At 52.6% G+C, this 57,671-nt stretch carries 45 protein-coding genes, 4 tRNA genes and 1 pseudogene (2 of these 50 only partly in view); 33 read left to right on the top strand and 17 right to left on the bottom strand.

The window, feature by feature from the left end; all coding sequences use genetic code 11:
• Positions 1-734 carry the 3' end of an OPT family oligopeptide transporter gene (locus ACIROY_RS21335; protein WP_402277800.1) on the top strand. The gene continues 1,285 nt to the left of window position 1, outside the view, so the window shows 734 of its 2,019 coding nt (coding positions 1,286-2,019); its start codon lies beyond the left edge, outside the window; the stop codon is at positions 732-734.
• Positions 735-746: 12 nt separating this feature from the next.
• Here the strand turns inward: ACIROY_RS21335 and ACIROY_RS21340 are convergent.
• Positions 747-1,142: pseudogene (locus ACIROY_RS21340) on the bottom strand (ATP-dependent protease); the annotation flags it as partial.
• 485 nt (positions 1,143-1,627) lie between these two features.
• Here ACIROY_RS21340 and ACIROY_RS21345 point away from each other — a divergent pair.
• The 4 genes from ACIROY_RS21345 to ACIROY_RS21360 all read left to right on the top strand — a co-directional run bounded on the left by ACIROY_RS21345 (position 1,628) and on the right by ACIROY_RS21360 (position 12,413).
• Positions 1,628-3,373, top strand: coding sequence for a ShlB/FhaC/HecB family hemolysin secretion/activation protein (locus tag ACIROY_RS21345; RefSeq protein WP_402344077.1), 1,746 nt, complete (start codon positions 1,628-1,630; stop codon positions 3,371-3,373).
• A 25-nt stretch (positions 3,374-3,398) separates the two neighbouring features.
• Positions 3,399-10,493, top strand: a complete 7,095-nt coding sequence (locus ACIROY_RS21350) for a hemagglutinin repeat-containing protein (protein ID WP_402344080.1) — start codon at positions 3,399-3,401, stop codon at positions 10,491-10,493.
• Complete coding sequence (locus ACIROY_RS21355; protein ID WP_402344083.1) at positions 10,490-10,867, top strand: hypothetical protein; 378 nt, start codon at positions 10,490-10,492, stop codon at positions 10,865-10,867. The genes ACIROY_RS21350 and ACIROY_RS21355 overlap by 4 nt, the downstream gene beginning before the upstream one ends.
• A 352-nt stretch (positions 10,868-11,219) precedes the next feature.
• Positions 11,220-12,413 (top strand): Shedu anti-phage system protein SduA domain-containing protein, encoded by a 1,194-nt coding sequence (locus ACIROY_RS21360; RefSeq protein ID WP_402344086.1) that lies wholly within the window; start codon positions 11,220-11,222, stop codon positions 12,411-12,413.
• Between the two features lie 203 nt (positions 12,414-12,616).
• On the opposite strand, the gene ACIROY_RS21365 is transcribed toward ACIROY_RS21360, so the two are convergent.
• From ACIROY_RS21365 to ACIROY_RS21385, 5 genes are all read right to left on the bottom strand, one after another.
• The gene (locus tag ACIROY_RS21365; RefSeq protein WP_402344089.1) at positions 12,617-13,717 is read right to left on the bottom strand and encodes a hypothetical protein; all 1,101 of its coding nucleotides are present in this window, start codon (positions 13,715-13,717) and stop codon (positions 12,617-12,619) included.
• A 182-nt stretch (positions 13,718-13,899) separates the two neighbouring features.
• The gene (locus tag ACIROY_RS21370) at positions 13,900-15,912 is read right to left on the bottom strand and encodes an SIR2 family protein (RefSeq protein ID WP_402344092.1); all 2,013 of its coding nucleotides are present in this window, start codon (positions 15,910-15,912) and stop codon (positions 13,900-13,902) included.
• The gene (locus ACIROY_RS21375; RefSeq protein ID WP_402344095.1) at positions 15,909-17,255 is read right to left on the bottom strand and encodes a hypothetical protein; all 1,347 of its coding nucleotides are present in this window, start codon (positions 17,253-17,255) and stop codon (positions 15,909-15,911) included. The genes ACIROY_RS21370 and ACIROY_RS21375 overlap by 4 nt, the downstream gene beginning before the upstream one ends.
• Before the next feature lie 78 nt (positions 17,256-17,333).
• Complete coding sequence (locus ACIROY_RS21380) at positions 17,334-17,546, bottom strand: hypothetical protein (RefSeq protein ID WP_402344098.1); 213 nt, start codon at positions 17,544-17,546, stop codon at positions 17,334-17,336.
• Positions 17,547-17,563: 17 nt separating this feature from the next.
• Positions 17,564-17,794 (bottom strand): hypothetical protein, encoded by a 231-nt coding sequence (locus tag ACIROY_RS21385; protein WP_402344101.1) that lies wholly within the window; start codon positions 17,792-17,794, stop codon positions 17,564-17,566.
• A gap of 326 nt (positions 17,795-18,120) precedes the next feature.
• Here ACIROY_RS21385 and ACIROY_RS21390 point away from each other — a divergent pair, with 326 nt between their 5' ends.
• Positions 18,121-18,525: a response regulator gene (locus tag ACIROY_RS21390; RefSeq protein WP_402344104.1), complete on the top strand. Its 405-nt coding sequence runs from the start codon at positions 18,121-18,123 to the stop codon at positions 18,523-18,525.
• A gap of 168 nt (positions 18,526-18,693) precedes the next feature.
• Complete coding sequence (locus tag ACIROY_RS21395) at positions 18,694-18,906, top strand: hypothetical protein (protein WP_402277786.1); 213 nt, start codon at positions 18,694-18,696, stop codon at positions 18,904-18,906.
• 763 nt (positions 18,907-19,669) lie between these two features.
• Here ACIROY_RS21395 and ACIROY_RS21400 read toward each other — a convergent pair.
• The 8 genes from ACIROY_RS21400 to ACIROY_RS21435 all read right to left on the bottom strand — a co-directional run bounded on the left by ACIROY_RS21400 (position 19,670) and on the right by ACIROY_RS21435 (position 28,917).
• Positions 19,670-21,232 carry a TniQ family protein gene (locus ACIROY_RS21400; protein WP_402344107.1) on the bottom strand — a complete coding sequence of 521 codons (1,563 nt, stop codon included), beginning with the start codon at positions 21,230-21,232 and terminating at the stop codon, positions 19,670-19,672.
• Between the two features lie 7 nt (positions 21,233-21,239).
• Positions 21,240-22,004, bottom strand: coding sequence for a hypothetical protein (locus ACIROY_RS21405; RefSeq protein WP_402344110.1), 765 nt, complete (start codon positions 22,002-22,004; stop codon positions 21,240-21,242).
• A gap of 107 nt (positions 22,005-22,111) precedes the next feature.
• Entirely contained in the window at positions 22,112-23,119 is a 1,008-nt protein-coding gene (locus ACIROY_RS21410) for a TniB family NTP-binding protein (RefSeq protein ID WP_402344113.1), read from the bottom strand.
• A 2-nt stretch (positions 23,120-23,121) separates the two neighbouring features.
• Positions 23,122-25,170 (bottom strand): Mu transposase C-terminal domain-containing protein, encoded by a 2,049-nt coding sequence (locus tag ACIROY_RS21415; RefSeq protein ID WP_402344116.1) that lies wholly within the window; start codon positions 25,168-25,170, stop codon positions 23,122-23,124.
• Positions 25,171-25,172: 2 nt separating this feature from the next.
• Positions 25,173-25,916 (bottom strand): hypothetical protein, encoded by a 744-nt coding sequence (locus ACIROY_RS21420; protein ID WP_402344119.1) that lies wholly within the window; start codon positions 25,914-25,916, stop codon positions 25,173-25,175.
• Positions 25,917-26,089: 173 nt separating this feature from the next.
• Positions 26,090-26,461, bottom strand: coding sequence for a helix-turn-helix domain-containing protein (locus ACIROY_RS21425; protein WP_402344122.1), 372 nt, complete (start codon positions 26,459-26,461; stop codon positions 26,090-26,092).
• A 162-nt stretch (positions 26,462-26,623) separates the two neighbouring features.
• A complete protein-coding gene (locus ACIROY_RS21430; RefSeq protein ID WP_402344125.1) occupies positions 26,624-27,046 on the bottom strand; it encodes an HAD domain-containing protein in 423 nt (140 codons plus the stop codon).
• An 863-nt stretch (positions 27,047-27,909) separates the two neighbouring features.
• On the bottom strand, positions 27,910-28,917 hold the full coding sequence (locus ACIROY_RS21435) for a DUF4062 domain-containing protein (RefSeq protein ID WP_402344128.1): 1,008 nt from the start codon (positions 28,915-28,917) through the stop codon (positions 27,910-27,912).
• A 108-nt stretch (positions 28,918-29,025) separates the two neighbouring features.
• Between ACIROY_RS21435 and ACIROY_RS21440 the strand changes: the two genes are divergently transcribed.
• From ACIROY_RS21440 to ACIROY_RS21450, 3 genes are all read left to right on the top strand, one after another.
• Positions 29,026-30,000, top strand: a complete 975-nt coding sequence (locus ACIROY_RS21440; protein ID WP_402344131.1) for a DUF4238 domain-containing protein — start codon at positions 29,026-29,028, stop codon at positions 29,998-30,000.
• Positions 30,001-30,277: 277 nt separating this feature from the next.
• On the top strand, positions 30,278-32,536 hold the full coding sequence (locus tag ACIROY_RS21445; RefSeq protein WP_402344134.1) for an AAA family ATPase: 2,259 nt from the start codon (positions 30,278-30,280) through the stop codon (positions 32,534-32,536).
• The gene (locus tag ACIROY_RS21450) at positions 32,533-34,485 is read left to right on the top strand and encodes a UvrD-helicase domain-containing protein (protein ID WP_402344136.1); all 1,953 of its coding nucleotides are present in this window, start codon (positions 32,533-32,535) and stop codon (positions 34,483-34,485) included. The genes ACIROY_RS21445 and ACIROY_RS21450 overlap by 4 nt, the downstream gene beginning before the upstream one ends.
• Positions 34,486-34,778: 293 nt before the next feature.
• Here the strand turns inward: ACIROY_RS21450 and ACIROY_RS21455 are convergent, their stop codons facing one another.
• The 3 genes from ACIROY_RS21455 to ACIROY_RS21465 all read right to left on the bottom strand — a co-directional run bounded on the left by ACIROY_RS21455 (position 34,779) and on the right by ACIROY_RS21465 (position 38,233).
• On the bottom strand, positions 34,779-36,368 hold the full coding sequence (locus tag ACIROY_RS21455) for a hypothetical protein (RefSeq protein WP_402344139.1): 1,590 nt from the start codon (positions 36,366-36,368) through the stop codon (positions 34,779-34,781).
• 424 nt (positions 36,369-36,792) lie between these two features.
• Positions 36,793-37,980 carry a YifB family Mg chelatase-like AAA ATPase gene (locus tag ACIROY_RS21460; protein ID WP_402344142.1) on the bottom strand — a complete coding sequence of 396 codons (1,188 nt, stop codon included), beginning with the start codon at positions 37,978-37,980 and terminating at the stop codon, positions 36,793-36,795.
• 10 nt (positions 37,981-37,990) lie between these two features.
• Positions 37,991-38,233: an accessory factor UbiK family protein gene (locus tag ACIROY_RS21465; protein WP_016836063.1), complete on the bottom strand. Its 243-nt coding sequence runs from the start codon at positions 38,231-38,233 to the stop codon at positions 37,991-37,993.
• Positions 38,234-38,773: 540 nt separating this feature from the next.
• Between ACIROY_RS21465 and ACIROY_RS21470 the strand changes: the two genes are divergently transcribed.
• The 23 genes from ACIROY_RS21470 to rpoB form a co-directional block, all read left to right on the top strand.
• Positions 38,774-39,574, top strand: a complete 801-nt coding sequence (locus ACIROY_RS21470; protein WP_402277773.1) for a TorF family putative porin — start codon at positions 38,774-38,776, stop codon at positions 39,572-39,574.
• Between the two features lie 11 nt (positions 39,575-39,585).
• A complete protein-coding gene (locus tag ACIROY_RS21475; protein ID WP_007884397.1) occupies positions 39,586-39,924 on the top strand; it encodes a P-II family nitrogen regulator in 339 nt (112 codons plus the stop codon).
• A 12-nt stretch (positions 39,925-39,936) separates the two neighbouring features.
• The gene (locus ACIROY_RS21480) at positions 39,937-41,496 is read left to right on the top strand and encodes an ammonium transporter (RefSeq protein ID WP_402277772.1); all 1,560 of its coding nucleotides are present in this window, start codon (positions 39,937-39,939) and stop codon (positions 41,494-41,496) included.
• 258 nt (positions 41,497-41,754) lie between these two features.
• Positions 41,755-43,050, top strand: coding sequence for a glutamate--cysteine ligase (gshA, locus tag ACIROY_RS21485; protein WP_402277771.1), 1,296 nt, complete (start codon positions 41,755-41,757; stop codon positions 43,048-43,050).
• Between the two features lie 33 nt (positions 43,051-43,083).
• A complete protein-coding gene (gene gshB, locus ACIROY_RS21490) occupies positions 43,084-44,031 on the top strand; it encodes a glutathione synthase (RefSeq protein WP_402277770.1) in 948 nt (315 codons plus the stop codon).
• Positions 44,032-44,085: 54 nt separating this feature from the next.
• Positions 44,086-44,493, top strand: a complete 408-nt coding sequence (locus tag ACIROY_RS21495) for a PTS sugar transporter subunit IIA (protein WP_029363889.1) — start codon at positions 44,086-44,088, stop codon at positions 44,491-44,493.
• 21 nt (positions 44,494-44,514) lie between these two features.
• On the top strand, positions 44,515-44,784 hold the full coding sequence (locus tag ACIROY_RS21500; RefSeq protein WP_402277769.1) for an HPr family phosphocarrier protein: 270 nt from the start codon (positions 44,515-44,517) through the stop codon (positions 44,782-44,784).
• Between the two features lie 156 nt (positions 44,785-44,940).
• Entirely contained in the window at positions 44,941-46,731 is a 1,791-nt protein-coding gene (gene ptsP, locus ACIROY_RS21505) for a phosphoenolpyruvate--protein phosphotransferase (RefSeq protein ID WP_402277768.1), read from the top strand.
• 411 nt (positions 46,732-47,142) lie between these two features.
• Positions 47,143-48,282 (top strand): homoserine O-acetyltransferase, encoded by a 1,140-nt coding sequence (locus tag ACIROY_RS21510; protein WP_402277767.1) that lies wholly within the window; start codon positions 47,143-47,145, stop codon positions 48,280-48,282.
• Complete coding sequence (gene metW / locus ACIROY_RS21515) at positions 48,279-48,881, top strand: methionine biosynthesis protein MetW (protein ID WP_402277766.1); 603 nt, start codon at positions 48,279-48,281, stop codon at positions 48,879-48,881. The genes ACIROY_RS21510 and metW overlap by 4 nt, the downstream gene beginning before the upstream one ends.
• 142 nt (positions 48,882-49,023) lie before the next feature.
• Positions 49,024-50,295: an AmpG family muropeptide MFS transporter gene (locus ACIROY_RS21520; protein ID WP_402277765.1), complete on the top strand. Its 1,272-nt coding sequence runs from the start codon at positions 49,024-49,026 to the stop codon at positions 50,293-50,295.
• Positions 50,296-50,379: 84 nt separating this feature from the next.
• Positions 50,380-50,465 (top strand) — tRNA-Tyr (locus ACIROY_RS21525).
• 63 nt (positions 50,466-50,528) lie between these two features.
• Positions 50,529-50,602 (top strand) — tRNA-Gly (locus ACIROY_RS21530).
• A 51-nt stretch (positions 50,603-50,653) separates the two neighbouring features.
• Positions 50,654-50,728 (top strand) — tRNA-Thr (locus ACIROY_RS21535).
• A 103-nt stretch (positions 50,729-50,831) separates the two neighbouring features.
• Positions 50,832-52,028: an elongation factor Tu gene (gene tuf, locus ACIROY_RS21540; RefSeq protein WP_016836040.1), complete on the top strand. Its 1,197-nt coding sequence runs from the start codon at positions 50,832-50,834 to the stop codon at positions 52,026-52,028.
• 112 nt (positions 52,029-52,140) lie between these two features.
• Positions 52,141-52,216: transfer RNA gene (locus ACIROY_RS21545), tRNA-Trp, on the top strand.
• Positions 52,217-52,251: 35 nt separating this feature from the next.
• Positions 52,252-52,632: a preprotein translocase subunit SecE gene (secE, locus tag ACIROY_RS21550; RefSeq protein ID WP_402344145.1), complete on the top strand. Its 381-nt coding sequence runs from the start codon at positions 52,252-52,254 to the stop codon at positions 52,630-52,632.
• A 2-nt stretch (positions 52,633-52,634) separates the two neighbouring features.
• Entirely contained in the window at positions 52,635-53,225 is a 591-nt protein-coding gene (nusG, locus tag ACIROY_RS21555) for a transcription termination/antitermination protein NusG (protein ID WP_029363887.1), read from the top strand.
• A gap of 135 nt (positions 53,226-53,360) precedes the next feature.
• Positions 53,361-53,792 carry a 50S ribosomal protein L11 gene (rplK, locus tag ACIROY_RS21560; RefSeq protein WP_007875265.1) on the top strand — a complete coding sequence of 144 codons (432 nt, stop codon included), beginning with the start codon at positions 53,361-53,363 and terminating at the stop codon, positions 53,790-53,792.
• Positions 53,792-54,487 carry a 50S ribosomal protein L1 gene (gene rplA / locus ACIROY_RS21565; RefSeq protein ID WP_402277764.1) on the top strand — a complete coding sequence of 232 codons (696 nt, stop codon included), beginning with the start codon at positions 53,792-53,794 and terminating at the stop codon, positions 54,485-54,487. Before rplK ends, rplA begins: the two co-directional genes overlap by 1 nt.
• Positions 54,488-54,812: 325 nt before the next feature.
• Positions 54,813-55,310 (top strand): 50S ribosomal protein L10, encoded by a 498-nt coding sequence (rplJ, locus tag ACIROY_RS21570; protein ID WP_094565773.1) that lies wholly within the window; start codon positions 54,813-54,815, stop codon positions 55,308-55,310.
• A gap of 99 nt (positions 55,311-55,409) precedes the next feature.
• Complete coding sequence (gene rplL / locus ACIROY_RS21575; RefSeq protein ID WP_402277763.1) at positions 55,410-55,787, top strand: 50S ribosomal protein L7/L12; 378 nt, start codon at positions 55,410-55,412, stop codon at positions 55,785-55,787.
• Between the two features lie 335 nt (positions 55,788-56,122).
• Positions 56,123-57,671: the 5' end (the start) of a DNA-directed RNA polymerase subunit beta gene (gene rpoB / locus ACIROY_RS21580; RefSeq protein WP_402277762.1), read on the top strand. Its footprint extends 2,558 nt past the window's final position; only the first 1,549 of its 4,107 coding nucleotides appear in the window; it begins with the start codon at positions 56,123-56,125; its stop codon lies off the right edge, out of view.

Genomic DNA, 57,671 nt, shown 5'->3' on the forward strand with positions numbered 1-57,671 from the left:
TTGTGACTTCGGCCATCATCGCCATCGCGGCCATCGCCAACGACAACCTGCAAGACCTCAAGACCGGCTGGCTGGTGGGCGCGACTCCTTACCGTCAGCAGATCGCACTGCTGATCGGATGCGTAGTCGGCGCTGCGGTGATTTCACCGATTCTTGAGCTGCTTTACAACGCCTATGGTTTCGTCGGCGCGCTGCCGCGACCTGGCATGGATGCTGCGCATGCGCTGGCGGCGCCGCAGGCGACGCTGATGACGGCGATCGCCAACGGCATCTTCACGCATCAGCTGAACTGGACCATGATCCTGATCGGCGTAGCTATCGGTGCAGTGCTGATCGTCATTGATATCGTCCTGGAAAGAGGCGGCAGCAAGGCGCGCGTACCCGCGCTGGCGGTCGGCCTCGGAATTTACCTGCCGCCCTCGGTCGGCATGGCGCTGGTGGCGGGCGCACTGATCGCCTGGGGCTTGCAGCTGCATCTGGCCAAACGCAAGGCGTCCGGCGACAAGGTCGGGGCCGAGCGCATCGAGCGGCGTGGTGTCCTCGTCACCTCCGGGCTGATCGTCGGCGAAAGCCTCATGGGTGTGATCCTGGCGGCCGTGATCGGCGCCACCGGACGTGATGATCCGCTGGCCTTGGTCGGCGCCGGTTTTGCCCCGGCGGCGCAATGGCTGGGATTGGCGGTGTTCGGGCTGGTGATCGCGTGGTTCGTGCGCAGGTTGCTCAAGGCGGCCTGAGAAGGGGGCGCGCTATTGTTCGCGCAGCGCGCGCCGATATTGAATCGCCTCGGCGATATGGGTTTTGCCGATCACCGGTTCGGCAGCCAGGTCGGCTACTGTGCGCGCCACCTTGAGCACGCGATGATAGGCGCGCGCCGACCAGTTCAGGCGCGTCATCGCGGTACGCAGCAAGTCTTCGCCGGCAGCGTCGGGTTTGCAGTGCAGGTCGATTTCGCTGGTCGACAGCAGATGGTTGCTTTTGCGCTGGCGCTGTTGCTGCGCCTCGAAACTGTTTGCCACCCGCGCGGCGATGTGCGCCGACGCTTCGCCTGCGGCTTGCTGCAGCAAATCGTCGTGGGCGATGGCGCCGACCTGGATCTGCATGTCGATGCGGTCCAGCAGCGGACCTGAAATCTTGCCCTGGTGGCCATCGTCACAATTAGACCCTCGCCCAATTCATGTGGATTCAATCACTTACAGGGATGAACTTTATTTAATGAGCGAGCGCTATCGTCATAGTTACAGCCTCAAAAAGAACATTAATTACCATTTGGCAAAATTTTAAGAAATATGTAGTGAGGAGAGTCAGTTTTTCTAAGATTTAAATGCGAGTAAATTGTTAAAAATGTCCTATGGTCATTCAAGCGGTCATAGCTTTTAGTAGCATTCTGGATTTAAAACATACTGGTTAGTATATTGTTTCTATTGGTATAAATACATTTTTGCCGTTTTTATTCCAAATTATTGTCGATAAGTAATGAGTAAATGACAATAAAAATAATGCGAGCTGTTGTATTTTTATTGTTTCTTCACACAAACTAACATTCCCATAAATCAGGAGTGTGATCTGCAGATAAAATCCCGCCCGGCAACAAATTCGAAGAACAAATCAGAATTTCCGGGGTGGGGTTGTGCAACATCAGAATAAGAAGTTTTTCTATGGCAAGTGTTTCGCGAGCTTTTTACTAATAGGCACAGTACACCTTAGTACTGTCGCCCAGACTGTTCAAACATCCGAGAGCGAAGAGCAACGCCGGCGTGCCCGCGCAGAGGCCGCCGAGCGCGAGCGTTTAGCGCGCGCGCCTAAAGTCGAGCTGCAAAAAAGCGAAGCTGCGCCGGATTCGCTGGTGCTTCCAATCGAATCGCCCTGTTTCGCCATCGATCATTTCACTTTGCATGTTCCTGAACAGCTGCCCGCTTCGATGCGCGCATTGGGAGCCAGTGCGCTATCGCAGGATCCTTTCCGATTCGCGCAGGAATACCTTGAGGATTACAAGGGAGCCTGTATCGGAAAAGAAGGTCTCAATCTGATCGTCAAACGTCTGACGGCGCTGATTCTCTCCAAGGGCTACAGCACAACTCGCTTGGGGATCCCAGCGCAGGACTTGTCCAGTGGCACGCTGACGCTGACATTGGTGCCGGGTGTCATCCACGCCATCCGTTTTGCCGATCCATCTCTGCCCGGTACGTGGAAAAATGCCTTCCCAACCGGGCCCGGCCAACTGCTCAACCTGCATGACATCGAGCAAGGACTTGAGCAGATGAAGCGTGTGCCGAGCCAGGAAGTTGACATGGAGATCGTGCCCGGCGCCTTGCCCGGGGAGAGCGACGTTGTGATCACCGTCAAGCGCGTCAAGCCGTGGAAGGTAACCGTTTCTCTGGATGACAGCGGCGCCAAAGGCACCGGCAAATTGCAGACAAGCGTGAACGCAGCACTGGATAACACGCTCGGCGTCAATGACCTCTTCAATTTCGGTATCAATACCGATGCTGATCGCAAGGGCGGGCAGCGTGGCACCACAGGCGGTAATCTCTATTACGCCATTCCATATGGGTATTGGACCTTCTCGGTCTATGCCAGTAGCTACGACTACCACCAACAAATCGCAGGTTTGTATCAAACCTTCGTCTCAAGCGGTAAATCGCGCAGCCTCGAGTTCACGACGCAGCAGCTGTTCTATCGTGACCAGTATCAAAAACACAGCTGGCAATTCAAGGTAGGAAAGCGCTGGAGCCATTCGTACGTCGACGACACAGAGCTTGAAGTGCAACGACGCAATACGACCTTTGCAGAACTGGCATGGGTGCACACGCGCTATATCGGTGATGCTCAACTCAATCTGACGCTGGCCAATCGCTGGGGCGTGTCGTGGTTCAACGGCCAGCCGGACTTGGAGCCGCGTCAGCCTGATGCGCCCACCTATCGCTACACCTTGCAGACGCTCGATGCAAGTCTCTATGCGCCATTCAAGTTGTTTGGCCAATCATTCAACTATATCGGTGCCTTGCGGGCTCAGGCCACACGCTCTGCGTTGTTCCAGTCAGAACAATTCTCTATCGGTAATCGCTATACCGTGCGCGGTTTCGATGGAGAGCAAACGCTGGCCGCAGAGCGTGGTTTCTATGTGAGAAATGAGCTTGAAATGCCGCTGGCCCAAAGTCGCCAGGCTTTGTATGTCGGGCTTGATGCCGGACGTGTATTTGGACCCAGTGCCCAATACCTACTGGGTAACAAGATGGTCGGTGCAGCGGCAGGTGTACGCGGTGGAGCCGCCGGCCTGCGTTACGACGCATTTCTCAGTTGGGCATTAGTGAAACCGGATGGACTCAAGACCGCTACACCCGCAGCCGGCTTCAGCGTGAGCTATCAGTATTGATTAATCAAACAAGTCTAAGAATAGAATGAACAAGCAAGCATACCGCGTCATCTTCAACGTGCGTCGCGGCGCACTCATGGCAGTCGCAGAGAACGTTTCCAGTCAAGGAAAAAGCCCATCGGAATGTGCTGCTGCAGGCGCCTCGTCGACTTCGGCAGGAGCCGGCCTGATGCGGCTAGCGCAACTAGGCGTGATGATTGCCATCTTGTTCGGCGGGGTAACAGTGGTGCATGGGCAGATCGTTGCCGATCGGAATGCCGCCAGTCGTCCGGTCGTTGATCAATCGGCCAACGGCAAGCCCGTGGTGCAAATTGTGACGCCCAACGCTGCAGGCGTTTCGCACAATCGCTACGACCAGTTCAACGTCGGTCAGGGTGGCGCTATCCTGAATAACTCAAGTACCTTGACGCAGACGCAGCAGGCCGGCTACATCGCAGGCAACGCGGCACTGACCAATGGTAGCGCTCGTCTGATTCTTAACGAAGTGACGGGCTCCTCCCGAAGCCAGCTTAATGGATATATTGAGGTTGCAGGCCAAAGAGCGGAAGTCATTGTTGCTAATCCTAACGGGATCTCCTGCAGCGGTTGCGGCTTTATCAATACCAGTCGCGGGGTGCTGACCACCGGCACACCGGAATTCGCCGCAGACGGTAGTCTGTCAAATCTGCGCGTGACACGCGGCGATATCACGATCGATGGCAGCGGCATGAATGGTGCGGGAATCGACCGTGTTGATCTGATTGCACGCAGCGTGCAAGTCAACGGCCAGTTGTGGGGCGATCAACTCAACGTCGTGACAGGCGCCAATCTGGTGAACTACGCCAACCTCGGCGTGCAAGTGATTCAAGGACAAGGCAGTGCGCCCACGGTGAGCATCGACCTGGCGCAGCTGGGCGGGATGTACGCCAACAAGATCCGGCTGATCGGCACGGAAGCCGGCGTCGGTGTGCGCAGTCTCGGCACGATTGCCGCGCAAGCCGGCGATATCAGCATCGACAACAGTGGCAAAGTCACGCTCAATGGAAGCACCACCGCAAGCGGCAACATTGCCATCAACAGCCAGGGCGACGTGAGCAATGGTGGCAATCTGTATGCGCAGCAGGCGGTGAAAGTCAATGCGGCGGGCAATGTCAGCAACACCGGCGTACTGGCTGCGCAGACGGATGTCACGGTGCAGGCGCGCAACATCACTTCATCCAACTCGATAGCGGCCGGTGTTGACGCGTCCGGCAACGCTGCTGCCAACGGCAACCTGAGCTTGACGGCGACGGCAGGCATAGATAACACCGGCGGCAATCTCTACGGCAGGGACACGCTGACGGCACGCGCAGGCGCTGACGTGACGAACAACAACGGCGTGATATACAGCGGCAACAATGTTGATATTTCTGCCGTGGGTGCGCTGAAAAACGTCGCCGGGCGCATCGAAGCAAACAACAGCACGGCTGCCCTGACGCTGGCTGCTGCAAGCCTCGACAACAGCGGCGGCCGCATCGCCAATAGTGGAACCGGCCTGACACAGATTGACGGCGGTGCGCAGATTGTCAACGCCAATGCGGCCCAGGTGGCGAACGGCGGCGTGATTGGCGGCAATGGTAATGTGCAGTTGCGTAGCCTAGCGCTAAACAACAATCCGGGCGGGCAGATTCTGGTAGGTAGCGATCTCTCTCTGCAAGTGTCATCCCTGCACAATAGCGGTGACATCAGCGCCACCCGAGACCTTAGCATTGCAGTGACGAATGGCTTTGCCAACAGTGGAACCGGATCGCTCAATGCGGTGCGCAACCTGACTCTCACCGCCGACAGTGTCGACAATAAAGGCCTGATCAACAGCGGCGCGACGACAGTGGTGCGCTCGAATACGACGCTGAACAATACGGGACGCATTTACGGTGAAGACGTAGCGCTGGGCGCGCAGACCTTCACCAACAACGTGGACAATATTGCCGGTGTAGTGGCGGCTCGCAACAGCATGCAGATCGGCGCCGCTCAGGTAACAAATAGTGAACATGCGTTGCTGCAAAGTCTGGGTGACATGATCATCGCCGGTGCGTTGGATAGCAACAATCAGGCGGTAGGCAATGCGACGAGCATCATCAATGAGTCGGCTACGATCGATGCCGGCGGTTCATTGAGTCTGCAAACAGCGTCGCTGATCAATAGAAACAATCATTTCAGCACGACGGTGCAGGATGATCCTGCGTTGACTAAGCACGTGACGGAGTACGCCTATTGGGATCAACCGGATGTCTGGTACACGGCGGACCGCGTGACATGGAGCGATAGTGGCGACGGTGGGATTGTACTGGTGTTACCGAATGGTGACCGGTTTGAAAAATTCTACAAACGTGACTATACGGAAGTGGTTCAAAAGACGGTCGTGCTCAGTAGCGATCCTGGTCGAATCAGTTCCGGCGGCAACATGCTGTTGTCGGGTGCCGTAACCAACGATAAAAGCTTGATGGTCGCAGGAGGCACCTTGAGCGGCTCGGTAGGCGCAATCAATAATATCGGCGCCAGCGGTCCGCAGACCACAATCTGGCACATGACCGGTGGAGAGAATTACTACCACTGGGTCGACGGCCATCCTCATCAGAACCACTACACCTACAACCAGGGCGGCGCTGCGTACGACAATGTGCAGGCATCGACTACGATGGATTTGTCGGTGGCGAGTGTCCAGCAGAATACTGTGCCGACCAGCATCGCCAATGGCGCCGTCATCACCGGCACGCCAAATGCCGGCAATAGTCTGACTGCCGTGCTGCCACATTTGACTATTCCTAACAACGGCTTGTTCACCATACAGTCGCAGCCGGGGAAAAATTATCTGGTCGAGACCGATCCCAAGTTCACCGACTACAAATCATTTGTGTCTAGCGACTACATGCTGGGACGCCTGGCGTTGGACCCGCAAACGATACAGAAACGTCTGGGCGACGGTTTTTATGAACAAAAAATAATCGGCGATCAGATTACGGAGTTGACCGGCAAGCGCACTCTGGGAGCTTATTCCACCGCCGAGGACCAATATAAGGCACTGATGGACGCTGGCGTTGCCAGCGCAGCTCGCTTCCAACTGACTCCGGGCATCGGCTTGACCGATGCGCAGATGGCGGCGTTGACTTCGGACATAGTCTGGCTGGTGGATAAACAAGTGACACTGCCGGACGGTACACAGAGTCAGGCGCTTGTGCCGGTGGTGTATCTGAGCCGGGTGAGCACAGAAGACATTTCTCCCTCCGGTAGTCTGGTCTCCGCCAAGGACATTAATCTGACCGTCAATGGCAGCCTGAATAACGGTGGAATGCTATTGGCATCGAACGGCTTAATTGTGCAAGCGACAGACATCAAAAATACCGGCAGCATTCAAAGCTCGGGCGCAGCAGGTACCGTATCTTTGACTGCCAGCAATGATGTAATTAGTAGCGGCAGTATCAACGGCAACCGCGTTGGTATTCTGGCTGGGCGCGATGTAACACTGGAAACGACCACGGCGTCGAATATGGCAACCGATGGGCTCAATACCAAGGTGGATCGGATCAGCAGTATTGACGCCGGACAATTGGCAATACAGGCGGGGCGTGATGTCAATCTCGTCGCAGCCGCTGTCACTGCTCAAACGGATGCAAGTCTTGTGGCCGGACGCAATTTAAATATCAGTGAAGTTAAGACGCAAGAAACTTACAACGTCACCTACGATACCCGCAACCATCTAAACGAAAGTTCTACCCAAGTGGTGGGAGCAAATATTGATACAGGTGATGCGCTGACGCTATCAGCGGGACAAGATATCAATGCCAAGGCCGTGTATGCAAATGCTGGAGGGCTGCTAGCAGCATTGGCAGGACACGATATCAATTTTGGCGTGGCGCGACAGGGAACAAGTTTGGACCAGGCAATTTATACGACTTCAAAAGGGTTGTTTAATTCGTCAACCAGCTCTTCCACCGCCAGGGCCGAAACTACCACCTCCATCGGTTCAACATTGTCAGGTGATAGCGTCTTGGTACAAGCGGGTAGCAATTTGAATATTGTTGGCAGCAACATAGTTGGCACTAAGAACGTCGCACTATCTGCCACCGATGTCACCATCACCACCGCTCAGAACACTGGTACTCGCGACACGACCAGTCGTGAAACAACCTCTGGCCTGATGAGCAGCGGCTTTGGTGTGACATTGGGTAGCCGCGGGCAAGATCGCGATACCAACACATCCTCTACAACCAACGTCGGAAGCACCATCGGCAGCGTGGGTGGTAATGTCACAATCGTGGCAACCAATCGTTATACGCAGATCGGTAGCGATGTGATGGCACCGGGAGGCGACATCACAATCAAAGCCAAGACAGTCGATATCAATGCTGCCTACGATACGTCGTCATCTAGCGACAAACAATCAATGCATCAAAGTGGCTTGACGCTCGCGCTGACGGCACCTGCAATCTCGGCCTTGCAATCGGTACAGCAGATGTCTGTAGCATCAAAGCAGACCAACGACCCACGCATGTTGGCCATGGCAGCGGCGACGGCGGCTAACGCGATCAAGGACGGATACAACAGTGTCAAGAATATGGCGCAGAATCCGGAAGACATGAGCGGAGTAAAAATTACGCTCAGTATCGGTTCCTCCAAGAGTGAAAATACAGTTGTCCAAACTGCGGAACAGGCCAAAGGCAGCAATGTCGGAGCTGGCGGAAACGTCAATATTGTGGCCACCGGTGGCGGCCAGCAGAGCAATATCACCGCTGTCGGCAGCAATATCAGCGGAGGCTCCAATGTTAGTCTAGTGGCTGACAATCAAGTCAATTTACTGGCGGCGCAAAACACCAGTAGTCAGACCAGCAGCAATCGTTCCGGAGGTGCCAGCCTAGGTATCGGCTTTGCTATGGGCGGAAGCCAGAACGGCTTTACGTTAGAAGCGGGGGTCAATATTGCGCGCGGCAACGCGGACGGGAAAGATCTTACAAACGTCAACACCGTTGTTCATGCCGGTAATACCGCCACGTTGGTCAGCGGTGGTGACACCAATATCAAAGGTGCAAATGTCTCCGGTAACAATGTCGTCGCTAACGTGGGCGGAGACTTGAATCTGGAGAGCTTGCAAGACACCAGTAAATTCGACAGCAAGCAAAGTAGCGCAGGCCTTAGCGTAAGTCTTTGCATTCCACCGTTTTGTTATGGCGCAAGCACTGCTAGTGGAAGTCTCGCTGGATCAAAGGTCAATGGAGACTTCGCTAGCGTGACGCAACAGTCTGGGATTAGCGCTGGAGATGGAGGCTTTCAGGTCGTAGTGAGTGGAAATACAGATCTAAAAGGAGCAGTTATTGAAAGCACCCAAAAAGCCATCGACGATAACAAAAATAGTCTTACGACCGGAACGTTGACGCAGAGCGCTATCCAAAATCGTGACAATTACGATGCGGACGGCTTTAGTGTCAGTGGCAGTGCATCTGGAAAAATGGGTGATCAAAGTCCGACCAATGAAATGTCGGACAAAGATAAGGCAGCGGCCAAGAGCCCAACTAACCCGAGTGGCAGTGCTGGTTTCAGCAGTGAAAGCGGAAGCCAAGGCAGCACAACATCGTCGGGTATTAGTGGTGGTGGAGTCACGATTACGAACGATACTGCGCAACAAGCTAAAACTGGACAAACTGCCGCGGAAACAGTCGCAAACTTGAATCGTGACGTGAATACCGACAAAGACACTAGCGGTGCACTTACCAAGTCATGGGACGGGCATCAGCTTCAGCAACAAGTTCAGGCCCAGGCGCAGATAACGCAAGCATTTGGACAACAAGCATCTCAGGCGATTGGGGATTATGCTGCTTCTCAAATAAAAAAGGCAGACGATTTGAGAGCGCAGGCCGCGGCGACGGGGGACGCTGAGTTATCCCAGCAGTTAAATGCTCAGGCCAGCATGCTTGAAAGTAATTGGGGGCCGAACGGATCGATGCGGTTATTGGCGCATACGATCGTGGGCGGCCTTACAGGCGGGGCGGCTGGCGCTGCCGGCGCCGCGATAGGAACATTGACTGCACCTAACGTAGCTTTAGCATTGCAACAAGCAGGAATTGATCCCGCGCTCAGCAATGTACTAACAGGTATTGCGAGTACCGTAGCTGGCGCTATCGTGGGAGGGGCAGCAGGAGCCGCCACAGCATTGAACGAAGTGGTTAATAACTGGCTTAAACATATCCCTCCCAATCTAGCGTCATTGTCTGAGCAGCAGCAATACGATGCCGCAGTAGCTGCATGCAAAAATGGGGATGCATCTGCTTGCGATCTCAAAACTAAACTTACTCAGATTTCGTATAGTAGGGATGCCGCACTAGCAAAAGCATGTTCAGATCCGGCGTCCGACTTATGTACTCAAATGGCGCGAGAAGCATCCGCTCAAGGGAATATCGTTACGACAATTCCAGGCAGCAACTTTACCTATGCGAATAGTCCACTTCCGAGTGATCTGAATACTGCAACAATTGGAATCCCTGTTCGACCCGATTCCTTTCAAGATCAGGCTGCAAACAGTACTTCTCAAGCGCTTTTGTTGGAGGCGCAAGGCCAAGCAGCGCAAGTGCTTTTTGGTATGGCATTAAGAGGCCTGCTAGCTGGGAAGGTCGGTGTTACTGAGTTCTTTGCATCTCAAGGAATTAATATTCCATTAGATGCAGCTGCTCGAATTGCGAACAATTTTGGAAGAGATGGTGATAGCTTTACTGCTGCTGTGGCTCAAATGGCGGCTGCTAAAGAAGCGGGATGGGTTAACTCTAGTGGACGTACTTGGTGGCCACCGGGGAGCGGAGACGTTCCCGGTACTGCCTTTCAGACGACCTTAACAGTTGGCACAAAACTGGATCGATATGGTGGAACTACTTCAAGTTCAAGTTTCTTGGCACCTGTTGGTACCTCTCTTGAACAACGTGCGCTTTCACCGGGAACTAACTTAGCGGTTCGAGATGAGTTTATAGTTATAAAACCATTGCCAGTCGAGCAAAGCAATGTAATGCCATGGTTTGGACAGCCAGGTATGGGAGTCCAATTTGATACTAGCAAGGGAGTGCAAATGACGATCGAGGAACTGGTAAAGCAAGGTTATTTAAAAAAGGTTGGAGCATGATTCAAAAATCTATATTGGTACCTGATTTCGTCGCTGATGAGTTTCAACAGCCGCTGCGTCATCCCAATCCTGCGCCAGATGCTGTTGATAGAAGTGTTGAACGAGTTTATCGGTTGATCAATGCAGCGCTGGAGGGACTAGAGCATCGTGATTGGGACGTAGGTCAGCGTAGTTTCTATTCGCGGAACGATATCGAACCGTATTGCTTTAGTAGGATCGGCGACAAATTTTATATATGGGTCGAGGAGCGAGGCCACAAATCACCTATATCTGTTTTCAAAAGTAGATACATGGCTGCAGACTATTTTGTTTGGCTCGTCTCTCAAGGGCAGCGCAAAATTAATTGGGATCTCTTTATGGACAGCGAGCCCTGAATCGGCGCTGTGGGAAAGTATTGATTTGGGCTGAAATCTGACTCACTTTGGTCGTATCGTTGCATGGAAAATTGTCACACATTTACGACACAATCCTACCTAAGCTTTTAGGTAGGAGTTTGGAGTGATCAATGTGGTTTGGAATTATTCGACGCTGACACATTCGCGACCAAATTTCACTGAGCGAGATATCTAGACCCTTAGGCATTTCAAGAAATACCGTTAGACGGTAAATGCGCCCTGAAACTATCGAACTCGTCTAGTCCTCTGAAGATTCCTGATCACTTCATTCAATATCAAAGAACACATTGTGGAAAATAGAGAAATCCTTCAAGACATTAAGCCGGTAGCCATGACTTTCTTGAACATGCTGGCCAAATACTATTTTGGGCCACTCCATGCATTCCTCGAAAAGAATCCGCATCTAATTAAGACAATGCCTGGCTTTCTAGTGCAACCAGAGATGCTCATTGTTTATGTCGGAAGAACTCATATCGCCGTTGAATATTTGGGACCAGAGTTAGTTAGCTCTGTCATGGAAGATGGCTTCGCTCTTCAGATGAAGTACTACGATTATTCAAAAGAAGATTGCAATCTATTCGAAAAGATCGTCGGTCTTGAATACGACTCTACTCTGGACATAACTCTGCCTCTTCCCGTTTTCAGTGAAGACCTTGTCATGCCAACTAATAGGGGGCTGGACGAGTTGACGAAATTGGGGTGGAATTTTGCTGCGCAAAATTTCATTATGGGTATAAATACGCCTGCAATGAGTGTACCGAAAGGGAGATTCTGTCGAGTAGTTAACGGAATGTTCTTTGACGCGGATGAAAGCTCGGGACTCAAGTCAAGGCGGATAAAGTGGCTGGATCTCTTTCCCATCCGTTTTGATGGGAGTGACAGTGAGGCAGATAGCTTCTCGTTTAGCCTCGAATACATGCAAAAAGCTGTAGAAGACGACGCAAATTATTCCTATCCAATCCCTACCGATTACAAGTATGGAAAGCTGCCGCTTATCAATCGATTTATCGAACTTTGGGGGAGCAAAGATACAACCGAACCGATGATTACAGCTCACCTAGGGCTCCCCGAAAATCAATTCATTCTAACGATGAAGTTTGGCGCGCTTAGAGCTCACGCGCAGTTGAACTGTGAATGGCAAAGCGAACAGAAAAATAGTATTCAACCCGACTACTTCGTTGTACAGCCAAATGGGTACGCTGATATCGTCGAATTCAAATTGCCTCATCTCGGCAAGAATGTCGTCGTAGGGATCGAAAATAGAGAAACATTCTCAGCGTGGCTTCAATCTTATATTTCCCAAACACGTGTTTATCAAACTTACTTCGACGATCCGAATAATAGAAGATGGTTTGAGGAGAAATATGGCTTCAAGGTGCATAAACCTAAGCGATGGTTGATAGTTGGCCGACGTCAAGATTTTGAATCCAGTGTCTGGCGTGACATCATTTCCGACTACCACGATTTCGAGATTATGACATTTGATGATCTCATCGATGGCGTTGTAGTTCAATTCTATAAATGACGAATCGATTTCGGATAGCTGCTTGCGATAGAGGGCCTAAGTCGCGATGATATTGATGGGCTCGTTTTACTAACAATACCGCGATCAGGCCGCAGTCTCCTGTTTATGGTCATAAGCAGAATTGTGTTCTATGCGTGGGTCAATTCTCGGTGCAAATTATGCGGCTAATGGATCATTTTTCGCCGAAAATTAATGGGCAATTTCTATTTCTTGTCACGCTTTTCCCCTAAGACATACTCATTCTGAAGCAGAAAATCTAAGGCATCTTTCTCGGCAAGAAACGTATCTTTCAGCTCGAGAGTTATGGCTGGTGGAGAATCCGCCTTGTCCATAAATTTTTCGGGGACAAAACCACATCCAGAAAGATATGGGAGCAGTCTTCTCATTCTTCCAGCCAGAGACGCACCTTTCAGGCGGTCAACAAAGTCGACTTTTTGGTTCAAAACTTTGATTCTCGACCAAGCGATTTCCCGAAAATAATCAGAAGTATTGGTGTGGTAAATCAATGAAGCATCAAGCGAGGCCACCGTCCGTAGTAAAACCGACACTAGTGTTGACGCGTCCTTTAAGGTCGGCGGTAGACGTTTCTCAAATTGAGCGAGAGTTTTTGATATATCGATATCGGCATGATTTGTCTTAAAGTACTGTGCGTCGTCGGTGAGAAGTTTGCGCTTGGCGCTATCAAGTCCGTCTTTACTTTCTTCATGCACAACGACGTTACGCCACACAATCAATAAGGTGATGGCAGCGGCGTAACTGTCTTTAAGCTCTGCAGGCGCAGATGCATCGCGCGGCAGATCATCGATATATTCTTTTAATGCATCAAACCTGGCACGAAGTGAAGGTTTTTTAGATTGCCCGTAATGTGTATTGGAAAATTCTTTAAGCGCATCTCGACCATCCTTGCCACGGAGCGGTGACAGTTTGACTATCAATTGTTCAAGATGCTCCTTACTCGGCTGTGTCGACGAGGGGCCGTCATATTGACTTTCACCGCGAAGCAACGATCTGAGTGCAGGATTGGAAATGGGACTGGGGGCGTTACCTAGACCTCGAAGATATTGATCAAGAGAGTCGCAAGCAGCAACTACAAGAGAAACAATAGCGAAACCTCTTGCCTCATCGGTCGTTCGAACTGGATCACCGACCTCCCACCTCACCGATAAATCTTCAGATTTCACAACCGAGCCGTTCCGAACCCCGTCCAATCCAACGATGATGGTATTGAGATGCTTCACGGGATGCGATAGACGCTTACGCAACCTCCCGAGTGCAGCAGTTCTAGATATTTTGATTTTATCCATATGGTGCAGGCCGGACTCGAACCGACTACCCGCGTGTTTGGCATGACAAGGTCATTGATAAGAAGCGGTGAGAGAAAGCCCACTCTCACTTGCACCTCCAAGATTATATCGCAACGTATTTGGTTAGATGCCTATTTATACCGCCAATGAGTTGAGCATTAATACACCTAGTTGTCCCACAATCACATTTGAGTTTGAAGTGGATCGACATTTTCATCGTCGATCGGGAAGCTTGGTTCGTAGAGGCGTTGCGGCTTCCAATAAGAGACACCTTTAAGAATCGTATCCGCTTTGATCCAACAGTTTGCTATCAAAACCTGTAACCCCTGCTCCTGTAGTGCAGTGGCAATACGAGTTGCCTCAAAGAGAAGGCCAAAAATAACCGTTGTAGTGTATGTCCCGCTCATGAAATCCGCATCAGAACGATACCTACGTGCGCCTTGCTTCTCTTTCCACACACTCTGAATGCCGTCGGGCCACCGGCGCCTCATAGCCGATAACAGTATAGAGGCGAGTTCTATATTTATTTCAACTAGGTCTGACAGCCTATCTTCTTCTTTGGCCGTACTTTTCTCAATGAGATAGTAGTTGTATGCCAGAGGTCCTCCATACGAATATTGTTCATGAATCTTATTTCTTAATTCCGCTAACTGCCGACCGTTATCGTCGTCTACTAGCAAAGCTTCCATTCGTATCACTTGAGTTTGCAATTTCCCCTGAACAGCAATGGGCAGATTCATGTCTTTAAGTTCAGATTTATGCCATAAGAAATCCATGATTTTCGTAGAGAAAGCTCGGAGAAATCGCGAACGAAACAGAGAAAATCGCTGAAGGTCTTCAATAATATCTAATGCCGAGGCAAGCGCTTCCACCAAAGCCGCAGAAGTGTTGTCTACTCCATTTTGGATTGTTGTCTTTGTTCTCAATAGAGTTATCACTGTTGATAGACGTTTACCGCCATGTCGCAGTAACTTCATTCGGGATAGAGACTCAGATTGAATATTCAACTCTTCTAAATAGGCGTACTGATGAAGTGCCTCTTTTTTCATACCTCGGGCAAAATAAATACCGGGCTCGATATTCAGTGCTACATCTTTTCGCCGCAATTTACTTCTAAACAGCCTCAACTGTTCCTCTGCAAGTTGCCCCATCCCGATAGCCGCTGCTAGTCGAGCCCCATTTAGATATTTCTCCGCCTGGGTGGGAATGTAGAGATCGTTTAACTGCGAATCTAAATTTGTCCTTTTAGATGAAGATGGCGTGACTTCAATTTTCGCAAATCCGAGCATTTTTTTCAGAATCGAACTTGTTTTTCCTTCGAGAGTAATGGATCCGTAAAATGCTCGATTCCAGGATATATTTGGCTCCTTTTTGTCATCAGAGATTTGAGTAATTTTATCGTCGTTACTATGTGATATCCAGATAAGCTTTGGGCGTTCTTTCTGATTGGAGCGCGCGCGAATCCAGTGATTTACGTCAAAGTGATCGGTGCCGCTATATCCTGCGACTGCGACCATATGAACCTCTTTCATTACATCATTCAACAAATTCTTCATGGGAGCCGGCAATCCATGCTGTAGCTGCGAGAGGGTGGTCGCTAGATTTTCAGGTCCTCGTTCGATGGTGCCATGAAGCTTTATTAATCCCCAGTCCGTTCCATGTGCGGAATGCAGTACCTCGATTTCATTTTTCTTCGCGTCGAATATGTGGACGGGTATTTGAAAAGCGGCAGCTTTCTCTATGCAATTGTCGAAGTTCGTCGTTATGCACCAAGTCTTGTTAGAGCGTACGTATTGCGCGATCGACTCATGATGGCTATTTGGCACTCTATCGGCGAAGAGATTCAAGAGATTTTTGGGGTCTCCAGCACGGCCGAAATCCTCATCTGGCAGGGGATTGCATGTTTTGTCGAGGACGTGCTCTAGCCTTGGAATAGTTTTTCCTATTACAGACTGACATTCAATGAATACAGCCTGAATTTCAGAAGCCGCCGTTTCGTCCAAAAGATGATTGAGAATTGCGGAAGTAAGAGAGACTCCGTCTGGCAATGAAGTTGGCGCATCCATGGATATACCTGCTCCGACGACCAATGCACACTTTCCAGGAAAAAGCGAAGGCTGTTCTTGAGTCCACCATTTCGAGTTCCACCAACTATCAATGGAATCTTCATTTTTTTTGTTCTGTCCGAATCTCATTTAAAAAAATCTTTCTGGGTTAGCTTGGCCGAAAGGTTATCTAAAAGCTCATCAGGATGCATAGGGTAATGAATGTCTTCAAGGGCTTTCAGAAGATCTTCCTTCGTAAGTAAGATGATTTTGCTTGACTGAAGATCTTCGGGTCGGTGCATGATTTGATCGGAGGGTAGTCCGCAGACTATGACACTATAAATTTCTTCCTGCACTCCACTCAAGTCCAGAGACTTCACCAGACTACGATGACGATCTACGAGTTTTCCAACCTTCCGTGCCCAATCAGCCATCTTCAATGTGCATTCCACCAGTATTAATCGTCCACTGGGAGTGGACGCTATGAGATCTGGAGAATCATCCTCGACTTGCATTCCACAAGAAAAACCCATCATGAAGAGTAGGGCTGAAATGGCCTTCTCGAATTTTCTGGATTCTCTTTGCTCGAACAACGCTTGCCTGATCATGCTGAGATTAGAATCAAATTCCTGGGTAGCTAAAAGACGGGTATTTCTAGCTTTTTGAGGATCGCTGACCCAGTATCTTCGTACAGTATGATCGCCCATCGTAAGCATTATCAAAACTCTGTCCGCATTCTCGACGGATATCTCGGCGTGTCCTGTTTGGAGTGCGTCGGTCGACGGCATCCATGTAAAGAGATTGGATACCTGTTTGCGCGCTGCTATACCATTTCCTGGAAAAACACGGAGTCCACAGCTAAGGTGTCCAAGTTCTGTATTTAAATGAGCAGTTAAGTCCACACTCAGCGTATTCATTGATAGGCGGGAGTCGAGAAGGTCCATCGGTGGCAATACTCGAATTTCAATAAACGGAGAGCGAATACCTTCCTCTGGGGATTTGAGATTTAGCCAACTCAACAAATCGTCTAGGCCGTCAAATGGGATGGCAGACTTCCTCAGTCCGTTGTTAACTTTGTCGAAATCTATGTCGATAGTATGAGAGAGACTATTGGTGCCTATCCGCAAATGCAAATCGTGAGTCAGACGATTTCGATGAATCATTTCGGAATAGAAATCCGGAGCGAAATTCTCTTCGAGGTTGTAGATTGTTCCATTCAGGTCGATCTTTCCCTCAATCGCCAACTGAACAATATTGAGCAGCTCATCCTTTGTCTGCGCCGGGCCTTGAAATTGGCCGGCACGGAAATTCTCCACCCGTAAATCAAATTCCGCGTACTCGGCAACCTGGCGAGGGCCGAAAGTGAAGGACGCATTTAATAGCCGATGTGCATCAGCTATATCCACTGCGGTGTATCTAACGATGAGTGAATAGCCATCACATAACCATTGTTCACTGGCCTGCAAAAAGTTTGATTTATATTTTTCATTCATTTTTAACTTCCATGCGGTCATTCTTCCGGTGACTCTACTTCTTGTCTTCTACCAGCAAGCTATCATCAGCGATCTAAATTAGGTTGTGCCGCAATTTTTGGTATCGATCGATTCTTTTGCTTCCAGAACAGCATACTGAAGGGCATCCTGTCGATATTTGATTGGTGCACGCCGTTCGGACGTTAGGCGAGTTCCATTAACATCGGTCTGCCACAGCCATCCTCCAGTCAGTGGCTGAACCATTTGAATCTTGACTTGTTGACCTTTGTATTCAAATTCTTCTTCTGACATGGTCACCCTCCCTGGGGTTAGGTTTTTTTCAATTGTATGAAGTCTCTGATTACTTCGACGGTTTTTTCCATGAAGACGGTGGCGTCTGCTGACGGAACAAGATTGGCTTCAATCGTGTCAAGCTGTAGTTGCAAAACTGAATGAAACTGTCGCGATTGCTCCGTCGTCTGTACTGCACATAGCGAGTAAAGCACTGCTTTTAGACCGGTAATTTCTCCTCGTACCTTATCCCATTCCAGGTTAGTCATTCCTCGACCCCTTATCTAAATTTAGGCGTTTTCAAATCAGTGCAAAATGAATAATTGCACTAAGTGCTAGACGACGCAATTTTCTTTTATTCATTAGCATCAGATGGTCGACTAAGATCTCGAGGCAAACAAAGACTAGTCCTTGCTATAGCCGTCGTCCTTTGGCTTCAAGCTGTCTCGCAGCTCTCCTAAGTAATGCCCGTCCATTTCCCGATTCTAATTTCCGTGAGGAAAATTATTTATTCTTCTGCGGCAGACTTCTTTTTCGGTTAAATTAAATACGACAGAGCTCGGTGGGGCCGTGAGAGATACTTGGGGGAAAGAGGATGCCTAAGACTGAACAACACTTCTTGGTCGTCGATGATTTTTCGACGATGCGCCGAATTGTAATGGGCCTACTCAAGGAGCTTGAGTACACCAAGATGATCGACGCGGATGACGGATCAAGTGCTTGGAAGCTCCTGGAGTCAGGTACGGTGCCGGTTTCCTTTGTCATCACAGACTGGAATATGCCCGTCATGGATGGGCTTACGCTACTCAAGAAAATTCGCAGCACCCCAAAGTTTGCGAATTTACCCGTTCTGCTGATTACTGCCGAAGCCAAAAAAGAGAACATCGTCATGGCAGCGGAATCAGGTGCGGATGGCTATATCGTGAAGCCCTTCAATGCCTCTACATTGAACGACAAGATTGAGAAGATTGCCGCACGTCGTGCTCAGCTGGCATCGTGACTTCCCCACGCCGGCAAAGCCACCACGCTCACCACCTTGCCGGGAGGCCTCGCTTAGCAGCCTATTGCTCACACATTTACGCATGTAGCAGAACATCTATTTGCTCAGCTGGGAAATGTTCTCCAGCAGTTGGTGAAAGAAAGATCTGACACATAAGGAGAGAGCCACATGGAACAAGAGGAATTTAACTACAAGGACAGGAAAGTCCTAATTCAGCTTGTACAACCTCAAACAGGAAAATGGCTCTACCGAATTTCAATAGATAACTGCTGGCGCCCAACTGCCAAACGAAGCCCCATGAGCTATAAAGAAGATGCTCTTCGTTTTGGTATCGAAGCAGCAAAGAAATGGATCGACAAAATGCCTGCAGAGGCTGAGTGAACTCCATACACTGCGTAGGCTGAGAGTATTGGCAAGAGCATCTTGACTATCTCGAGTTCCATCGTTTGAAAATGGCGGAGAGTTTACGCTAGCTCTGTGATGGCGCTTAGCTATTCGATTTTTATGAATCGACTGTATCTTCTTTCAAAATTAGAAAGCCCCCAGATCTCCGATTGGGAAGAGACCTAGGGGCTTGGCCATGAGGGGATGGCCGGCTGTTGGGGAACAGCTAAGACAACGATAGTCGAGTGCCAACCTAAACGAACCCGCGATCAGACGCGAAATTCCAATCTATATCACGGGTTTTCAGGCGGCAACAATTCATTTGACGGCTGCAGCGCGAGGATTTTTAGAGCGGTCGTGGGCTTGCCAAACATATTAATCGCTCCTCATGCGCCACGATTTCTCTCGTTCTCTATAATGAAAACAAAACTGAGATCATCGTGTGGGAGAGAGTGGATGTCTGATATATCGATCGTGCGGCGATCTGTCGCGCTGATCCAAACATACGCGATCGTTGCCGAAGAAGGCGATCAGGTCGACGAAAAGGTACGTAGGGCAGTTTTCGATGCGTGCAATCAATTCCGCATTGCGGTTGGAGAAATCCCTGAAGAGCTTCTCTCGGAATTTCGGACCCAACTGGAAACGACTAGGCAAGTCTTGTATCCACCTAAAAGCAGAGCTACTCAAGTTTTTGACTTGGCTCTCGCTATCCTGCCTCGAACGATATAATTTTTGCAGACTAAGAGCATTCCTGCCGCAATCAATGTTTATCTCCAGTGAATTTCTTCAATCGTTTTGCTCTTCGTCCTAAAGGTTGAGTTGAGAAAAGAAATCGAAAGACATCGACGCTCCGCCAAAGAGTTTGATCCAATGGCGCCATCATCAAGGTGATGCGTGACCGAACAGAGTGTCCCTTCAATTCTGCTCCGAATCTTGAAGCGAAGCCTTGAGTCCCGTTGGGTTTCATTTTCCAGGGGTACTCTTGAAGAAGATCATATGCCTTGGCCAAAAGAGACCTGTAGAGGCCATTGTCCCTGCGTTGTTCTGCTTGGAGCCGGCTAAGTACCCTCTCTTTAGTAAGTTCACATATTTCCTCAATAGTGCCGCCAAATAAGACTGACAGTAAAAAGATGAGGTAGTCACGTTTAACGGAGGCCAATGCGGTTCTGCGGGTTGGGGTCGTAAGAGTGAGTTCCTCAAATATATCCCGCATTGCCAAAAGATCTTGTTGAGTGGCGTGGCGGCGCTGGCTCATCAAGTCATTTAGCACCGCGCTTTCAGAAATCCCCAACGCTCTTCTGACATCGGCTTTGGTTGTCTTGGGATTCGTGGATTTGAGACGGTCGATCATCTCTGTAGCTTGGTTCAGACTGATTGCCCGGTAGTGGCGGACGGTCAGCTTTTCGCTAACGATGGTCTGAAACCAGGCCGGCGCGATATGAAGAATTTCTCCGAAATGATGTCGCTGTACACCGGAATGTTGAGCGACTTCTACAAAACGGTGAGGCCAAGATTCAAGAAGCCAGGTTGCGGCCTGAATTACAGGTTGTCTTTGTATAACATTTAGTTGCTCGATCGTGTGCGCTTTAAAGTAATCGATGGCTAGTTCTGGGAAAACGGACTGCCTTAGTTTGTCGCGAAGTTTCTCGGATCGGCGCCGCATAAGGAATTGTGAGACAACCCAAAGACCTTGAAGATAATCATATCTGTTCGATGCCTGGGCTATGCTATCGGGCAGTTGATCGCTGCGCAGTGCCGGCCAGACAGACCGGAAATTACCTGGCTGTTCAATAGAGGAAAAGGTGCTCAGATCAGATCGACAGCTTGAGCAGTAATGAACCGGGAGCCATCCCTTGCGCCGCTTAAATTCACTTGCTGTCGGCCATATACGTTCTCGGCATTGCGGGCACCGATCAAGAAGTGTTCTACCGTGTGTGTGACAAGAGGTAACGAAGGCAAATCGCCAAGCGATTCGATAGTAAGGAGTTACATCTTCTCTCAGGCACATTGGACAAAACATTGAGCCGGAAGAGATCGAATTGCCATTGGCCTCTAGTGCAATTAGCCACCGAATTTTTCCGGAGAGTCGAGATTTTGCATTGCCAATCCAATAGTCGGCCGTCATTCTTTCTAACGATTGACGCTCCACGGAGAGCGAATGTTGGATCCAATCGATATCTCCTTCTTCTGGAAGCCTGTCAGGATCTTTATTTTTTTCATTCCGATTCAGCGGGAATCGATGAAATCCATTCTCGAGGCCCGAGCGCTGCCGCCATGATGAGAGCGATTCACCGAGCAACGGTGACTTCCGTATCAAGAACATGGCGAGCTCAATCCGGCACGTAAGAAAGGGCAGACCGAAGTTCTTCTATGACGGGGGCCAGAGCTGGTAGTGACTTTTGCCAAGGGGAATTTAGATACATCGCGCGGTCTACATTGAAGTTTTTCAATCTCAAGCAGATCTTCTCCATAAAATTATTTGGCCAGTTCTCTATCAACACTTCTAGTTCGCCCAAATCTTTCGGCCCAAACTGCGGATACGCCACCTTTGCTGTGACAGAGGGGCTGTCAACTAGCACTCCTTGAAGAAATCGCCCGATTTCATATTCGAGTTCTGCAATACCCGCCGGCATGGTTTGCCCTGGCAGCCGCCAAGGGGCAAAAATTTTAAAGAACTGCGGAAGCCATTCGGGCACACCAATGCGTTCGGTGGTCGTTAGGTCGGCGCCGCACGGACAATACTGACGTTTTGTCCGTCGATAAAAAAGATAGTCGGAACACGCATGGCACGTGTTGTGTAGAAGGAGTTGATGAGCTGCACAGAAAAATTCGAAACCTAGGTTGAACGATGGGGGAGTTGGGATTCTTGAGGCAACGCATTCGGGGCAGATTTTTGAGCGCCCTCCCAAGCCGATTCGATTTAAATCGTACCCATGTGCACGCGCTACCAGTTTGCCTTCAACGAGAGAGCATTTGCCGTCAATTGCAGCAACAAGAATCTCCGTAGGTGTCGTTACCAAATCGGCGTAGCTTACGCCCAGGATCTTATTCAGCATCTGAAAACTGGGGAGATGATTGTCTTCGACGATAGTCATCAAGTAGTCTTGCCGACATTGCTCTTCGAGTGGACGAGGTCTGACTAAGAGTGGCTTTCGGTTTGGTTGTTTTTTGGGACGAGAACGGTAGGGCATTCTTGAATCTCTCATGGATGTAACCCTCTCGGTGAGCGCAGGGGGGGATTGGATTTATCGAACCAATTGAAAAATGGTTCATATTCCTGTGTTAGAGGTCGCTTTGGGCCCGTGGGAAGAAAAGGATTGAGACCCAAAGCCAATGCATCCTTGTGAATGAGGGGAAATGCGTTGGCAAAGTCTTCTTGGCAAAGATGTTCCCGCCCAGAAGCCACCGCCAGTGCTACTGCTTCGATGAATAGCTGAAAGATGTAATCAGGTATGCCAAATGTCGCGTAGTGAATTTCCTTTACGAGAGACTCATCTAGATCGCTCGCCGGATTCGCTAGAGGAAGAGCGGCATAGAGATGGCGCAGGAAGCGTGTGAACAGTGCTAAGTGACGATCCGTGTTTGTGTAAAAGTAGTCGATATGGAGCTGCTTTACCGTTCGCCGTCTTAGTTGACTATTCGAGTACACAATCGGCATGGCGGCAGACGTTCCCAGCAAAACGACTGTGCGCTTACTCGACTCAATTAAATTACGTATCCAGTTTCCGATCAGTTGTATGCCCTTGACTCCCCGTCTGTCAGGGACATCATGAACGTTATCGACCAAGATAACTTTTGTCCCAATTTTAGGGAGCAGTGTTCGAATTCTTGAATCAAGTTCTATCGCGGTACCTACGTTCCATGTTGGATCTCCCATGGCAGCCAGCATGGCTCGTCCCATCGATCGATCTGATGGGCTTGGAGGTATATCAAATTTCACGACCGGTACACGCGTGATGGCGTCGCCGATCTCATCTGGCCACCGTGACTTGAGAAAACGGCAGAGGTGCGTCTTCCCGGCGCCGGACGGTGCTAAAACAAGGATGCCGGCACCGGTGTTTTCATTTTCACACCTGAGGGAGCGACGTCGGATTTCGTTTGCTGCCAGAACAAAATCAGGGTGATTTACATGCATTGAATTTGCCATGTAGTGTTGTCTCTCTAAAATAGAGACGCCTCGCCAATTTCGAGGTTCAGATATTTGATCCACGATTAGAAATCCTCTGGAAAATCCCACGCATCATCGAGTTTTCCAAGCTCGATCTGAGAGATTTGATTGATTTGATATTCAAGCTCACTTACGAATTCATGTTCGCCAATCGGCTCATCAGATGAGCCTCCTGAAGCTGGGATCGGCCCAATCGTATTGGCCCAGCGTCGGTCTTTTCTATTCTTTGACATACCGGCTTGAGACGTCAGTAGCCGCAATTCTTCTCGCGCATCCAATAGCTGAATGATCGCCGGATTTCTGAGACCTCTATCTCGCGTCATCTTGCGAATCAATTTGTGTTGCGACAGGGTGAGGGCATTCGTATAGTTGGGTGTGGTGCTATTAACGATGAAATAGGTTTTGCTTCGGGGATCTAAAATGAAGACTCTGGAAAGCACATTCGGGTGAAAGCGAAATGTCACTTTGAATTTACTTCCACAGCTCCGTTGCAATTCAATTAGTTCTTGGCTCTGATAGCAAAGACCTGTGAACTCCAATCCTGACGGGCGTAACCGAACGCTATGCTCGACAGTGAAAATGAAATCAAACTGGTCCAGATTACTGGGGAGTCTTTGGTGTACATGACGCATTTCTGAATGCCAAATTTGACGAGGTGTTAATCCGCCATCTCGAGGGGTATTGCAGTAGATTTCGTATGCCCACTTTTGCAGCCTTTGCTTAAAAACCTGCAGGCTCATATTTGCGCTGGCAAGTGCGTGCTGTTCTCCATCAAGCGAACGCTTTGTTCCAATAAAACCTGGCGTCTCCGCAAACAGCCCCGAACTCATTCTGTTATTGAAATCTTCAACAATAGATTTTTCAGATCCTGTATCTGGTGTCGCCCAGGCGGAAATAGATCCGGATGATTCCAACGTCGCCCGCTCAATAGCTTTTGAATGGTTATAAAGCGCATTGTCAAAAATTGCGACGGAACAGATGCCGAAGAATTCTGGGGAGTTCTTAAGATGAGCGAACTCGATATCCGATAAGGACTTCGGTAGTATTGCTCGCCTAAAGGCATCTAGAGCGGAGACTGTGCTTCTGTGCTTGTCTCCGATCGACAGGCCAAGTGGAACAGCGCTATATTGATCGACACCTGAAGTGACAAAGGCGCGACCATAAGGAAGTCCAGATCGGTCGTCTATCAGAAAGACTCTAGTATCCTTATCATCAAACTCAACAACCTCTAAAGGCGATTGAGCTCGATCCCTGGGAAACCAGCTATGGAAGATCTTCTTTGCATATCGGGCACCATGATTGCGGAAGCAGATCGTGTAATTACCGAATTCTCTCCTTGTGAGCCGCTCAATGGTCGAGCGACTTGGCATCATTGTAAAAATGTGCGTTTGATTTCCCGTACTGAGTAGTTGCTTCTTGAGATCTTTTTCGATCTCAAAGAACCGAATTTTGCTTTCAGGATCATTTCTGATTCGGTTCCAAATATTTTCTAAGGCATTCATCGCCTCCGTTGAAATACGCCGTCGGCCAGGGCCTCCGCGCTTGGCGAAATTAGGAATAACAACCCGCATGTCTCCATCAACAGCATCCAGCTTACGTGACCATCGATAGATGGTATCGAGCGAAGGGATTGTGATATCGAGAGTGGCCTCGGACTTAATCACTGCGTCTGAGATTTTTGCATAGTCGAGTGCCAACAATGGTGTCGGTCTTAGATTCGCATGGCCTAAGGCGCGAAGTGCTTTTATGAAGTAGGACACCGAAATTCCATGTTTTATTGCCGCAGAGCTCTGACTTTCTATTTGTTGTTTCTTAAATGTATTCTCATGGATCTGGATTTCTGAGAGATGCATGTCCGCAGGAGCCTCTCTCAAAGGAATGATCTCTTGGGATAGATACATCTGGTAAAGCTGATCCATAGCAATGAGTTTCTTCTCTAGAGATCGAAAGTTCTCGATTACGCAATGTGCCTCTCGTCTCTCTACGATCATAAAGACAGTGAGATCTCGTTCAAACTTTTGGCCCGGAGAGAAGGAAAAATCGTTTGAAGAGAGGCCGCGGAGGAGGGCGCCGGCTGTCAAAGATATCGTCATGACTAACATCCCTCCAACGAATCCCACCAACGATCAACCTCACACCTGGCATCCAAGAAAACTGCGGGAATATCGATAATCGGTCGCGTCGAGACAGAGGTAGTTGCTGTGAATTCCCTTGTGATCGGGAAGAACGTTTTCCCTGACCAAGTTGCGGCGTAAATGACTCCGTAGTCGTAACCATGATGTTGGAGTTCTTCGACAGACAAGGTGCCAAGTGCTTCAAGATGCTTCGCAAACGCAACGCATTCATCTGGTTGCACACTGTTGGAGTGCCGGTGCATGTTAATCAGGTTGTGCCGCGTCGCTACGTTGAGAGGGTGTTGGTCTGTCCAACAAACATAGGCAAGACCAGCCTGCTGAAAGACTTCGCGATTCCTATCCAATGAGGCCTGTATGAAGCGCGTAATAAAACGAGCGCTTTTTACCTCAATGACATATATCTTCTTGCACGGAGCTACCGCAATGAAGTCAGGCACGATCTGTGCGCCAAATGTCTGAGGTTCTGTTTTGAAGGGTTGTTCTTTAAATTTACTTATGTAACCGAGGGTAATGAGGTATTCCAGAGTCAATGCAGCGAGTGCTTCATTTCTTCCTTGGCCACCTACGTAGCGTCCGAGGTTACGCGACCAGAACTGATGATATTGAGTAAATTTGGAACGGCCCTTGAGGGCTCGCACCGGTGGGGTGTGAAAAACATGGTCTAGCCAACCTGGCGAACCAAGTGAATGGATTTCTTTAGGCATAGGGTCTCCCTTCCACGGCAGGCGCGGAATAATGCGGCATTTCAGCAAGCAAGGGGTTGACCTTCGGGCTAGAGAACGATATCTTCGAATTGCGGGTTCTTAGATATCAATCTTTGACCAAAAGGCGGCGGATCTCGAATTGTGGGGTTCGTCGCTTTTTACTTTTTACATAATTATTTTTCCTCCAATATTGCGCGGATCCGATGTAGCTTGGCCGCCGGCAGATTTAACGCACTGCTTATAAACTCGAATTGCTCGGCCGCACTCTCGGTGGCATCAAGTCGATATGGTTTTAACCAATCCGTGCGGGCCAATTCAAACAATTTCTGTCTTTCCAATTCCGTAAGCCGAAGTGCCGCCGAAATACGTTTCAACGTATTTGGCGGAGGCGCCGCACGACGAGCATTCTCTATCTGTGAGTAATAACCTCGATTTAATCGAGCATCATTCGCTACGTCTGCTTGAGTCAGACCTCTAATAACTCGAAGTCTAAAAAGCTCGCCGCTAAAGCTAACCAATTCGGAAGAGGGGTCGCGGTGGCTCATTTTGCGTGCCGATGCGTGGGTATGTTAACGATCTGGGAATCGTAACTGAAACGAATGAATGTTGCAAATAATCGTTTAAAATCAATTACTTAGTTCGTATCGTTAGTGCGATACGTAATTGGCGAATTAAGATGTTCTTTTATTAGGAGGGATGAAATTCGTTCAGCGAGTGAGTTTGCGGTGTAGAGCATCTTCAACAGCTTCATCGAATCCGACCTCGGGATCGACCAAGATTAAATTTCGACATCCTGGAGGAAAAAGCCACTCGCTGTCGTCTAGAGCGATCCAGCCCTCATACTCACGCCCTGCATTGCGTAGCCACAGATCGATCTCGGCCTGGCGTAAATATCGATTATCCAAATGATCCAAAACTGGTGTCACGTCTATGATTCGCCTCTGTATGTCATCGGAGAAATATCCACGCAATTGAGTCAGCGAGTATTCTTGTCTCCAGGCGCTGGAGATAACTATGTCTATCTCATTAAATTTTCGAAGAGTGATCTCAAGTTGTGGAAGGCGTGACAGGGCTCCATCCTCTCGATTTAGCGGATGCAAAACGCCATCAAAATCCAAAAATAAAATCATAGCCTTGGGATTAAAGACGATTCAAAACGAGATACGGTAGCCGGTTGATCATACGATCTGATCCAAATGATAGTGCAAAGAGATCTTTGGGCAAGCTGAAGTAGAATTTCTCATTCGGACTAAAAAATAAGAGGGGATGTGTGACTCCAAGCTTTTGGCCACAAACACTTGTCGATTGGGCTCAAGTGATTTCCGCGATAGCGACTGCAGCGTCTGTAATGGTCGCACTTCGACTAGCCTCTCGAAATGAGCGCGAGCGACTTGACCTAACGACCATAAGCCATCACGAGATCACTATAGGCGTGGGAGCGCGGGGCGCAAGTGCTCGTCTTAATCTGGTGACTAGGATAACGAATATAGGCCAGCGCCCTGTAGAAATTGCTAGGGTAGATATTTATCAACCCACCGCTAGAACGAAGTGGCGATGGTTTTTATGGGACTTGGGTTGGTCAACGCGCCAGATACCAGTTTTATTTCGTCGTATCATCGGCATTTATGTCGTATGTCATTCCGTCACACCTATTCAGCGGCGCAGTAATCCCACCAATTTGATTGCTTTCGGTGAAGGTTTAGAGTGTATTTTCGACATCGATCGCCTACAAATTAACGAGCAGATTGATGAATGCGTTAGTCGATGTGTTCTAGTGGTACAAACGGCCTCACATCACATAAAGTACCGGCGCTTTAATGCCCAACAGGCGGAAAGCATCATCCAGCACATTAAAGACAGACTAAGTGTCTAAACACCTAGATCTAAGTTTCAGATGAACGGAGCATGTCTGCGTCTATGTTCATTCAATCTATGGCACCGCAAGTATTCGATAGCAAAAAATCTCCTGAGAGTATTTTCGGTCGAAAATCTATTATTCGATGTAGCAGAGAAACTTGAGATGCAACCTCTTCAGATCATCCGTTATAAGCTCGAACTTAGCGGATCTCTCGCATTCCGTCGCCTTGACTCGAATCGCAAACGTACGCTTGCCAATGTCTTTTAGGTCGAAGGGATTGCCAAACGCGCCGCCTGGAAGCGGTGTAACAAAACGGAACTGATCAATATGGTCCCAGTGCGCAGCAATTTCAATCAGCCGCTCTGGATCGTCGTGTCTCAGTTGAAATACGCCTGTATCGAGCAATTTTGTACTTCCTGCTCCAGGTATGTCCGGCGGCGGTTCTATTTGCTCAACGTAGACTTTGCAGTTAGAAAGAGTCTTGCCGCCCGTGTTCCTGATTCCGATTTTAACTGTGCTTAATCTGCGACCAGATTGGATTTCATTCATATGATAGCGCTCGCTTGTGTCGCTGAACATCTCGATCTTCGGCGGAAGCGTAGATTGGAGGCCGTGAATAGCGTTCACGCTCGACGCCCGAACCCATCCATCTAGATTGTTAGTCGCAGACAACTGGCGAATCGAGTTCCCCACTTGTATGCGGATATCTTTAAGATCCTCAATTGAGCTGCACATCTTACTCAGAACGGTCCTGCGAAATTCAGTCAACATTTTAGAATCGTTACGCTCGATTGCATCCAGTCCCAGCGACCCGCGGGCCTTCTCTTGAATCGCATTTTCATTCAGATACAACGCGAAGAATGGTTTGCCCGTCTTCTCCGCATACTCGTACTCAAGCTGAATGTAGCTCTTGCCGGAGTCAGGATCAATACTGCCGTAGCGCCCACCAAGTATGAGCATGAAGATGTCACAACTATCGATCCATCGCTCGATCACTTCAATCTGTTTCTTGTCGGCAGCCGCGAATAACTCCATGCCGGCCGGGATGTGGCCGGCCTCCAAAATGGCCGAAACAGCTGCTTGGCGCTCGTTCTTCATGTCCATATAGGTGGACGAGATAAACACCTGATATTTCTTATCCATTTCGCGGTGGTCCCTGAGTCGTGATTAAATGACCAAAAGTCTATCATCCGGTGATACCGGCACCGAGGATGATTGCCGACTGTTTACTCATTTAAAGAGGATAGGTTTATGAGTATAGGTAGCACGTCGCGAAATCACCACTGGATTCCCCAATGTTATCTCAAGGGTTTTTCTAGAAGTCGCAGCAAGAATGCCAAACTGTTCGTCGTCGATGCGATCGGCCGGAAGACTTTCAACACTGTGCCGCGCAATATTGCCTCAGCACGTGATTTCAATCGAATTGAAATCGATGGTGTATCGCCAGACCAAATTGAATCCGATTTTTCACACTTTGAGGGAAATGTGGATAGGGCACTTCAACGAGTAATTGAAAGTCGCCAACTAGGCAATACAGAAGATCACAATCTCATTCTAAATCTGATTGCACTACTCTCTGCACGCAATCCACGGACGCGTGAAAATTCGCGGCAATTCCAGGAGAAAGTCATCAAACAGATGATGGGACTGACGGTCGCAAAGAAGGAGCGTTACGAAGCTAGTTATAAACAGGCGATTGAAGCTGGCTTCATGACGTCTCACGATGATATTGCGTATGAGACGATACGTGACTTCGTTAAGAACGATCAATACACGATTGAAGTTCCAACCACGCGGCACATCGAACAGGAGCTTAGATTAGTTGATACGATCCTACCGTTGTTGGGTGAGCGGAATTGGCTTCTCCTGAGAGCGCCAGCCAATACGAGCGGCTTTGTGACATCTGATCATCCGGTTGTATTGCAATGGAGTAGCCATAGAGAACGAGGATTTTTTAACTCGCCTGGATTCGCTCTTCGAGACACGGAAGTAATATTTCCAATTTCCAATGAGCTCGCAATGATTGGTAGCTTTGAAGTAAACAATGAAGTTATCGATGCGAACATCAAGGTTATGGCAGTGATCAATGGGGCAATTATTGCTCACAGCAATAGGCAAGTCTACGCACGGGATGATCGATTTCAATATTCATTATCCCGAGATGTGATTCGGTGGGGGGCAGATCTGCTGAAGGATTTGGCAAGTCCATCGGTATCCAGCCTCTAAAAATTTTCGCCAATCGACCGCCCAATAAAAAACTGTGTGGAGACAAAAAGCCTTCGTCTTACGATAAGCGTGTAGTAGACGCGAACGTCCTTGCTTCTGAATCGCGATGTCTATTCATTCGTCGTTACAGCGAACGCCGAGACTCCGCCGATAAAATCATGAATATGCTCCCAGTTTCTTGATGCAGTCCCGGTTGCGTACGGGTTAGTTACACTACAATTGGTTAACTAGATTGCCACAAGAGAAATATCAACTGCAGTCGTTTCCGGGGGGATACATGACAAAACCAATTCGCTTGGCGTGTGTTGAGGTGTGTAATTTTCGACGTCTATCGAAGACACGCCTTGAATTCGATGAGACGACCACAACGCTCGTCGGTGCTAACAACAGCGGAAAAACTTCGATTCTGACGGTGCTGCGGAATTTCTTGAGCGAGTCCCCAGGCTTTCGGCCATTCGATATTAGCCTTGGACAATGGGCAAAATTGCGTGAGCTCGGGTTGCAGTGGGAGTTACTGGAGCAGAATCCAACTATCGATGTTGGGGACGTCGAGCTCTGGGAGCATCATTACAAAGAGCTTTTGTCCTGCATGCCCTATATCGACCTGTGGTTCGATGCCCAAGAAGGTGCATATAGTTTGGTTGCCCCATTCATCACTTCGCTGAAATGGGCCGGTGGTGCCGTAGGTGCGCGAGTCAGACTTGAACCGGTTGTCGATATAGATGGACTGCGCAAACTGGCCTGGGACTATCGGGAGGCTCGTTTGCCGGTTAAAGGCCTGGCGAAGGACGGGCATGCGTGGCCCACCGACTTGCTAGACTTTTGGCTTCGTAGTGCCATGGACCTCCGTCGAGCGGTGGCATATCGCCTAGACCCTGCAAAGGGGCCGCTGGTCGACAAGATGCGTCGAGACGTACAGGAATTGCCTGCAAATGCGCTGCCTATTGAAATGACCCTTTTGCGAAAAATTCTTCGCGTGGATTTTATTCCGGCACAACGTGGTTTAGGTACGGAAGAAGGGGAATCGAAATCGTCAGGAGCGGCGGTACGGCCTGGTCTTTTCTCGGCGCAGCTCCTCAAGTTCGCTCGGCAGCATTTGAATGTAACTCCTTCTGGCCAGGGTAATAGAGAGGAGTTGGTCAGCGCCATTGCTAAAGCCCAGTCTGACCTAGATAAGACGATTCATGATGCACTCAAACCCGCCATGGAGGATGTGGAAGTCCTAGGTTATCCAGGATTGCACGACCCGCAGCATATTCATTTCCGGACCCGAATTCAAACTTCGGACCTTCTTTCAGATGGAACGGCGGTGCAATATCGCTTGGACAATACGGCAGAGGATGAATCTCTCCCAGAATACTCCATTGGACTTGGTTACCAGAATCTTCAATCGCTTAGCTTCATGCTCGTTTCTTTCCGCACAGCACGGCTCAATGACGAGAAGGGGCCACCCGCGGCGGTGCATCTGGTTATGGTCGAGGAGCCGGAGGCTCATTTACATGTCCAAGTTCAGCGCAGTTTCGCAAAGAATGCTCATTCGTTGATTTGTCCACGGGACCCGATACATAGCAACCTGTGTAGCCAGCTACTAATAAGTACGCATTCTAGCCATCTAGCGCATGGCGATAGTTTCACGAAGCTCCGCTACGTCAAGCGGATTCCAGGAAATGGTGCCGGCATTAAGCCGAGCACCGAGGTTATCAACTTGGGTGATGTTTTCGGTAACGATATCGAGACGCGGATATTTGCTGAGCGCTATTTCCAAATCCAGCACACTGATTTGCTCTTTGCTGATGGAGCTATCTTCGTCGAAGGAACGGCTGAGAGAATGCTGGTCCCTCTCTTCATCAACAAATACTTCGCAAATCTCGCGTCGAAATACATTTCCTTCCTTGATATTGGTGGCAGTCACGCCCATCGTCTCAAGCCTCTTGTCGAGAGGTTGGGCATCCCTACGGTAGTTATAACGGACATTGACCCTGTCGTGCCAGCAGTGAGTAAGAAGGGGCGGGCGGTAAAGAAGGCGGCATATATCGACAATCGTAAGGATATCGAATGTGGAAACGACACTCTCACAGGATGGCATCCGAGGATTGAGGAATTTTCTGCCTTTGCGAAGCCCGAGGAAAAGGATTTGGTTTTGACCTTGGAATCTGGCCTTAAAGTTCGATTTTCGTGGCAGCTACCCGTTGCTGCCGCGGAAAATCAATGGCCGAGTTCGTTTGAGGATTCCTTAGTTTTATCCAATCTCAATTGGATTAAGCAGTTAATAAATGAAGAGAAAGAAGCCAATAGAGACATCTATAAGGGAACCTTGGGAAAGGTTGTAGGTTTAGTCGCTGATTATGAAGACCACAAGGAACTGCTAGCCCAGCTTCACGAAATGTTGCACGGCAGTTTTGATAAAGGGGACTTTGCCGCCACCGTATTTGAGAAGCTCAATGCCGGCGCTCCAATTATTTGCCCCGAATACATCGCGAGCGCACTTAAATGGATGACCCAACAGCTGACTGCGCCTGCAGTGGAGGAGCAATGAACGCGCCTCTGGATGCTGGTAACGAGCGCGATACAGGGGTAGTCGAGGCAATCTGTAGTTATGTTACCGCCTCTCCACCACGCAGCTTCTTTCTCTTTGCGGGCGCTGGCTCTGGAAAAACCAGGACGCTAATCGAAGTATTGCGCAGAATAACCGGGGTAGTCAGTCATGATGCTGGAGGCTCCTATGCTGAGCAACTTCGGTCACGGGGTCAATCTGTTCGTGTCATCACTTACACAAAGAATGCAACCGCAGTGGTCAGGGGACGTTTGGGAGAGAACTTTCTGACGGAGGTCTCGACGATCCACGCATTCTGCTGGGAGCTTATAAAGGGATTCGACTCCGATATTCAGGAAGCACGCCTCGCAAACATCGCTGAGAAACTCCAAGAAGCAATAAACCATGCAAATTCAAAAAAGGGAAAAGAGACTGATACCGATAGAAGAAAATACGCAGAACTGGATGCAGAAGCTGCCGAGATTCGTGCCGTAGAGACCTTCATCTATCACCCTGACCGGAATACCTATGGCCCTGGAGCTCTTGCACATAGTCATGTTATTGATGCGGCGGCGTGGCTTATAAGAAATCGGAAGACCCTTCAGAAGATTCTTGTCGACAAGCACCCATTGATTCTTATCGATGAATCGCAGGATACGATGAAGGGCATCTTGGATGCTCTTTTCGAGCTGTCAGAGGCTTACCCCGGAAAAATCATATTGGGGCTGTTGGGGGACCATCGGCAGCGTATCTACCCAGATGGTCATGCGGACTTACCATCACGTGTACCCAAGGGGTGGGAGCGCCCAGCATTGCAGATGAACCATCGCAGCCAGAAACGTATTGTTGACCTGATTAATGACATATGGGAGGCTGATATAGATGGACGAACCCAGGCGAAGGATGGTGTTCGACAACATTCGCGGACTGAGAAGAATGGCGGTAAGGTTCGAATTTTCATCGGCGACACAGATAGAAATCCGCTAGAGAAAATCGAGCTAGAGCGGCAGTGTGCTGCTGTTATGTCTGGAGAGACAGGTGAGGTCGCGTGGTTACCAAAAATCCGTGGTTATAAAACACTAGCCTTGGAGCATAAGCTCGCGGCTAAGCGTGGGGGCTTTCTCGACGTTTACGAGGCGATGGATTTACTAGACCCTGATTCATCCTCGCCAAAGCCGAACGGAGAGCGGTCTGGTCCAAGCATGGTGCGCCCGTTGCTGGGAGCAATCTGCGACTTGGCTTCTTGCATACACGACGACCAAGCTTTGGACGAGCGTTCAGCGATGGAAGTACTTCGCGGCGAGGGCGTGTTGGCCAGATTGCCTCAGCGAGATGAAGAACGCCGGGCTGCAGTCAACAAGATTCATGACGCAATCACGGCATTTGTCGCAGAGATATCGGTTGATGGGGCAACAGTACGAGGCGTCTTGGCGCCAATTATGGATGCCGAGGTATTTGACTCCCATCGTCGCTTGGTCGAAGCTTATCAGGACAAAGAGGAACCGCCACCTGAACCAGAAAAAAAGTCCCAGGAAACAGTCGAAAATCGACGCAAGCGTGGATGGCATGCACTATTCAAAGCGCCATGGGTGGAAGTTCAAAGGTATCGAGCCTATTTGAACGGAGATGCTGAGCTTGCTACTCATCAGGTCGTCAAAGGTTCCGAATTCAAACATGTCATGGTGGTGATGGACGACGGCGAGGCCGGTGGATTCTTGTTTGCCTACGACAAGGTCATTGGTGGAATGGAGTTGAGCAAGAATGACCGGAAAAACATTGAGGAAGGCAAAGAAACTACTGTCGATAGAACACTGAGGCTCCTGTACGTTACGTGCAGTCGGGCCGAAGAGACGCTTCTACTTGTCCTTTGGGCCAGTAATCCTGATGCTGCCGAGGCGGCCGTACAGAAAACCGGTTGGTTTTTCAAGGAGGAGATTTCAAGAATTAAGTAAGCTGTCTTTTGCTCGGTGCACGGGGTTTTCCGCAAAAGCAGGTGGTGATTCCTCTTCTTTCCATCGTTTCCTTTGCATTTATCTAATACATGCAGCGTACTCACTATTCAGCGATTCAATCGCCTTTGATACAGGGGCTATCTGCGCGCTGCATTTTCTCAAGAAAGTGTTTCAGTTCCGCCACCTTATTGGGCATGGAGAACGCGATATATTTTCTCTGAACAGCTTCGATTTCAGGATCACGTATGAGGATTATCTTCAGGAGCTAATTCGGTGAGCTGAGTTAATCAAGCTCACCCATCGGTAGTACGCGCGGTCGGCCATTTTGTCTCTGGTGCCGCGATGCGGCGCTTGCGCTTCTCAATGGCCTTGTCGACCTTCTCAAGAGGATGGTCGAAGAAGTGCTGCCGAAAGGTATTTTTGAGCGAGGTGTTGTTCGATTGAGAAACACGCTTGGCTAGTTCGCCACCACTCACGAGCAGCAACTTGAATTTTCTGACCTCCTTCTGTTTTGCGGCAATCATTGCTAGTGCGTTTTCAGACAATTTTCCGGTTGTCCAGAACTCAAAAATGTGGGGGGCGTCACGCCAATCTGATGTGACAGCCGCAGCACGGCGAATTAATGGGATACGGTCGTTTAGCCATCGTTCCACATCAGCATCGGAAACAGTGCCCCCTGGTCTATAACCCTTGCATTCGATGAAGCGGATGGGGTTGTTGTAATGTCTGACCAATAGGTCCACTTCGGCTTTGGCTCCCATTTCGTCTCGAACGACTTGATTCATCGTGATTTCAGAGCTCGCCTCACTCGTGCGTACATACTCTGCGACTAGATACTCGAAAAGAGCTCCTCTGAGATTTACAGCTGCTCCTTCAATATGAGACAAGTTCGTGAAAATCTCATCCAGCCGTTCTAGCCCGCTTGCGCTGGGATATATATCAGCCAATAAGTTGGCCAGCTTTGTCAGAGCAGCGGCTACCTCTTTCCCGAAAAGAGTTTCCGTCGTTGCCGGTACAATCCCTTCCGACCTGGCAAGCAAGAACGCATCTGGGTGATAGCCATCAGCTACGAAGAAGTGCAGGCATCGACCCACATTTTTCAGATTTCGGAGGGTCTTGCATTTGTTGATGAAGGGACGAATGTGTTCTTCACGGATATTGGTTCCGAGTAGAACGTCGCACGCCAGAAATCCTGGCTTCGGTGTAGTTCCATTCCATTGCACCATCGGGGATAGATAGGACGGACCAGTCAGATCCCAGCTAAAGGTGCCGACGCGCGGTTGCTTTTCATCTTCGCTCTGGTCTCTCACAGCCACTTTTTGATAGCTCACAAATCCCAGGTCTCTAGCCCAATCTCGCACGGCCCCGAGAAGAACTTCTTCGGTGCGTAAGCGTGCACGCATTCTCGCAATCTCTACAACATCTGGCGGACGTTGATTGCCAAGTTCAATGCATTGGCCGACACCAGGTACATCGACCAACTGAACAAGTTTGGACGCAAGAAGAATTTCCAATATCTTAGCAGGCGAAAGATGGCCCTTTTGGGCCAATGGCGCGCCGCAGGCAATCTCGAAATGTTTCCGTGGCATGATTCCGCGGCGGGCAAGGAGGCTGGCTAGGGCACCGCCATATGAAACGCTGTTCTTAAGTAAGTCGCGGATTAAAGCATCCCAAAATATAGGAGAGGCGTAATCGCGTTGGAAATAGAGAAAGTGGGCATTGCGAGGAAATTTGATGTATGCCAACTTTTTGACGGTCTTGTTTCGCGAGACCTTTTGGCGGGCATTCACGGCAGTAACACCGTATTTCTCCACTAAAATCGAAACAAGTGTCGTACTGACGCAGGGCCCATATTTGTCTAAAGCCAGTTCTACGACGTCCATCAGTTCCCCTCATGACTGTCACTCGGCGCTATTTACAACTGGGTGTCACACTGCGCTATTTATAACACGTAACTACGTGCTGTATCGTTACGGAAGAGATGGTGCTTATTCGTGACAGTAGCACGGGCGTTTCAAGGCGATGAAATGCTAAAAAGCGGAGAGGCTCGTCACAGTCGCCCTTTTTAAGTTCATCGGCCAACCGATTTTGAATATGGCATGTATCGACATTCCCTCCGGATTCCGATTATCGACTCCGTGCATTGAACTTAAATATCAACCGGATGCACACGATGCACTCCAGCCCGAAGGCGCGTGCCTTCTATCTAAGCGCCAGCATTCCCACGGTCGTTTCGAGACTCCCAGATGAAAATGTGTTTGTAGAGTTTTCTACGAGCATTGTTTGTTTGGCATTGGATCGTCACAGTTAGGCGCTAACTTTAATGATTTGTGCGCTTAATTTTGACGATGGCCACTGGTAACGCGTCACCTGATCTGGCGTGCAACGGCATTCGCGATGAAGCGCGCCGAGGTAGCCGCAGGGGCAGGGATTCATGGCGGCAATCAATTGGAAGCGCGCCGGAAAATCAGCCTGGCGCGCCGCGCGTGAAATTGTAATCTGACCCGATTCCAGCGGCTCGCGCAATACTTCCAATACCTTGCGATCGAATTCCGGAAGCTCATCAAGGAACAGCACGCCCCGGTGCGCCAGCGAAATTTCACCCGGACGCGGCGTACCGCCGCCGCCCACCAGCGCGACGCCCGATGCGGTGTGATGCGGCGAGCGGTAAGGACGCACCTTCCAGCGCGCGGCGGAAAAACCGCCGGTCAGTGATTGCACTGCTGCCGATTCCAGCGCTTCTTCATCGGTCATGGGCGGCAAAATACCTGGAAAGCGCGCCGCCAGCATCGACTTGCCGGTGCCGGGAGGGCCGACCAGCAACACGCTGTGACCACCGGCCGCGGCGACTTCGAGCGCGCGCTTGGCCTGCAACTGGCCTTTGACGTCGGAAAAATCGAGATAGGCAGGTGCGGCAGGCTTGATCGCCGGCCGGTGCTGCGTCAGCCGGGCATCGCTGTCGGCGCCGCGCGCGGCGAAATGCGCGCATACCTGCAGCAGCGAATCGGCGGGGAAAATGGTGGCGTCGGCGACCAGCGCAGCTTCGTCGGCATTGTCGCGCGGCAGGATGAAGATACGTCGGCGACCGTCGCTGTGATGCGAGGTGCGCATGGCGTACGTCATGGCCAGCGCACCGCGGATCGGACTCAGATCGCCCGACAGCGACAGCTCGCCTGCGAATTCGTACTCGTCGAGGCCGTCGCCGGGCATTTGTCCGGAAGCAGCCAGGATGCCCAGCGCAATCGGCAGATCGAAGCGGCCCGATTCTTTGGGCAGATCGGCCGGCGCAAGGTTGACGGTGATTCTCTTGGCGGGGAATTCAAAGCGCGCATTCTGCAATGCGGCGCGCACGCGATCCTTGGATTCCTTGACCTCGGTTTCCGGCAAGCCCACGATGGTGAAGGACGGCAGACCGTTGGCCAGGTGTACTTCCACCGTGACTTGCGGCGCATGCATGCCCGCCAGCGCACGGCTCTTCAATACAGCAAGGCTCATCGTGACCGGATCAGGAGGCTTTCTGGCGCGCTTCGAGTTCGGCCACGCGGGCTTCCAGCTCTTCCAACTTGGCGCGGGTCTTGGCCAGCACCTGCGCCTGGATGTCGAATTCTTCGCGGGTGACCAGGTCCAGTTTGGAGAAACCCTGGCTCAGCATGGCCTTGACGTTCTTTTCGATATCCTTGGCCGGAGAGTTCTCGATAGCCTTGTTGATTTTGGATTGAATATCTTCGAAGAATTGTGGCTTATCCATGATGCTTCCTTTTATTAGTAGTGACGATCCGACAAGTGTAGCGCTTTCGTTGTCCTGCGGGAAAACAAAGCGGCGCAAAAGGCGGCCATGTGATCGGCGTGATGGCGTTACCTGTCAGAATCGCGTCGCGCGGAAACGTTCATCACCGGTCCTGCGAAGGGTTGACGGCCTGTCCAAATATAAGAAGGCGACCACCGAAAATCCCGCGTAAGATCGTTGCAGGGCATTGCATTTTTGCAACAGTTTCTTGCGTGCTCAACTGGGTGGCAAAACCGCGCCCAGCCATGCACCATAAAAAACAAAAATTTCCCAGTGGAAAATGTTATGTTGAAATTGTTGCGCACTATTGTTGTGCGCCAAGGTTTGTGTTTCACTCTAATGCACTGTTTTTGGGAAAAAAAGAAAAAATGCCTAATTGGAATGTTGATTTGCGCTAAAAAAAGTAACGCAAACCGCCAAAAAAGGGTTGGCATGGCTCCTGCTATACAAGTTGTGCAGAAATGAACAATTTGTTGTTTAACAGAAACCTAGAGGGACGCCATGAAAAAATTGATTCTTGCAACAGCAGTCGCAGCATCGTTAGTCGCCAGCTTCGCCCATGCGGAAGACGCACCTAAGCCAGACAATGAAGTTACCTTCAATGCTGCCGTCGTCAACGACTACCGCTATCGCGGCCTGACTCAGACGCGCTTCGACCCGGCTTTGCAAGTTGGAGCTGATTACACGCACAATCCAACCGGTCTGTATCTCGGCACATGGCTGACCAACATCAAATGGATCAAGGATGCAGGCACGCTGACCGGCACTAACACCAAAGGCAATGTCGAGTGGGATATCTACGGCGGCAAACGCGGCGATATCGGCGGTGGCTTCACTTATGACGTCGGCGGTCTGTACTACTACTACCCAGGCAACACGCTGTCCAACAGCGGCGCCAAGAACGCCAATACATTCGAACTTTACGGCCAGGTGGGCTACGGTCCAGCGTACTTCAAGTACTCGCAATCGCTGACCAATCTGTTCGGCAACGTTAGCAGCAAGTACAGCCAGTACTTCGATCTGGGCGCCAACATCGACACTTGGTATGGCGTGATCCTCGGTCTGCATGTCGGTCGTCAGAACGTCAAGGGCAGCAACAACGGCGTCTCCAATGACCAATACAGCTACACCGACTGGAAAATCGGTCTGAGCAAGTCGTTTGACGAACTGGCCGGTGTTACCTTGGGCGTTGCGTATCTGGGCACCAATTTGAAGGATGGCGTGCAAACAACCCCTGTTTCCGATGGTTCCAAGAATGTCGGCAAGAGCGGCTTCGTCGTTTCCCTCAGCAAAACTTTCTAATTGAGGTCGGTATGAAACTGATTACAGCGATCATCAAACCATTCAAGCTCGACGAGGTGCGTGAAGCCTTGTCGGCAATCGGCGTGCAAGGCATTACCGTGACGGAAGTCAAGGGTTTCGGCCGCCAAAAAGGCCACACCGAGCTGTATCGCGGTGCGGAATATGTTGTGGATTTCCTGCCGAAGACCAAGATCGAAGCCGCAGTCGACGATTCCATCGTTGAGCGCGCGCTGGAAGCGATCGAGGCTGCAGCACGCACAGGCAAAATCGGCGACGGCAAGATCTTCGTACAGGATCTGCTGGACGTTATCCGCATCCGTACCGGCGAAACCGGCAAAGACGCTCTTTAAGGGGGAACAGTAATGAGTATTAAAAAAATGTTTTCAAGTGCGCTTGCAATTGGCACCTTGTTGTTGGCGGTAAGTTTCGCCGCACCGGTCCAGGCGCAAGACGCACCGAAGCCGGAAGCTGCAGCTGCAGCTGCTCCTGCGGCGGAAGCGCCGAAGGCTGACGCACCGAAAGCCGAAGCACCTGCAGCAGCTCCGGCTGCCGCCGCTGCTGCTCCTGCCGCCGCTGCAGCCCCGGCTGCTGCCGCAGCTGCACCCGTGCTGGTCCCTAACAAGGGCGACACGGCCTGGATGCTGGTATGTACTGCATTCGTGATCCTGATGACCTTGCCAGGCCTCGGCCTGTTCTACGGCGGCCTGGTCCGCAGCAAGAACATGCTGTCGGTGCTGATGCAATGTTTCGTGATCTTCTCGCTGATCTACATCCTGTGGTTCGTCTACGGCTACAGCATCGCATTCACTGAAGGCAACGCGTTCTTCGGCGGCTTCGATCGTCTGTTCCTGCATGGCCTCAACGGCGACTCGACCACTGCCACCTTCAGCAAGGGCGTCGTGATTCCTGAACTGTCGTTCGTGGCCTTCCAGGGCGCGTTCGCAGCCATCACCGTGGCGCTGATCATCGGTTCCTTCGCAGAGCGCGTGAAGTTCTCCGCCGTGATCGTGTTCTCGATCCTGTGGTTCACCTTCTCGTACCTGCCGATGGCCCACATGGTCTGGTTCTGGCCTGGTCCGGATGCATTCACCGACGCTGCCGCTGCAGAAAAGGCGACTGCGATTTCGGGTTGGTTGTTCCAGAAGGGCGCGCTGGATTATGCCGGCGGCACCGTGGTGCACATCAACGCTGCGATCGCCGGCCTGGTCGGTTCGTATGTGATCGGCAAGCGCGTCGGTTACGGCAAGGAAGCCTTCAAGCCGCATAGCCTGACTCTGACCATGGTCGGCGCTTCGCTGCTGTGGTTCGGCTGGTTCGGCTTCAACGCCGGCTCCGGTCTGGAAGCCAACGGCGGTGCAGCGTTGTCCTTCGTCAACACCATCCTGGCAACTGCTGCTGCAGTGCTGTCGTGGAGCTTCGGTGAATGGATCGGCAAGGGCAAGCCGTCGATGCTGGGTGCAGCGTCGGGTGCCGTCGCCGGTCTGGTGGCGATTACTCCTGCAGCCGGTTTCGTCGGTGTCTGCGGTGCGGTTGTGATGGGCCTGCTGGCCGGTCTGCTGTGCCTGTGGGGTGTCACCGGTCTGAAAAAGCTGCTGGGTTCGGACGATGCGCTGGACGTCTTCGGCGTGCACGGCGTGGGCGGTATCCTGGGTGCGATCCTGACTGGCGTGTTCGCTGCGCCTAGCCTGGGCGGCACAGGTATCTATGACTACGTCGCCAACGCAGTCGCTCCCGACTACTCGATCGGCGGTCAGGTCTGGATTCAGTTCCAGGGCGTGCTGACTACCGTGATCCTGTCGGGCGTGGTCTCCTTCATCGCCTACAAGCTGGTCGACATCGTGATCGGTCTGCGTGTGACGGAAGAAGAAGAACGCGAAGGTCTGGACATCTCCAGCCACGGCGAATCGGCTTACCACTCCTGATTGTTTCCCGGGGGCCTTGCGCCCCTTTCAGAAGCGCCCGCGACTCCGGTCCGGGCGCTTTTTTTATGTCTCTTTAAAAAAACGACAACGCCGCCATGTAAAAGGCCTCTCCACCAGATATTGCCGTGTGGCGGGCGACGTAATAGCCAGAATCCCGCTAAAATGGCCGGTTCCTGTCGGTTTTGTTATCGGTTGTTTCCATCGATCACCGGCCGCTATTTCGTCCAATCGCTACCCAGCACGCGCAGAAGGTCTTTTATGGTTCCGCATCTTGTCACCGCCCTCAACGGTCCGCTTCTCGACCTGGAAAAGAAAATCCTGGGCGCAACTCCCGCGATCGAGCGCTGGTTCCGCATGGAGTGGCAAGAGCACACGCCGCCGTTCTATTGTTCGGTCGACCTGCGCAACGCCGGCTTCAAGCTGGCGCCGGTAGACACCAATCTGTTCCCGGGCGGCTTCAACAATCTGTCGCCGGAAATGCTGCCGCTGGCCGTGCAGGCCGCGATGGCCGCGATCGAAAAATATTGCCCTGACGCAAAGAACCTGCTGCTGATCCCCGAGCATCACACGCGCAACAGCTTCTACCTGCAAAACATCGCGCGGCTGATGCAGATCTTCCGCCAGACCGGCCTGAATGTGCGCCTCGGTACCCTGGAAGACATCAAGAAGCCCAAGCAGATCGATCTGCCCGACGGCAGCACCATCACGCTGGAGCCGCTTGAGCGCTCCAAGAACGGCCGTCGCCTGGGTCTGAAGAATTTCGATCCCTGCACCGTGCTGCTCAACAACGACCTGTCGATCGGCATCCCGTCGGTGCTGGAAAACCTCGACGAGCAAAATGTCCTGCCGCCGCTGCACGCCGGCTGGGCGGTGCGCCGCAAGAGCAACCACTTTTCCGCCTACGACGACGTCGTGAAGAAATTCGCCAAACTGGTCGACGTCGATCCATGGATGCTCAATCCGCTGTATGCCAAATGCGGCGAGCTCAATTTGCAGGAAGACGCCGGCTCCGATTGCCTGGCCGACAACGTCAGCAGCCTGTTGTCGAAGATCCGCAAGAAGTACAAGGAATACGGCATCAAGGAACAGCCGTTCGTGATCGTCAAGGCCAATGCCGGCACCTACGGCATGGGCATCATGACGGTCAAGGACGCCAGCGAGGTCAAGGATCTCAACCGCAAGCAGCGCAGCAAGCTGGCGGTCGGCAAGGAAGGCCTGGAAGTCAACGAACTGGTGATCCAGGAGGGCGTGCATTCGTTCGAACGCATCAACGAAGCCGTCGCCGAGCCGGTGGTCTACATGATCGACCGCTACGTGGTGGGCGGTTTCTATCGCGTCCACGCCGACCGCGACATCAACGAAAACCTGAACGCCCCCGGCGCCCATTTCGTGCCGCTGGCGTTCCAGCAGCAGCATGCCTTGCCGGACTTGCAAGCCAAGCCCGGCACCGCGGCGCCGAACCGTTTTTACATGTACGGCGTGGTGGCGCGACTGGCGCTGCTGGCGGCGTCGCTGGAAATGGAAAAGACCGATCCGAATCCGGAAGTCTATTAATCTTATTTGGCTGACATTTTTGACGGACATTTCATGAAAATCGCTTTCCTCGCCGACCCGCTCGATACCTTCAAGACCTACAAGGACTCTACCTTCGCCATGATGCGTGAAGCTGCTCGCCGCGGCCACGCCATCTACGCGTTCGAGCAGACCGACGTCGTGCTGGAAAGCGGCCTGGTCACCGCCAACGTCGCGAAGATCACGCTCACCGGCGAGGCCGACGACTGGTACCGCGCCGACAAGCCGGTCTCGACTTTCCTGTCGGAGTTCGACGCCATCGTGATCCGCAAGGATCCGCCGTTCGACATGGAATACATCTACACGACGTATCTGCTGGAGCTCGCCGAGAAGCAGGGTGCACGCGTCTTCAACAAGCCCGAGGCGATCCGCAGCCACAACGAAAAACTGGCGATCGCGCAGTTCCCGCAATACACCGCGCCGACCCTGGTCACGCGCGACGCCAAGCGCTTGCGCGCATTCCACGACGAACACAAGGACGTGATCCTCAAGCCGCTGGACGGCATGGGCGGCATGGGCATCTTCCGCATCGGCCAGGACGGCATGAACCTCGGCTCGGTCATCGAAACCCTGACCGACAACGGCAACCGGACCATCATGGCGCAGCGTTTCATCCCGGAAATTTCCAAGGGCGACAAGCGCATTTTGCTGATTGGCGGTAAAGTGGTGCCGCATGTTTTGGCGCGCATTCCGCAAGGCGGAGAAGTGCGCGGCAATCTGGCGGCCGGCGGTCTCGGCGTGGCGCAACCGATTTCGCCGCGCGAGCTGGAAATCGCCGAAGCACTGGCGCCGGTATTGGCGCAGCGGGGGTTGTTGCTGGTAGGATTGGACGCTATTGGCAATTATTTAACAGAAATCAATGTCACCAGCCCGACCTGTTTCCAGGAAATCACGCAGCAAAGCGGCTTCGATGTTGCCGCCATGTTCGTCGATGCGCTGGAAGCTGCGGTCGCAGGCAGCTGAAGCAATCAATCCGGCGCCCGGTCTGGCAACGTACATATAAGCAAGCAGAAATTCATGGTCGGTATCCTTCTCCTCACGCATGCCCCGCTGGGTCAGGCTTTCATCGCAGCGGCCACGCATGTCTTCCGCGGCTTGCCGGAACGCATCGAAGCAATCGACGTCATCGCCGACCAGAACCCGGCGGAAGTGCAGCGCATGGCGGCTGACGCCGTGCATCGCCTCGACGACGGCAGCGGCGTGCTGGTCATCACCGACGTCATGGGCGGCACGCCGTCCAACTGCACCGGTTACCTGTGCGCCATCGACAATGTCGAAATCATCGCAGGCATCAGCCTGCCGATGCTGCTGCGCGCGCTGACCTACCGCAACGACACGCTTGACGTCGTCATGGAAATGGCCTTGGCCGGCGGCCAGAGCGGCGCCGTCCGGATCGACAACCGCATTCGCGTTTCATCCCAATAAAAGCACAAAGAAAGAATTGCCATGATTCAAAAAGAACTTGAGATCATCAACAAGCTCGGTCTGCATGCGCGCGCGTCGGCCAAATTCACGCAACTGGCGTCGAAGTACAAGTGCGAAGTCTGGATGACCTTCAACAAGCGACGCGTCAACGCCAAGTCCATCATGGGCGTGATGATGCTGGCCGCCGGCAAGGGCACCAAAGTGCTGCTGGAAACAGAAGGCGCCGACGAACAGGATTGCTTCAATGCCTTGGAAGCGCTGATCCTGGACCGATTCGGCGAAGGCCAGTAATCCCCGTAAAGTCGTAAGTCTTCGAATTTCTCTCGTTTGTTTTCCTCTTGTTTTGCCGCACGATTGCTAAATGATGCGTTGTCCGGTAAGGTTTTGAGAGCTACCGCGCATGAACACAGATGACGGCATAACAAAATAACGCAGGAGACAAACGCGATGGCATCTTTCACCTTACACGGCATTCCTGTTTCCAAGGGGATCGCCATCGGCCGCGCGCATCTGCTCGCGCCGGCCGCGCTGGACGTCAAACATTATCTGATTCCCGAGGAGCAGGTCGAAGCCGAAGTCCTGCGCCTCAAGAGCGCGATTGCCGCCGTCCATCAGGAACTGCAAACCATCCGCGACGACTTGCCCAAGGAAGCGCCGCCCGAACTGGGTGCTTTCATCGATGTGCATGCGCTGATCCTGTCGGACCCGATGCTGGCCGAAGTGCCGCTCAACATCATCCGTCACCGCTATTACAACGCCGAATGGGCGCTGGTGACGCAGATCGACGGCTTGTCGGCGCAGTTCGACGAGATTGAAGACCCTTATCTGCGCGAGCGCAAGGCCGACATCCAGCAGGTCGGCGACCGCGTGCTCAAAGTGCTGACCGGCAGCGCCATCAGTCTGCCGCCAGCGGCAGGAGAGGGCGCCGCCGCCAGCATCATCGTTGTCGCACACGACATTTCGCCGGCCGACATGCTGCAGTTCCGTGACGGCGCCTTCGCCGGTTTCGTCACCGACCTCGGCGGCCAGAATTCGCATACCGCCATCGTCGCGCGCAGCCTCGACATCCCGGCCGCAGTCGGCATGAACAACGCTTCGGTGCTGGTCAAGCAGGAAGACGTGCTGATCATCGACGGCGACGCCGGCGTGGCCATCGTCAATCCGTCGCCGCTGGTGCTCGCGCAATACCGCGCGCGCCAGGAGCGCATGCTGCGCGACCGCAAGAAACTCGGCCGTCTCAAGAAGACTCCGGCGATCACCCAGGACGGCACCGAAATCACGCTGCTGGCCAATATCGAGTTGCCCAGCGACAGCGCCCCCGCGCTGGAAGCGGGCGCCAACGGCGTCGGCCTGTTCCGTTCCGAATTCCTGTTCATGGGCCGCGCCGGGCATCTGGAAAAATTCCCGTCCGAAGACGAACAGTTCGATTCATATTGCCAGACCGTGGTGTCGATGAAGGGGCGCCCGGTCACGATCCGCACGCTCGACGTCGGCGCCGACAAGCCGCTCGACGAAGATGAACAGACTGCGCTGAATCCGGCGCTGGGTTTGCGCGCGATCCGCTATTGCCTGTCCGAGCCGCAGATGTTCCTGACGCAGCTGCGCGCGATCCTGCGCGCCTCAGCCTTCGGTCCGATCAAGCTACTGATCCCGATGATGGCGCACGCGTTCGAAATCGACCAAACGCTGGCGCTGATCGAGCAGGCCAAGGAACAATTGCGTCAACGCAAGCAGAAGTTCGATGAAGACATTGAGATCGGCGCGATGATCGAAATCCCGGCAGCCGCGCTGGCCTTGCCGATGTTCATCAAGCGTCTCGATTTCCTGTCGATCGGCACCAACGACCTGATCCAGTACACGCTGGCGATCGACCGGGTCGACCACGAGGTGGCGCATCTGTACGACCCCTTGCATCCGGCCGTGCTGTTCCTGCTGTCGAGCGTCATTTCAATGGCGCGCAAGGCCGATATCCCGGTCGCGGTGTGCGGCGAGATGGCGGGTGACGTAAAGTGGACGCGGCTGTTGCTCGGCATGGGCCTGCTGGAGTTTTCCATGCATCCTTCGCAACTGTTGTCGGTCAAGCAGGAAATTCTCAACAGCGACCTGACCTTGCTGGAGCCGCAGGTCAAAAAGGTGTTGAAGGCATCCGAGCCGGCCGCCATCGAAGCCGCCATGGCGCAACTGCGCGCCATCACCAGCGAACCGGAAATGAAGGCCACCGCCGCACGGCGCCGCTAAACCTGTTCACGATCTCACTGCGAGGCCATGATCCGGCGTCGTGCGGTACTCGGAATCCTCATGTACTAAAGTACACTCCAAGGCGTGTAACTGAGCTCCGTTCCACCGCCGCCGGCTGATGGCCTCTCGTACAGGTCGTGAACAGATTCGGAATGGATACGCTTTCACCGTGGTTTGACGGCATGCCCCGACTTGGTTATTCTTACACCACTGCGCCGATTTGAATGGTTTATCCAAACCTCAGCTTGCGGGCGCCGGAACCTTGGGTTCCATCTAAATACGGCTAAAGCGAGCTTGGTGCAATACAAGACAAGCCCAGAATTTAGCCCGTGAGCGTAAGCTCCGGGCTTTTTTGTTTTCGGGCCCCTGAATCGGTAGACGGACATAACCGCAAGATAACGAAGAGAGCCCATGTCGATCGGAATCGTATCGCCGCAAATCATGCATTTTCCCGAGCCGCTGCCGCTCAAGAACGGCACGGCGCTGGCCGACTACGTGCTGATGTATGAAACCTACGGCACGCTCAATGCCGACAAATCGAACGCCGTGCTGGTGTGCCACGCGCTCAACGCTTCGCACCACGTCGCCGGCGTCTACAAGGACGACCCCGACAACGTCGGCTGGTGGGACAACATGGTCGGTCCCGGCAAGTCGCTCGACACCGACAAGTTCTTCGTCATCGGCGTCAACAACCTCGGCTCCTGTTTCGGCTCTACCGGTCCGATGCATACCAACCCGGCCACCGGCAAGCCGTACGGCGCGAGCTTCCCGGTGGTGACCGTGGAAGACTGGGTCAACGCCCAGGCGCGCCTGGCGGACCAGCTCGGCATCGCCCAGTTTGCCGCGGTCATGGGCGGTTCGCTGGGTGGCATGCAGGCGCTGGCGTGGAGCATCATGTATCCGGATCGCCTGCGCCACTGTGTGGTGATCGCGTCGACCCCAAAACTGTCGGCGCAGAACATCGCCTTCAATGACGTTGCACGCCAGGCGATCCTGACCGATCCGGACTATCACGGCGGCGACTTCTATGCGCACGGCGTGGTGCCGAAAAACGGCTTGCGCGTGGCGCGCATGGTCGGTCACATCACCTACCTGTCGGACGACGACATGGCCGAAAAATTCGGCCGCGACCTGCGCTCGGGCGAATACCAGTTCGGCTACGGCGTGGATTTCGAGATCGAATCCTACCTGCGCTACCAAGGCGACAAATTCTCGACCTACTTCGACGCCAACACCTACTTGCTGATCACCAAGGCGCTCGACTACTTCGATCCGGCGCGCGACTTCGGCGGCGATCTGAACAAGGCGCTGGCCGGCACCAAGGCGCAATTCCTGCTGGCCTCGTTCACCACCGACTGGCGCTTTTCGCCGGAGCGTACCCGTGAAATCGTGCAGGCGCTGGTCAGCAACAAGCGCCGCGTCAGCTATGCCGAAATCGACGCGCCGCACGGCCACGACGCCTTCCTGCTGGACGACGAGCGCTATATGAAGTTGCTGCGCGAATACTATCAACGCGTCTGGGCGGAAATCGCCATGGAGGAGAGCGCATGAATTTCCCTGAACTGAGCGTATTGCGCCCCGACCTGGCGTTCATCGCGCACTGGATTCCTGCCGGCTCGCAGGTGCTTGACGTCGGCTGCGGCGACGGCGTGATGCTCGATTACCTGCAGACTGACAAGGCCTGCAGCGGCTACGGCATTGAAATCGACGACGCCCGCATTCCCGAATGCGTGGCGCGCGATGTGTCGGTGATCCAGCAAGATCTGGAAGGCGGCCTGGCCATGTTCGAAGACAACGCCTTCGACAACGTGCTGTGCCTGTCGGCGCTGCAAATGGTCAAGGACGTCGAAGGCATCCTGCGCGAAATCGCCCGGGTCGGCCGCGAAGCGACGGTGTCCTTCCCCAACTTCGCTTACTGGACGCACCGCATTGCGCTGTTGCGCGGCCGCATGCCGGTGTCGAAATCGTTGCCTTACGAGTGGTACGACACGCCCAACCTGCGTTGCGCCACGATCAAGGACTTCGAAGCGCTGGCCAACGAGGTCGGCCTCGACGTGCTGGAATGCGTGGCGCTGCACGACGGCAAACCGGTGACCTTCCTGCCCAATTGGCGCGGCAGCCTGGCAGTGTTCCGTCTCAAGAAGAAGTAACCCGCCCTGTCGATCGCCCGCGCCGCCGCAGGAAAAATCGTACCGGCGCCGGCAAATTCCTTATACTCCGCAGACGTCTCCGCCCAGGTGTCCCGCGGGCGGAGTTCTTCCTGTCCGTACTGACGTCTCGCTTTCTCTTTTTATGACCGACAACCGCATTTCGTGGCACAGCTATCTCAACCGTCGCATGCTGATTTGCGTGTTTCTCGGTTTCACGTCGGGGTTGCCGCTGTTCATCCTGCTGAGCCTGTTGCAGGCCTGGCTGGCCAAGTCCGGGCTCAACGTCAAGGCGCTCGGCTTGTTCGCACTGGTGATGTTCCCCTACACCTGGAAATTCCTGTGGTCGCCGCTGATGGATCGTTTCCACTTCGGTCGCATGGGGCGCCGACGCGGATGGATGTTCTTCACCCAGATCGGCCTGTTCGTCGGCATCGGCGCCATGGGCATGCTGGATCCGCAGACCCAGATCGGTACGATCGCCCTCATGGCGTCGGTGGTGGCCTTCCTGTCGGCCAGCCAGGACATCGTGATCGACGCCTATCGCCGTGAAATCCTGCCGGAAGAGGAGCTGGGCCTGGGCAGCGCCATCCACGTCAACGCCTACAAGCTGTCGGGCATGGTGCCAGGGGCTTTGTCGCTGGTGCTGGCCGACCTGATGCCGTGGCAGACCGTATTCTGGATCACGGCCGGCTTCATGCTGCCGGGTTTGCTGTGCACGCTGGCGGTCAAGGAGCCGGTGGTCTACGGCGTGCCGCCGAAGAATCTGCGCGAAGCCGTAGTGCTGCCGTTCCGCGAGTTCGTCACGCGCGGCGGCTGGAACAAGGCGCTGTGGGTGCTGGCCTTCATCTTCCTGTACAAGCTCGGCGACAGCATGGCGACTGCGCTGGCGACCAAGTTCTACATTGACCTCGGATTTTCCATGACGCAGATCGGCGTGGTCTCGAAAACCACCAGCCTGTGGGCCAGCGTGGCGGGCGGCATTGTCGGCGGGGTCTGGATGATCCGGCTCGGCATCAACAAGGCGCTGTGGGTGTTCGGCGTGATCCAGGCGGTGGCGATCCTCGGTTTTGCCTGGCTGGCCCATGTCGGCGCCAGCACCGTGGCGCTGGCGGTGGTGATCGGCATCGAAGCCTTTGGCGTCGGCCTCGGCACGGCGGCTTTCGTCGCCTACATCATGCGCGAGACCGATCCACGCTACACGGCCACGCAATTTGCCCTGTTCACCAGCCTGGCGGCGGTGCCGCGCACTTTCGTCAATTCTTCGGTCGGGTACATCGTCGCCTATATGGGCTGGTTCAATTTCTTCATCCTGTGCTTCATCCTGGCCTTGCCCGGCATGGTCATGTTACTCAAAATTGCTCCGTGGAATCACGTCGAGCATCTTCCGGAAGCGACAGTCGAGATCCCTAAATAGCCGGCAGCTAAAAATATTGCGTCGGCTTTCGTATTTTAGTTGACAAGGGAAAAGTGTTCGCCTATAGTTTTGAGTTCCCTGCGCGGAGAGGTGGCCGAGTGGTTAATGGCAGCAGACTGTAAATCTGCCCTCTTACGAGTACGCTGGTTCGAATCCAGCCCTCTCCACCATTTTGGGAGCAGTCTTAAAGTTGTTGCGGCTGTGAAGTGATAAGTGTTCGATGGCAGTTCCTCGCGGGTGTAGCTCAATGGTAGAGCTGAAGCCTTCCAAGCTTATGACGAGGGTTCGATTCCCTTCACCCGCTCCAAAGTTTTTTGTCCGGTTGCATCGTTTGGCAGTTGGTGCGATCGGCAGGTATGCCCTTGTAGCTCAGTGGTAGAGCACTCCCTTGGTAAGGGAGAGGCCACGTGTTCAATCCACGTCAAGGGCACCAGTTGTATAGCAGGTAGCAGGTGTTTCACCGTAAGCGCTGCAGCAAGTCAGCAAGTCGATCGGGCGCGTTGCCTGAACATTCTCATAATCGTTAGGAGTCTAAGATGGCAAAAGGCAAATTCGAGCGGACCAAGCCGCACGTGAACGTTGGCACGATTGGTCACGTTGACCACGGCAAGACCACACTGACAGCCGCAATCGCGACCGTGTTGTCGAAGAAATTCGGCGGCGAAGCGAAGGCCTACGATCAAATTGACGCAGCGCCTGAAGAAAAGGCACGCGGCATCACCATCAACACTGCGCACGTTGAATACGAAACAGCAAACCGTCACTACGCGCACGTTGACTGCCCAGGCCACGCCGATTATGTGAAGAACATGATCACCGGCGCCGCGCAGATGGACGGCGCGATCCTGGTTTGCTCCGCAGCAGACGGCCCGATGCCGCAAACACGCGAACACATTCTGCTGTCGCGTCAAGTTGGCGTTCCTTACATCATCGTGTTCCTGAACAAGGCCGACATGGTTGATGATGAAGAGCTGCTGGAGCTGGTCGAAATGGAAGTGCGCGAGCTGTTGACCAAGTACGAATTCCCAGGCGACGACCTGCCAATCATCAAGGGTTCGGCGAAGCTGGCCCTCGAAGGCGACACTGGCCCGCTGGGCGAGCAAGCGATCATGGCCCTGGCAGAAGCGCTGGACACTTACATCCCGACACCGGAACGTGCTGTTGACGGCGCTTTCCTGCTGCCAGTGGAAGACGTGTTCTCGATCTCCGGCCGCGGTACCGTTGTGACCGGTCGCGTTGAGCGCGGTATCGTCAAGGTCGGCGAAGCCCTGCAAATCGTCGGTATCCGCGACACACAAGACACAGTTTGCACCGGCGTCGAAATGTTCCGCAAGCTGCTGGACCAAGGTCAGGCAGGCGACAACGTTGGCGTGCTGCTGCGCGGCACCAAGCGTGAAGACGTGGAGCGTGGCCAAGTGTTGGCCAAGCCAGGTTCGATCAAGCCGCACAAGCACTTCACCGGCGAGATCTATGTGTTGTCGAAAGACGAAGGCGGCCGTCATACTCCGTTCTTCAACAACTATCGTCCACAGTTCTACTTCCGTACTACGGACGTGACTGGTTCGATCGAGTTGCCGAAGGACAAGGAAATGGTCATGCCAGGCGACAACGTGTCGATCACCGTGATGCTGATCAACCCGATCGCGATGGAAGAAGGCCTGCGCTTCGCTATCCGTGAAGGCGGTCGTACCGTCGGCGCCGGTGTGGTTGCCAAGATCCTGCCAGACGCGTAATAAGAAGAGTAGCAATCGCCGCGATTCGGGAAATTCCCGCCTCGCGGCGTTGATGTCTGAGCGGCAAGCATAAGTTGGCTGGCCAAGCCGTTCAGATCAGTGTTTTGATCGTAGGGGTGTAGCTCAATTGGCAGAGCGCCGGTCTCCAAAACCGGAGGTTGGGGGTTCGATGCCCTCCGCCCCTGCCACCGATTCAGGTGAGTAGGGTACTGAAAGTAAATAAATGTCTAACCAGCCTGTACAAACCGTCAATACATCAAGCGACAAGCTCAAGGTTGTCCTGGCAATCGTAGCGGTCATCGCGGGTGTGGTCGGTTTTTTTGTGTTGTCGGGTCAATCGACTCCGGTGCGCGCACTGGCCCTGGTGGCCGGCTTGCTGGTGGCGGTAGGTTTCGCCTGGACATCTTCGCAGGGTCGCGGTTTCGTCGGCTTTGCCAAAGAATCGGTACGTGAAACCAAAAAAGTTGTCTGGCCTACCCGCAAGGAAGCGACGCAGATCACGGCGATCGTGTTCGCCTTCGTGCTGATCATGGCGATCTTCCTCTGGGGTACGGACAAGTTGCTCGAATTCCTGTTGTATGACGTAATTTTGGGCTGGAAATAAAAATGAGCGATAGCACACAAGACAGCGCACCGATTGGTGCGCAAAGCGTTTCAAGCGCAAGTAAAAAGCGCTGGTACGTTGTGCATGCCTATTCCGGCATGGAAAAGAGTGTGCAGCGTGCACTGACCGAGCGCATCGTCCGCGCCGGCATGGAAGAACAGTTCGGCCAGATCCTGGTGCCGACAGAAGAAGTCGTGGACATGAAAAATGGCCACAAGTCGGTGACCGAGCGTCGTTTCTTCCCGGGCTACGTCCTGGTTGAGATGGAAATGACGGACGAAACCTGGCATCTGGTGAAAAACACCAGCAAGGTGACCGGTTTCATCGGCGGCAAGTCCAATCGCCCGACGCCGATTCCGCCGCATGAAGTCGACAAGATCATGCAGCAAATGCAGGACGGCATCGAAAAGCCGCGTCCAAAGGTCTTGTACGAAGTGGGCGAGCTGGTTCGCATCAAGGATGGTCCTTTTACCGATTTCAACGGCAACGTGGAAGAAGTGAATTACGAAAAATCCCGCGTGCGCGTCTCCGTGACCATTTTCGGTCGTGCAACACCGGTCGAACTCGAGTTCGGCCAAGTCGAAAAAGTCTAAGCAGCACAAGTCAAGCGCCCGCAGGAGCGCGGCGAAATGCAAGTTTCCCCAAATCCTGCAGCAGCAGAGGAGCCTCAGTAAAACGCCGCAAGGCAGATGAACAGGCGCTAACACTCAATCAACGTAGGAGCCATCATGGCAAAGAAAATCATCGGTTTTATCAAGCTGCAAGTGCCAGCTGGTAAAGCAAATCCATCCCCACCGATCGGCCCTGCGCTGGGTCAGCGCGGTCTGAACATCATGGAATTCTGTAAGGCATTCAATGCCCAGACTCAAGGCGTCGAGCCAGGTCTGCCGATTCCAGTCGTGATCACTGCATTTGCGGACAAGTCCTTCACCTTCGTGATGAAGACTCCTCCAGCAACCATCCTGATCAAGAAGGCTGCCGGTATTCAAAAGGGTTCTGCCAAGCCGCATACAGACAAGGTTGGCAAGATCACTCGTAAACAAGCGGAAGAAATCGCTACCCAGAAGAAGCCGGATCTTACCGCTGCTGATCTGGAAGCGGCTGTGCGCACCATCGCTGGTTCGGCACGTTCCATGGGCATCACGGTGGAGGGTCTGTAATGGCTAAGTTGACAAAACGCGCTAAGGCGCAAGAAGGCAAGATCGATAGCACCAAGGCTTATCCTTTCGATAACGCACTGGCGCTGATCAAGGAATTCGCAACAGCGAAGTTCAACGAATCGATCGACGTGTCCGTCCAGCTGGGCGTTGATGCGAAGAAGTCGGACCAAGTGGTCCGCGGTTCCGTGGTGTTGCCGGCTGGTACAGGCAAGACCGTCCGCGTCGCCGTGTTCGCTTCGGGTGAAAAGGCTGAACAAGCTAAAGCAGCTGGCGCAGACGTCGTCGGTATGGAAGACCTGGCTGAACAAGTCAAGGCCGGCAACATGCCGTTCGACATCGTGATCGCTTCGCCGGACACCATGCGTATCGTCGGTACCCTGGGTCAGATCCTGGGCCCACGCGGCCTGATGCCTAACCCGAAGGTCGGCACCGTGACTCCTGACGTTGCTACCGCCGTCAAGAACGCCAAGGCTGGTCAAGTGCAATACCGTACCGACAAGGCCGGCATTATTCACGCCACCATCGGTCGCAAGTCGTTCAGCGACGCAGATCTGAAGTCGAATCTGGTTGCGCTGATCGATGCGCTGAACAAGGCCAAGCCTGCCACCAGCAAGGGTGTTTACCTGCGCAAGGTGTCGCTGTCGTCCACCATGGGCGCTGGCGTCCGCGTGGATCAATCGACCCTGTCGGCTTAAGTAAAGAATCAAGTCCTCGTTTCCTCACGGAAGCGGGGCGCATCTTTGGGCTGGAGCATTTTGCAATTGTGAAGTGCTCCAGGCAATCAAAGACCGTTGGGCGGCGTGCAGCAGGCAGGCACAAAGTTAAAACGCCGGAAACTTCCGTTTCCGGTTACCCAGCGCAGATGGTGACCCCGAACAAGTTTTGCAGTCTCACACAGCGTTTCATGTTTCACGAAGCGTTGCACTGAACTCCTAACGTCGGACGCCGTGTTCGAACCGATGTAAGGCAAGCAGGTTTTTCGCCTGTGTCGTCGCCAAGCATCATTTTTGGAGGTTGATCTTGAGTCTCAATCTGAATGACAAAAAGGCCGTTGTCGCCGAAGTCGCCGCAAAAGTAGCAACTGCGCAGACTATCGTCGTGGCCGAATACCGTGGCATCCAGGTTGGTCACTTGACGCAACTGCGCGCCAAAGCGCGTGACCAGGGCGTGTACCTGCGCGTGTTGAAAAACACACTCGCACGTCGTGCCGTTGAAGGTTCCGCGTTTGCTGACCTCGCTTCTGAAATGACCGGCCCGCTGATCTATTCGATCTCGGAAGATGCCGTTGCTGCAGCTAAAGTCATCTCTGACTTTGCTAAGACCAACGACAAGCTGGTTGTCAAGGCAGGTAACTATGCAGGCAAGCCGCTGGATAAGGCTGCTGTGACTGCATTGGCAAATATCCCGTCCCGCGAAGTTCTGCTGGCCCAATTGCTGGGCATGATGCAGGTTCCGGTTGCTGGTTTTGCGCGTGGTCTGGCTGCTCTGGCAGCCAAGAAAGAAGCCGAAGCAGCTTAAGAACGCCGGCCGCAGCAATGTGGCGGTGGTTCGTGAGCGCTTTGACCTCTGCGTCAGTACCGATTAGATGTTATTACCGAAATAAATTAGGAGTTTCAAATGGCAATTAGCAAAGACGATATCTTGGAAGCCGTAGGCGCCTTGACCGTGTTGGAATTGAATGACCTGGTGAAGGCATTCGAAGAAAAGTTCGGCGTTTCCGCCGCAGCAATGGCTGTCGCTGGTCCTGCTGGTGGTGGCGCTGGCGCCGCTGCTGCTGAAGAGCAAACTGAGTTCACCGTTGTTCTGTCCGAAGTCGGCGCGAACAAGGTTGGCGTCATTAAGGCAGTTCGCGAAATCACCGGTCTGGGCTTGAAAGAAGCCAAGGATCTGGTTGACGGCGCACCGAAGCCAGTTAAAGAAGGCATCGCCAAGGCAGACGCCGAAGCAGCCAAGAAGAAGCTGGAAGAAGCTGGCGCGAAAGCTGAACTCAAGTAAGTTTTACTTGAGCTGGAATATCGCCGGTTCGCCGGCGCATCGTTCCACCGGAGTCAAAGTGCAGAATCCTTTGAAAGAAGGATTCGGCTTTGGCTCCTTTGTCGTTTCGTAATTTTGTATGTGAATTTGAGTCCGATTCGAATTTGCGTCGAATTCAAGTTCGTTAATGGTCAGCAGTTTCTTGCCAGCTTCGCCGGTGAAGCAAGAGAAGGCGCCAACCAAGACTGAAGGGCTGAGACTTGAGGTTTCGCTGCTAACGGGTTGCAGCAACAAGGCAACAAGCAATCCGGGCGAGTCCTGAACTCTCTATCCTTCCTGTCACTCACGGAGTGTCCATGCACTACTCATTTACTGAGAAGAAGCGTATTCGTAAATCCTTTGCGAAACGCGCTAACGTCCACAACGTTCCGTTCCTGCTAGCGACTCAGATCGAGTCATACCAGACATTCTTGCAGACGGACAAAACAACGTCCCAACGCAAGAACGAAGGTCTGCAATCGGCCTTTACATCGATTTTCCCTATCGTTTCGCACAATGGTTTTGCGCGTCTCGAGTTCCTGTCCTATGTGTTGGGCGCGCCGCCGTTCGACGTCAAGGAATGCCAACAACGTGGCCTGACCTTCGCGTCGCCGCTGCGTGCCAAAGTACGTCTGGTGATCCTGGACAAGGAATCGCCGACCAAGCCGGTCATCAAGGAAATGAAGGAACAGGAAGTCTACATGGGCGAATTGCCGCTCATGACGACGACCGGTTCGTTCGTCATCAACGGCACTGAGCGCGTCATCGTGTCGCAGCTGCACCGTTCGCCTGGCGTGTTCTTTGAACATGACCGCGGCAAGACTCACTCGTCCGGCAAGCTGTTGTTCTCCGCTCGTATCATTCCTTACCGCGGTTCGTGGCTGGACTTTGAATTCGATCCGAAGGACATCCTGTTCTTCCGCGTCGACCGTCGCCGCAAGATGCCGGTAACGATCCTGCTCAAGGCCATCGGCATGACGTCCGAGCAGATCCTGGCGAACTTCTTCGTGTTCGACAACTTCACGCTGCACGCTGAAGGCGCCGAGATGGAATTCGTCTCGGAGCGTCTGCGTGGTGAAGTTGCGCGTTTCGACATTCTCGACAAGTCCGGCAAGCCGCTGGTCGCGAAAGACAAGCGTATCAACGCCAAGCACGTGCGTGACATCGAAGCTGCAGGCATCAAGCAAATTTCCGTGCCGGAAGACTATCTGCTGGGCCGCGTATTGGCGAAGAACATCGTCGACGGCGACACAGGTGAAGTCATTGCCTCGGCCAACGACGAGCTGACGGAAGAACTGCTGGCTCGCCTGCGTGAAGCAGACATCGACGCTATTCAGACGCTGTACACCAACGACCTGGATCAGGGTGGTTACATCTCGCAAACATTGCGCACCGACGACACAGCGGATCAGACTGCTGCGCGCGTGGCAATCTATCGCATGATGCGTCCTGGCGAACCGCCGACCGAAGACTCGGTGGAAGCGCTGTTCAACGGCCTGTTCTACAGCGAAGACCGTTACGACCTGTCGGCAGTCGGCCGCATGAAGTTCAACCGCCGTATCGGTCGTGATGAACTGACCGGCGCCATGACGTTGTCGAACGAAGACATCCTGGCCGTGATCAAGATCTTGGTGGAACTGCGCAATGGCCGCGGCGAAGTCGATGACATCGATCACTTGGGTAACCGTCGCGTCCGTTGCGTCGGCGAATTGGCGGAGAATCAATTCCGCGCCGGTCTGGTCCGCGTTGAGCGCGCCGTCAAGGAACGCCTCGGCCAAGCCGAAGCGGACAACCTGATGCCGCATGACCTGATCAACTCGAAGCCGATCTCGGCAGCGATCCGCGAATTCTTCGGTTCGTCGCAGT

The organism is Herbaspirillum sp. NPDC101396 (genome assembly GCF_044767365.1).
Lineage (GTDB): Bacteria > Pseudomonadota > Gammaproteobacteria > Burkholderiales > Burkholderiaceae_D > Herbaspirillum.

Coding starts and splice junctions, on each gene's coding strand:
- ACIROY_RS21385 (WP_402344101.1), bottom strand. CDS start 17,794: ATGACTAACCTGGAATGGGATAAGGTACGAGGAGAAATTACCGGTCTA.
- ACIROY_RS21350 (WP_402344080.1), top strand. CDS start 3,399: ATGAACAAGCAAGCATACCGCGTCATCTTCAACGTGCGTCGCGGCGCA.
- ACIROY_RS21450 (WP_402344136.1), top strand. CDS start 32,533: ATGAACGCGCCTCTGGATGCTGGTAACGAGCGCGATACAGGGGTAGTC.
- ACIROY_RS21510 (WP_402277767.1), top strand. CDS start 47,143: ATGTCGATCGGAATCGTATCGCCGCAAATCATGCATTTTCCCGAGCCG.
- rplA (WP_402277764.1), top strand. CDS start 53,792: ATGGCTAAGTTGACAAAACGCGCTAAGGCGCAAGAAGGCAAGATCGAT.
- secE (WP_402344145.1), top strand. CDS start 52,252: ATGTCTAACCAGCCTGTACAAACCGTCAATACATCAAGCGACAAGCTC.
- ACIROY_RS21480 (WP_402277772.1), top strand. CDS start 39,937: ATGAGTATTAAAAAAATGTTTTCAAGTGCGCTTGCAATTGGCACCTTG.
- ACIROY_RS21360 (WP_402344086.1), top strand. CDS start 11,220: ATGACTTTCTTGAACATGCTGGCCAAATACTATTTTGGGCCACTCCAT.
- ACIROY_RS21365 (WP_402344089.1), bottom strand. CDS start 13,717: ATGGATAAAATCAAAATATCTAGAACTGCTGCACTCGGGAGGTTGCGT.
- ACIROY_RS21370 (WP_402344092.1), bottom strand. CDS start 15,912: ATGAGATTCGGACAGAACAAAAAAAATGAAGATTCCATTGATAGTTGG.
- ACIROY_RS21400 (WP_402344107.1), bottom strand. CDS start 21,232: ATGTTCTTGATACGGAAGTCACCGTTGCTCGGTGAATCGCTCTCATCA.
- tuf (WP_016836040.1), top strand. CDS start 50,832: ATGGCAAAAGGCAAATTCGAGCGGACCAAGCCGCACGTGAACGTTGGC.
- ACIROY_RS21475 (WP_007884397.1), top strand. CDS start 39,586: ATGAAACTGATTACAGCGATCATCAAACCATTCAAGCTCGACGAGGTG.
- ACIROY_RS21405 (WP_402344110.1), bottom strand. CDS start 22,004: ATGACTATCGTCGAAGACAATCATCTCCCCAGTTTTCAGATGCTGAAT.
- ACIROY_RS21390 (WP_402344104.1), top strand. CDS start 18,121: ATGCCTAAGACTGAACAACACTTCTTGGTCGTCGATGATTTTTCGACG.
- ACIROY_RS21395 (WP_402277786.1), top strand. CDS start 18,694: ATGGAACAAGAGGAATTTAACTACAAGGACAGGAAAGTCCTAATTCAG.
- nusG (WP_029363887.1), top strand. CDS start 52,635: ATGAGCGATAGCACACAAGACAGCGCACCGATTGGTGCGCAAAGCGTT.
- ACIROY_RS21465 (WP_016836063.1), bottom strand. CDS start 38,233: ATGGATAAGCCACAATTCTTCGAAGATATTCAATCCAAAATCAACAAG.
- ACIROY_RS21520 (WP_402277765.1), top strand. CDS start 49,024: ATGACCGACAACCGCATTTCGTGGCACAGCTATCTCAACCGTCGCATG.
- ACIROY_RS21440 (WP_402344131.1), top strand. CDS start 29,026: ATGAGTATAGGTAGCACGTCGCGAAATCACCACTGGATTCCCCAATGT.
- ACIROY_RS21435 (WP_402344128.1), bottom strand. CDS start 28,917: ATGGATAAGAAATATCAGGTGTTTATCTCGTCCACCTATATGGACATG.
- ACIROY_RS21500 (WP_402277769.1), top strand. CDS start 44,515: ATGATTCAAAAAGAACTTGAGATCATCAACAAGCTCGGTCTGCATGCG.
- ACIROY_RS21430 (WP_402344125.1), bottom strand. CDS start 27,046: ATGATTTTATTTTTGGATTTTGATGGCGTTTTGCATCCGCTAAATCGA.
- ACIROY_RS21455 (WP_402344139.1), bottom strand. CDS start 36,368: ATGGACGTCGTAGAACTGGCTTTAGACAAATATGGGCCCTGCGTCAGT.
- metW (WP_402277766.1), top strand. CDS start 48,279: ATGAATTTCCCTGAACTGAGCGTATTGCGCCCCGACCTGGCGTTCATC.
- rplK (WP_007875265.1), top strand. CDS start 53,361: ATGGCAAAGAAAATCATCGGTTTTATCAAGCTGCAAGTGCCAGCTGGT.
- ACIROY_RS21375 (WP_402344095.1), bottom strand. CDS start 17,255: ATGAATGAAAAATATAAATCAAACTTTTTGCAGGCCAGTGAACAATGG.
- gshA (WP_402277771.1), top strand. CDS start 41,755: ATGGTTCCGCATCTTGTCACCGCCCTCAACGGTCCGCTTCTCGACCTG.
- ACIROY_RS21415 (WP_402344116.1), bottom strand. CDS start 25,170: ATGACGATATCTTTGACAGCCGGCGCCCTCCTCCGCGGCCTCTCTTCA.
- ACIROY_RS21380 (WP_402344098.1), bottom strand. CDS start 17,546: ATGTCAGAAGAAGAATTTGAATACAAAGGTCAACAAGTCAAGATTCAA.
- gshB (WP_402277770.1), top strand. CDS start 43,084: ATGAAAATCGCTTTCCTCGCCGACCCGCTCGATACCTTCAAGACCTAC.
- ACIROY_RS21355 (WP_402344083.1), top strand. CDS start 10,490: ATGATTCAAAAATCTATATTGGTACCTGATTTCGTCGCTGATGAGTTT.
- ptsP (WP_402277768.1), top strand. CDS start 44,941: ATGGCATCTTTCACCTTACACGGCATTCCTGTTTCCAAGGGGATCGCC.
- ACIROY_RS21460 (WP_402344142.1), bottom strand. CDS start 37,980: ATGAGCCTTGCTGTATTGAAGAGCCGTGCGCTGGCGGGCATGCATGCG.
- ACIROY_RS21425 (WP_402344122.1), bottom strand. CDS start 26,461: ATGAGCCACCGCGACCCCTCTTCCGAATTGGTTAGCTTTAGCGGCGAG.
- ACIROY_RS21495 (WP_029363889.1), top strand. CDS start 44,086: ATGGTCGGTATCCTTCTCCTCACGCATGCCCCGCTGGGTCAGGCTTTC.
- ACIROY_RS21470 (WP_402277773.1), top strand. CDS start 38,774: ATGAAAAAATTGATTCTTGCAACAGCAGTCGCAGCATCGTTAGTCGCC.
- ACIROY_RS21445 (WP_402344134.1), top strand. CDS start 30,278: ATGACAAAACCAATTCGCTTGGCGTGTGTTGAGGTGTGTAATTTTCGA.
- ACIROY_RS21420 (WP_402344119.1), bottom strand. CDS start 25,916: ATGCCTAAAGAAATCCATTCACTTGGTTCGCCAGGTTGGCTAGACCAT.
- rplL (WP_402277763.1), top strand. CDS start 55,410: ATGGCAATTAGCAAAGACGATATCTTGGAAGCCGTAGGCGCCTTGACC.